The 57,671-nt window shown below is 63.8% G+C and carries 41 protein-coding genes and 1 tRNA gene (1 of these 42 running past the window's edge); 25 read left to right on the top strand and 17 right to left on the bottom strand.

The window, feature by feature from the left end:
- On the top strand, positions 1-892 hold the end of the coding sequence (locus tag JFN91_RS19925) for a putative bifunctional diguanylate cyclase/phosphodiesterase (RefSeq protein WP_199390898.1). 1,748 nt of this gene lie to the left of the window's left edge; only the last 892 of its 2,640 coding nucleotides appear in the window; its start codon lies beyond the left edge, outside the window; it ends in the stop codon at positions 890-892.
- 357 nt (positions 893-1,249) lie between these two features.
- Positions 1,250-4,414, top strand: coding sequence for a PocR ligand-binding domain-containing protein (locus JFN91_RS19920; protein ID WP_199390897.1), 3,165 nt, complete (start codon positions 1,250-1,252; stop codon positions 4,412-4,414).
- On the opposite strand, the gene JFN91_RS19915 is transcribed toward JFN91_RS19920, so the two are convergent.
- Complete coding sequence (locus tag JFN91_RS19915; protein WP_199390896.1) at positions 4,392-4,769, bottom strand: hypothetical protein; 378 nt, start codon at positions 4,767-4,769, stop codon at positions 4,392-4,394. The two genes, JFN91_RS19920 and JFN91_RS19915, sit on opposite strands and share 23 nt — an antisense overlap.
- A 220-nt stretch (positions 4,770-4,989) precedes the next feature.
- On the opposite strand from JFN91_RS19915, the gene JFN91_RS19910 reads away from it, so the two are divergent.
- Complete coding sequence (locus tag JFN91_RS19910) at positions 4,990-5,712, top strand: YkgJ family cysteine cluster protein (protein WP_199390895.1); 723 nt, start codon at positions 4,990-4,992, stop codon at positions 5,710-5,712.
- A gap of 80 nt (positions 5,713-5,792) precedes the next feature.
- Positions 5,793-6,143, top strand: a complete 351-nt coding sequence (locus JFN91_RS19905; protein WP_199390894.1) for a toxin — start codon at positions 5,793-5,795, stop codon at positions 6,141-6,143.
- On the opposite strand, the gene JFN91_RS19900 is transcribed toward JFN91_RS19905, so the two are convergent.
- Both JFN91_RS19900 and JFN91_RS19895 read right to left on the bottom strand, forming a co-directional pair.
- On the bottom strand, positions 6,131-8,767 hold the full coding sequence (locus JFN91_RS19900; protein WP_199390893.1) for a CHASE domain-containing protein: 2,637 nt from the start codon (positions 8,765-8,767) through the stop codon (positions 6,131-6,133). The two genes, JFN91_RS19905 and JFN91_RS19900, sit on opposite strands and share 13 nt — an antisense overlap.
- 82 nt (positions 8,768-8,849) lie before the next feature.
- Entirely contained in the window at positions 8,850-11,516 is a 2,667-nt protein-coding gene (locus tag JFN91_RS19895) for a response regulator (protein WP_236015275.1), read from the bottom strand.
- 416 nt (positions 11,517-11,932) lie between these two features.
- On the opposite strand from JFN91_RS19895, the gene JFN91_RS19890 reads away from it, so the two are divergent.
- From JFN91_RS19890 to JFN91_RS19880, 3 genes are all read left to right on the top strand, one after another.
- Positions 11,933-12,424 carry a VOC family protein gene (locus JFN91_RS19890; protein ID WP_199390892.1) on the top strand — a complete coding sequence of 164 codons (492 nt, stop codon included), beginning with the start codon at positions 11,933-11,935 and terminating at the stop codon, positions 12,422-12,424.
- 82 nt (positions 12,425-12,506) lie between these two features.
- Positions 12,507-12,812, top strand: coding sequence for a hypothetical protein (locus JFN91_RS19885; RefSeq protein ID WP_199390891.1), 306 nt, complete (start codon positions 12,507-12,509; stop codon positions 12,810-12,812).
- Positions 12,813-12,853: 41 nt separating this feature from the next.
- On the top strand, positions 12,854-13,711 hold the full coding sequence (locus JFN91_RS19880; RefSeq protein WP_199390890.1) for an SDR family NAD(P)-dependent oxidoreductase: 858 nt from the start codon (positions 12,854-12,856) through the stop codon (positions 13,709-13,711).
- 242 nt (positions 13,712-13,953) lie between these two features.
- On the opposite strand, the gene JFN91_RS19875 is transcribed toward JFN91_RS19880, so the two are convergent.
- From JFN91_RS19875 to JFN91_RS19835, 9 genes are all read right to left on the bottom strand, one after another.
- Entirely contained in the window at positions 13,954-14,391 is a 438-nt protein-coding gene (locus JFN91_RS19875) for a phosphate-starvation-inducible PsiE family protein (protein WP_199390889.1), read from the bottom strand.
- 74 nt (positions 14,392-14,465) lie between these two features.
- Positions 14,466-14,972 (bottom strand): peroxiredoxin family protein, encoded by a 507-nt coding sequence (locus tag JFN91_RS19870; protein WP_199390888.1) that lies wholly within the window; start codon positions 14,970-14,972, stop codon positions 14,466-14,468.
- Between the two features lie 139 nt (positions 14,973-15,111).
- Positions 15,112-15,693: a PEP-CTERM sorting domain-containing protein gene (locus JFN91_RS19865; RefSeq protein WP_199390887.1), complete on the bottom strand. Its 582-nt coding sequence runs from the start codon at positions 15,691-15,693 to the stop codon at positions 15,112-15,114.
- 215 nt (positions 15,694-15,908) lie between these two features.
- Positions 15,909-17,354 carry a lipase maturation factor family protein gene (locus tag JFN91_RS19860; protein ID WP_199390886.1) on the bottom strand — a complete coding sequence of 482 codons (1,446 nt, stop codon included), beginning with the start codon at positions 17,352-17,354 and terminating at the stop codon, positions 15,909-15,911.
- Positions 17,355-17,483: 129 nt separating this feature from the next.
- Positions 17,484-18,908 carry a phytoene desaturase family protein gene (locus JFN91_RS19855; protein WP_199390885.1) on the bottom strand — a complete coding sequence of 475 codons (1,425 nt, stop codon included), beginning with the start codon at positions 18,906-18,908 and terminating at the stop codon, positions 17,484-17,486.
- A 247-nt stretch (positions 18,909-19,155) separates the two neighbouring features.
- Positions 19,156-19,449: a MoaD/ThiS family protein gene (locus JFN91_RS19850; protein ID WP_199390884.1), complete on the bottom strand. Its 294-nt coding sequence runs from the start codon at positions 19,447-19,449 to the stop codon at positions 19,156-19,158.
- 331 nt (positions 19,450-19,780) lie between these two features.
- Complete coding sequence (locus tag JFN91_RS19845) at positions 19,781-22,678, bottom strand: FAD-binding and (Fe-S)-binding domain-containing protein (protein ID WP_199390883.1); 2,898 nt, start codon at positions 22,676-22,678, stop codon at positions 19,781-19,783.
- Between the two features lie 13 nt (positions 22,679-22,691).
- Positions 22,692-23,780, bottom strand: coding sequence for an enolase C-terminal domain-like protein (locus JFN91_RS19840; protein WP_199390882.1), 1,089 nt, complete (start codon positions 23,778-23,780; stop codon positions 22,692-22,694).
- Positions 23,781-23,870: 90 nt separating this feature from the next.
- Positions 23,871-26,477: a glycoside hydrolase family 15 protein gene (locus JFN91_RS19835; protein ID WP_199390881.1), complete on the bottom strand. Its 2,607-nt coding sequence runs from the start codon at positions 26,475-26,477 to the stop codon at positions 23,871-23,873.
- A 449-nt stretch (positions 26,478-26,926) separates the two neighbouring features.
- Here JFN91_RS19835 and JFN91_RS19825 point away from each other — a divergent pair, with 449 nt between their 5' ends.
- From JFN91_RS19825 to JFN91_RS19805, 5 genes are all read left to right on the top strand, one after another.
- Complete coding sequence (locus tag JFN91_RS19825; protein WP_199390879.1) at positions 26,927-27,607, top strand: response regulator; 681 nt, start codon at positions 26,927-26,929, stop codon at positions 27,605-27,607.
- Positions 27,604-29,355 (top strand): two-component system histidine kinase PnpS, encoded by a 1,752-nt coding sequence (gene pnpS, locus JFN91_RS19820; protein WP_199390878.1) that lies wholly within the window; start codon positions 27,604-27,606, stop codon positions 29,353-29,355. The genes JFN91_RS19825 and pnpS overlap by 4 nt, the downstream gene beginning before the upstream one ends.
- A gap of 252 nt (positions 29,356-29,607) precedes the next feature.
- Complete coding sequence (locus JFN91_RS19815) at positions 29,608-32,421, top strand: cation-translocating P-type ATPase (protein WP_199390906.1); 2,814 nt, start codon at positions 29,608-29,610, stop codon at positions 32,419-32,421.
- Complete coding sequence (locus JFN91_RS19810; RefSeq protein ID WP_199390877.1) at positions 32,418-33,068, top strand: potassium channel family protein; 651 nt, start codon at positions 32,418-32,420, stop codon at positions 33,066-33,068. The genes JFN91_RS19815 and JFN91_RS19810 overlap by 4 nt, the downstream gene beginning before the upstream one ends.
- Before the next feature lie 10 nt (positions 33,069-33,078).
- Positions 33,079-33,753, top strand: a complete 675-nt coding sequence (locus tag JFN91_RS19805) for a potassium channel family protein (RefSeq protein WP_199390876.1) — start codon at positions 33,079-33,081, stop codon at positions 33,751-33,753.
- Here the strand turns inward: JFN91_RS19805 and JFN91_RS19800 are convergent.
- Positions 33,750-36,776 carry an ABC transporter substrate-binding protein gene (locus tag JFN91_RS19800; protein WP_199390875.1) on the bottom strand — a complete coding sequence of 1,009 codons (3,027 nt, stop codon included), beginning with the start codon at positions 36,774-36,776 and terminating at the stop codon, positions 33,750-33,752. The genes JFN91_RS19805 and JFN91_RS19800 overlap by 4 nt on opposite strands.
- Before the next feature lie 53 nt (positions 36,777-36,829).
- A complete protein-coding gene (locus JFN91_RS19795; protein WP_199390874.1) occupies positions 36,830-37,222 on the bottom strand; it encodes a PilZ domain-containing protein in 393 nt (130 codons plus the stop codon).
- A gap of 524 nt (positions 37,223-37,746) precedes the next feature.
- On the opposite strand from JFN91_RS19795, the gene JFN91_RS19790 reads away from it, so the two are divergent.
- The 9 genes from JFN91_RS19790 (at position 37,747) to JFN91_RS19750 (ending at position 53,145) form a co-directional block, all read left to right on the top strand.
- A complete protein-coding gene (locus JFN91_RS19790) occupies positions 37,747-38,040 on the top strand; it encodes a DUF1294 domain-containing protein (protein WP_328747691.1) in 294 nt (97 codons plus the stop codon).
- Between the two features lie 232 nt (positions 38,041-38,272).
- Complete coding sequence (locus JFN91_RS19785) at positions 38,273-39,889, top strand: response regulator (RefSeq protein ID WP_328747689.1); 1,617 nt, start codon at positions 38,273-38,275, stop codon at positions 39,887-39,889.
- Positions 39,890-40,382: 493 nt separating this feature from the next.
- Positions 40,383-41,996, top strand: a complete 1,614-nt coding sequence (locus JFN91_RS19780) for an ammonia-forming cytochrome c nitrite reductase subunit c552 (RefSeq protein WP_199390872.1) — start codon at positions 40,383-40,385, stop codon at positions 41,994-41,996.
- A 553-nt stretch (positions 41,997-42,549) separates the two neighbouring features.
- On the top strand, positions 42,550-43,158 hold the full coding sequence (locus tag JFN91_RS19775; protein ID WP_199390871.1) for a CheR family methyltransferase: 609 nt from the start codon (positions 42,550-42,552) through the stop codon (positions 43,156-43,158).
- A 3-nt stretch (positions 43,159-43,161) separates the two neighbouring features.
- Positions 43,162-43,758, top strand: coding sequence for an MBL fold metallo-hydrolase (locus tag JFN91_RS19770; RefSeq protein WP_199390870.1), 597 nt, complete (start codon positions 43,162-43,164; stop codon positions 43,756-43,758).
- Positions 43,759-43,822: 64 nt separating this feature from the next.
- Positions 43,823-47,527 carry an MCP four helix bundle domain-containing protein gene (locus tag JFN91_RS22425; protein ID WP_199390869.1) on the top strand — a complete coding sequence of 1,235 codons (3,705 nt, stop codon included), beginning with the start codon at positions 43,823-43,825 and terminating at the stop codon, positions 47,525-47,527.
- A gap of 51 nt (positions 47,528-47,578) precedes the next feature.
- On the top strand, positions 47,579-47,941 hold the full coding sequence (locus tag JFN91_RS19760) for an STAS domain-containing protein (RefSeq protein ID WP_199390868.1): 363 nt from the start codon (positions 47,579-47,581) through the stop codon (positions 47,939-47,941).
- On the top strand, positions 47,938-50,046 hold the full coding sequence (locus JFN91_RS19755) for a chemotaxis protein CheA (protein ID WP_199390867.1): 2,109 nt from the start codon (positions 47,938-47,940) through the stop codon (positions 50,044-50,046). Before JFN91_RS19760 ends, JFN91_RS19755 begins: the two co-directional genes overlap by 4 nt.
- 117 nt (positions 50,047-50,163) lie before the next feature.
- The gene (locus JFN91_RS19750) at positions 50,164-53,145 is read left to right on the top strand and encodes an ATP-binding protein (protein WP_199390866.1); all 2,982 of its coding nucleotides are present in this window, start codon (positions 50,164-50,166) and stop codon (positions 53,143-53,145) included.
- A gap of 134 nt (positions 53,146-53,279) precedes the next feature.
- Here JFN91_RS19750 and JFN91_RS19745 read toward each other — a convergent pair whose 3' ends face one another.
- Entirely contained in the window at positions 53,280-54,248 is a 969-nt protein-coding gene (locus JFN91_RS19745; RefSeq protein ID WP_199390865.1) for a Tim44 domain-containing protein, read from the bottom strand.
- Between the two features lie 26 nt (positions 54,249-54,274).
- Complete coding sequence (locus JFN91_RS19740) at positions 54,275-54,553, bottom strand: ribbon-helix-helix protein, CopG family (protein ID WP_199390864.1); 279 nt, start codon at positions 54,551-54,553, stop codon at positions 54,275-54,277.
- A 417-nt stretch (positions 54,554-54,970) separates the two neighbouring features.
- On the opposite strand from JFN91_RS19740, the gene JFN91_RS19735 reads away from it, so the two are divergent.
- The 4 genes from JFN91_RS19735 (at position 54,971) to JFN91_RS19720 (ending at position 56,625) form a co-directional block, all read left to right on the top strand.
- Positions 54,971-55,537: a class I SAM-dependent methyltransferase gene (locus JFN91_RS19735; protein ID WP_199390863.1), complete on the top strand. Its 567-nt coding sequence runs from the start codon at positions 54,971-54,973 to the stop codon at positions 55,535-55,537.
- Positions 55,538-55,603: 66 nt separating this feature from the next.
- Complete coding sequence (locus JFN91_RS19730; protein WP_199390862.1) at positions 55,604-55,981, top strand: response regulator; 378 nt, start codon at positions 55,604-55,606, stop codon at positions 55,979-55,981.
- A gap of 150 nt (positions 55,982-56,131) precedes the next feature.
- Positions 56,132-56,206, top strand: a tRNA-Gly gene (locus tag JFN91_RS19725).
- A gap of 80 nt (positions 56,207-56,286) precedes the next feature.
- Positions 56,287-56,625 (top strand): zinc ribbon domain-containing protein YjdM, encoded by a 339-nt coding sequence (locus JFN91_RS19720; RefSeq protein WP_199390861.1) that lies wholly within the window; start codon positions 56,287-56,289, stop codon positions 56,623-56,625.
- Positions 56,626-56,714: 89 nt separating this feature from the next.
- On the opposite strand, the gene JFN91_RS19715 is transcribed toward JFN91_RS19720, so the two are convergent.
- On the bottom strand, positions 56,715-57,671 hold a 957-nt coding region (locus tag JFN91_RS19715; protein ID WP_199390860.1), incomplete at its 5' end, for an InlB B-repeat-containing protein.

Raw genomic sequence — 57,671 nt, 5'->3', positions numbered from 1 at the left:
CCTGTTCCTGTTCGCGGACAACATGACCTACAAGGCCAAGGGGGAAGGGAAAAACCGGGTCTGCATCCCGACGCCGGATGACGTGGTCGAGGTGTTCCGCATGGTGGGGGAAAAGGCGAGACTGGTGCAGGAAGCGGTGGACGGGCGCAAGGTCATCCCGTATTTCCAGCCCATCGTCGCGCTGGGACCGGGCAAGCCCGAGTGCTGCGAGGTGCTGTGCCGCATCGAGTTGAACGGTGAGATCATCGCCGCCGGAGAGTTCATCGAGACCGCGGAAAGCCTCGGCATCGTGGGGCGACTGGACGCGATCCTCCTGGAGAAGGCGTTCGCCATGGTCGAGGAACAGGGCTACCAGGGGAACCTCTTCGTCAACCTATCCCCGAAGTCGATGATCCTCAGCGAGTTCCTGCCCAACATCATCCGCCTGGCGGATCGGTACCACATCGACCGCAGCCGGGTGGTCTTCGAACTGACCGAGCGGGAGACGGTGAAGAACCTGAGCCTGCTGGAGAAGTTCGTCTACGACCTGAAGTCGCAGGGATTCAAGTTCGCCATCGACGATTTCGGGTCGGGTTTCTCGTCGTTCCAGTACATACGGCAGTTCCCCATCGACTACGTGAAGATCGAGGGGGTCTTCGTCAGGAACATGCTCAACGACTACCGGGACATGGCGTTCGTGAAAACGCTCGCCATGCTAGCCAAGGAGTTCAGCATCAGCACCATCGCCGAGTACATCGAATCGGAGGAAATACTGGAGGCGGTGCAAAGCGTCGGCATCGACTACGCCCAGGGGTTCCACCTCGGTTGTCCTGCACCGCAACTTGGAGACACAAAAAGACAAGAGGCTATCAACAGGGATAAAAGGGATAAAGGGGATAAAGCATTTGGATAAAACCGATTGAAAAGCGGTTACGCAATGTACGCCAAGTACGCGCGAAGATCGCGAAAAAGGAGTTTTGTCGTTACTCCAAAGCCTCCTTGGCGTATCTCAGTGTATACTCAGCGTTCTTCACGCTATTGCTTTTGAAGTATCACAGAATGTTTGGTCTTGGCCTTTATCCCCTGTATCCCCTTCATCCCTGTGAATAATTGATCGATTCTATCCTGTCAGAAAAAGCGAATTCTCTTTACGAGTTCGCTTTTTTTGTTATCTTATCTTTGGCCTTCTTTAATTGATCCCGCAGCTTATGTCAGTCTTTGAGACAGTAACGTATTTGCCATGAGTGTCACTTTGACCAAAGGACCCGGTATGCTCAGACGTCTCATCCTCACCGTATGTCTTCTCGCCTGCGTTGCAACGGCTCCGGCCGCCGATTTCTCCCAGAAAACACTCGTGGTTGGCAGCGAGGAGAACTTCCCTCCCTTCTCCACCGGCAGTACCGACGATACGGCCGGCGGCTTCGCGGTGGACCTCTGGAAAGAGGTGGCCCGGGAGGCGGGTCTCAAATATACCATCAGGGTCAGGCCGTGGGGCGAACTGCTCCAGGAGTTCAAGGACGGCAAGGTCGACGTCCTGGTCAACATCGCCACCTCCGAGGAGCGCCACCGCTACACCGATTTCAGCGTCCCCCATGTCACCGTCAACGGGGCCATCTTCGTGCGCAAGGGGGATTCCCGCATCAATTCGGAGGCGGACCTGGCGGGAAAGTCCATCATCGTGTTCAAGGCGGACCTGGCCCACGAGTACGCCGTGTCCAGGGGGTGGCAAAAGCAGCTGGTGCTGGTCAAAGACGCCAGGGAAGGACTGCAGCTTCTTGCTTCGGGGAAGTACGACGCCATGCTGGTCAGCAAGCTGGCCGGGATCCAGACGCTGAGGGAGCTGCACATCGACAATGTACACGCCCTCGATGCCAAGGCGGGCTACGCGCAGAAGTTCACCTTCGGGGTGCACAAGGGGGAGTCGGACCTGCTCGCCGCGCTGAACGAAGGGCTGGCAGTGACCAAGGCTGACGGCGATTACGACGAGCTGTACCAGAAGTGGTTCGGGGTCTACCAGACCAAGGAGCCGACCTTCCGGGACATGCTGAAGTACCTGCTCCCCTTCGCGCTGCTGGTCGCCTGCCTCGCCGTCTATTTCTTCTACAGGCGCAGCCGCGAACGCATGGCCTCCGAGGCTGCCTTGCGCGAAAGCAAGCTGCGCCTGGATACCATCCTCGACAACGTCGGCGCCTTCATCTTCATAAAAGACACCGAGTATCGCTACACCTATGCCAACCGCAAGGTCTGCGAGCTGTTCGGCCATACTGAAGAGGAGATCGTGGGCGAGACCGACGCCGCCTTCTTTTCGCCGCAGTCGGTGCAGGAGATCATGGTGAGCGACCGACCCGTGCTGGAGGATGGGCTCACGGTCAAAAGGGAGGAGACCAACCTGGCGGCGGAGAACGAGCAGCCGCGCAGCTACTGGACGGTAAAGCTCCCGCTCCGGGACGAACATGGCGTCATCTACGGCTTGTGTGGCATCTCCACCGACATTACCGAATTAAAGCAGCTCGAGGACGAACTGAAGAAGAAAAGCGTCGAGCTGGAGGAACAACTCGAGGAGCGGGAGCTCACCCAGGAGGCGCTGCAGGAGCAGACGTCCCTGCTCGAAGAGCAGACCGCGGTGCTGGAAGAGGAGGTCGAGGAACGGCGCAGGGCCGAGGTCGCGCTCAAAGAGAGCGAGGAGACGGTCAGGAACAAGCTGAAAGCGATCCTGGAACCGGAAGGGGATATCGGCGCCCTGGAACTGTCGGACATCATAGACACCGAGATGCTGCAGACCATGATGGAGGACTTCTACCGCATCACCGGGATGCTGGGGGCGGTCCTCGACGTCTCGGGCAAGGTACTGGTCGCGGTAGGGTGGCAGGACATCTGCACCAAGTTCCACAGGGTCCATCCCGAGGCCTGCAAGAACTGCATGGAAAGCGACACCGTGCTGACCAGGGGAGTGGCCGTGGGGACCCACAAGCTCTACCGCTGCAAGAACAACATGTGGGACATGGTGACCCCGATCGAGGTGGGGGGGAAACATGTCGGCAACGTCTTCATCGGGCAGTTCTTCTACGAGGACGATCCGCCCGATCCGGAGTTCTTCCGCGAGCAGGCGAGGCGCTACGGGTTCGACGAGAAGGAGTACCTGGCCGCGCTGGAGCGTGTACCGCGGTTCAGCAGGGAAGCGGCCGACGCCGGGATGAAGTTCTACGCCGAACTCACCAAGGTCGTTTCCACGCTCAGTTTCAGTTCCATCAAGTTGTCCCGCATCCTTGCCGAGCGCATCCACCTGGAAGAGCAACTCAGGCAGTCGCAGAAGATGGAAGCGGTGGGACAGCTGGCCGGCGGGGTTGCCCACGACTTCAACAACATCCTGCAGGTGATCACCGGCTACGGAAACCTGCTCAAGATGAAAGACAGCCTCGGCAGCAAAGAACAGGAATGGGTGGATCACATCCTCACCTCGTCGGAGCGGGCGGCGCAACTGACCAAGGGGCTGCTGGCGTTCAGCCGCAAGCAGGTCATCAACCTGGAACCCGTGGACCTGAACGAGGTCATCGAGAACTTCAAGAAATTCATCCTGAGGGTGATCGGGGAGGACATCCACCTGAAGACGGTGACCTACGGCGGTCAGCTCGTAGTGCACGCCGACGTGGGACAGCTCGAGCAGGTGCTGATCAACCTGGCCACCAACGCACGCGACTCCATGCCCAAGGGGGGGATGCTGACCATCGAGACCGGACTGCAGGCGGTGGAGTCACCCGTTGACCACGAGTCCGGGCGGGCCGAACCGGGACGGTACGCCGTGGTGACCGTGTCGGACAGCGGCAGCGGCATGGACGAGGATACCCGCAAGAGGATCTTCGAGCCTTTCTATACCACCAAGGAGGTCGGCAAGGGGACCGGCCTGGGCATGGCGATCGTCTACGGCATCGTCAAGCAGCATAGCGGCATCATCAACGTCTACAGCGAGCCGGGGCACGGAACCACCTTCAGGATCTACCTGCCGCTGCAGCAGCCCGAACCGGGGGAGCCGGAGGCCCAGGACGTGCAGGTGCAGGCGCCGGTGGGCGGGAACGAAACCATCCTTTTGGCCGAGGATGATGAAGAAGTGCGCCGGCTCGTGGTCTCCATCCTGAGCCAGTACGGTTACCAGGTGATCCAGGCGGTGGACGGGCAGGATGTCGTCGCGCAGTTTGCCGCCAACAGGGAAAGGGTCGCGCTGATCCTGATGGACATGATCATGCCCAAAAAGAACGGCAAGGAGGCGTTCGAGGAGATCTCGCTGCTGCAGCCCGGGGTGAAGGTGCTCTATTCGAGCGGATATACCGCGGACTTCATACAGAACAGGGGGGTGTCCGAAGAGGGGATCGAGCTGATCATGAAACCGGTGCAGCCGATGGAACTGCTGCGCAAGGTCAGGGAGATCCTGGACCGGTGATCAGGCGGGGGGGGCGTCCCGATGGTTGTGGGGCGAACGGGTTCTCGGGCTGCGGTGCGCTCTCCGGCGGGACGGCGCGCCTTGCGGCCCTGGCCTTGACCTGGTCCCTCTCCTTTTCGACCTTGGCATCGTACAGGTGCTGATAGACGGTGACGCAGGTGTAATAACAGTTGCTCGAGCCGCCGCGGAGATAGCCGTCACGAAGCCTTTCATACTGCTCCATCTTGGCCTTGATCTCACCCACCGGCATGGTCAGCAACTCGTCGTACTCGATAGGCTGGCAATCGCAGGGTTCGACACGCGCCGGGCCGCACCAGATCAGCAGCAGTAATAACGACAGGGCCAGGTTTTTCATAGCGGCCTCCCTATAGCGATGTGACAGGTGATATGAGTATCGGCTAATGGTAGCAGGCTGGCGCGGTTGCGCAAGCGGTTGGCGGCGGACGGTGCAGATCCGCTTGGACCAGCAGGTCCTGCTTGCCCAATCTGCCACTATTATGCTATGAGCAAAATCTCGCGGGAATCCCCGCGGCACAAGCTGAAGCAGGGCCGGTATGACGGCACGAAGGAATGCTATGACTGTCACAAGCGAAACGTTGACTCAACTTCTTGACCAGGCGAAGCAGCAGCAGATGTTCCTGGAAATGTTCGTCCGCTCGTGGGTGGACGACTACCGCTCCGGCGGAGGCTCCGTATTCTGCGGCAAGGGATGCCGCAACTGCTGCAGCCTCGCGGTACACACCGGCTTCGCGGAGGCCCTGGCCGTGGCGGGGCAGTTGACCGAAGAAAAGGAAAGGGCGGTCGGACAGTACGCCATGAAGTTGCGGGAACTGGTACGGGGGGTAGAGGACCTGGCGCAGTATTTGCGCCGGCACCGGGATACCATGGGGTTCTGTCCGCTGTTGAACGAGGACGGGGCCTGCAGTGTCTATCCGGTTCGCCCGCTCACCTGCCGCTCGCTCATCTCGACCCGTGACAGTGCCTGGTGCGGCGCCGATTTCACCAAGGTCGCTCCGCAGGAGCGTGAGGCTTTTATTGCGGGACTGGATCGCAAGGTGGTTTCTTTCCCGAGCCACTACGTGGCGGTACTCCAGGAGAGCGGCAAGGAGTTGGAGCAGGCGGGGGGGCAACAGATGCGCGCCCTCCTGGGGTTCTCACTTTACGGCAATCTCGGGGTGCTGGTGCACCTGTGCCGGGCTCATGATTTGGCCGGCGCCGCTTTGCAGGGACGCGGAGAGGCGGAGCGGGTCATCGCGGAGGCAGGGTTCGATCATCCGCTGCTGGTGACGGTTTCGTAGGGTGAGCGCGCGGCAAAATCCCCCCTGTCCCCCCTTTCACAAGGGGGGGACGCTTGGGCATGTGCAGTGGTGAGGAGATTATGGCTCCGTTTTCTTTTTTCCCGACTCCCGGCTTCGCCGCCAAGATGGAGAAGATCCAAAAACACGACCCGCCCGGTCACAGCCGCATTATGCACGTTATCGACCGCCTGCTGGACAACCCGGCCGACGCCGACGGGTGGATGCATGGCGAGTTCCAGGGAAAACTGAAGAAGTACGTCGGGCGACGCGACTACCGCCTCATCTACCATTGGTGCGAACAGTGCCGTAAAGAGGGGAAGAAGCTGGAGAACAAGTGCGGCTTCTGCCGGGAGGTGGGGGACAACAGCGTGATCTTCTTCGACATCTACCACAAGAACGAGGCGAGCAGGGTCAAACATCACAGGGCCTGAGGGGGAAAGGCCTTGCGCATCACTTCCTTTAGTGCTTTCAGCGTGTAAGGTTTTTGAATGAAGCCGCCGAGGACGCGGCCGTCGAATTTCTGCACCACGTCCTGCTCACTGAAGCCGCTGGACATGATCACCTGCACCTTCGGGTCGAGGGCCTGCAACTGCCGGAAGCACTCCTCCCCATCCATCCCGGGCATGGTGAGATCGAGTATGACCGCCCTGACGTCGGGATGCTCCCGGTAGAGGGACAGGGCCTCCTCGCCGTTCGAAGCCGCCACCGGCGTGAACCCCAATTCCCTGAGCATCCGGGTGCCGATGCTGCGCACCGTCTCTTCGTCGTCCACCAGCAGTATCTTTCCTTCTCCCCGCCAGTCGTCCTGCACCGGTTCCGCCGGGACCGGTTCCGTGGCGGCTTCGGTTGCCGGCAGCAATACCTTGAAGGTGGTGCCGCGCCCCGGCTCGCTGTAGATCCGGATCCCCCCCCGGTGCCCCCGGACGATGCCGTGCACCGCGGCCAGGCCGAGACCGCGACCGGTGAACTTGGTGGTGAAGAAGGGATCGAATACCTTTTTCTGCACCTCTTCGTCCATGCCGCTGCCGGTGTCCACCACTTCCATGAAGACATAGCGCCCTTCCGTCATGTTCTCGCCCAGGATGAGATCCATGACACTGTCCCGGTCCAGCGTGACGGACCCGGTACGGAGGGTGATTTCCCCTTTTCCTTCCCCTATGCTTTCGCCGGCATTTTGCACCAGGTTCATCAGTATCTGCCGCATCTGGTTCGGGTCGGCCTCCACCGCGGGAAGCGGGCGGGCCAGGTCGAGCTTCAGTTCGGCGTTGCCGGCGGAGGTTTCCAGCACGTGGCGCAGTTCTTCGATGAGCCGGTTCAGGTCGGCCTTCTCTACCATGAACCTTCCCTTGCCCGAATAGGCCAGCATCTGCTTGGCGAGGTAGGCGGCCCGGTTGGCGGCTGTCTCTATGTTCTTGAGGTTGGGCGTGACGGGGGAATCGTCGGGGAGCTTCATCAGCGAGAGGTCGACGTTGCCGATTATGGCCATGAGGATGTTGTTGAAGTCATGTGCGATCCCGCCGGCGAGGACCCCCAGGCTCTCCATCTTCTGGGCATGCAGCAGCTGCTGTTCGTAGCGGACCCGCTCCTCTTCGGCCTTCTTGCGTTCGGTGATGTCCTGGCCCACCGCCTGTACCTCGACCAGCCGCCCCTGTTGATCGAAGATCCCCCTGTTGGTCCATTGATGCCAGACGACGCTTTTGCCGGGGCCGAAGAAGGCGAGCTCACCGGTCTCGGAGGGGTGGTCCGGGGTGAGGCTGTGCAGCGAGTCCTGTGCCGGCGAGCGGAACTCGGGGAGCAGGAAGTCGAGGAAGTTCTTTCCTGCCATCTCGCCCTGTGGCATGTGTGCATCCTCGGAGAGGGCCGGGTTGACGTAGGTGAGCGTGCCGTCAGGCAGATAGGTGCAGATGTACGCGGGGCTGTCCTCGGAGATCTTGCGGTAGCGCTCCTGGCTTTCCCTGAGGGCCAACGCCGCCCTGATGGCGCTGGTGTGGGCATGGCGCAGCATGAAAGCGATCACGGTGAGCAGGGCGCTGACCACGAGCCCGCCCAGGAGATAGCTGCGCGACTGGCTTTTGCCCTGCTCCTGCGCGAAGCTCGGCAGCGACTGGAAGGAAAACAGCCACTCGCGGCCAAACCTGGTCACGGTACGGCTGCTCTGGAATTCGGGATAGTAGTTCCGGGGGAGGCGGATCTTCCAGTCGGCCGTGCTGTCGAAAAGCAGGGTGGCATCGCTGACCTTGTTTTCCGTGTAGATACGGAAGGCGATGCTTTGAGGCGGCTTTGGGAAGGAGGCCGACATGAAGTCCCTGATGCGGATCGGGCTGTAGGCCCAACCCTTGAGCGCCTCCCTGCGCTGCTCCTCGGTCGCGGTGGGCCGGGTCCGGTCATACACCGGCAGGTACATCAGCACCCCTTTCTGGCGGTCCGTTTCGGTTTCCTGCACCAGGAAGACGGGATTGGTGAGGGCGGCATCCCCGGTGTCGCGCGCCTTGGCCATGGCGTTGCGGCGATTGGTCTCGGAGAACATGTCGTAGCCGAAGGCGCGCTGATTGCGCCAGTCGAAGGGTTCCAGGTAGACGATGGCGGAGTAGATGGGGCGCTCGCCTTCGGGCCAGATGCGGTAGGTGAGGAAGCCTTCGCTGTGCATGCGCCGGACATGTCGTTCTTTGTCCTGCGGATGCACCACCTCGGAAAAACCGAGCCCCTGCAGGCCGGGGTAGTTCCGGTCCAGGGCCAGCGCCATCGAGAAGCGGTGCCATTCGTCGCGGGTGACGCTGTCGCTGGCGTCGAACAGCCCTGCCGCGCCGCGCAGAACCTGCTCGTCGTCGATCATCCGGTTGATGAAGCGGTCCACGATCTCGAGGCTCTTGTCGTGGAAGGCGGTCTGGAAGCGGGAAGTCAGGCTGCGGTCATACTGGCGCCAGAAGAACAGGGTCATGAACAGCGACAGGGTCAGCACCAGGTAGGGGAGCAGGTTGACGGCTCTTCCCCAGGAGGAAACGCCGCGCAGCGGCGAGGCGGCAGGTTCAATGGGCTGGACGCTCTTGGTCGGCATCGGTGTTTTCCGGTTCCCTCACATGTGGCTCTTCCGGCCTTGGCGGCCGGGATGTTTAACTTTACAGGAGTTTTATTCGAATTCAATCCGGGGAGCGGGGCGCGGAGGAGGGAGCTGAGGCAGCGTCGGCCGTCACCGGGGCGCTGCCCAGGCCGCCGGCCCGGATGGTATCGCGCAGCGAGGAGAGCTTGTACGGTTTCTGGATCAGCCCCGCCAGCCCCTTGCCCACGAATTTCTGTGAGACCTCGTGTTCGCTGAAGCCGCTGGACATGATGACCCGGACCGCCGGGTCGAGCCGGCGCAGTTCACGGAAACACTGCTCGCCGTCCATGTGGGGCATGGTGAGGTCCAAAAGCACCAGGACGATGTCCGGGTGACTGCGGTAGATTTCGACCGCCTCGCAGCCGTCCGCTGCGGTGACCACTTCGAAGCCGAGCTCGCGCAACAGTTCGCTGCCGGTGCTCCGAATGGTCTCCTCGTCATCCACCAGGAGTACCACCCCGCTGCCCCGCCAGAGATCGGCCTTCAGCTCCGGGACGCCGTCCGCAGCAGCACCTGCCGCACCTGAGGTTACCGGCAGCAGCACCTTGAAGCTGGTTCCGCGGCCGGGTTCGCTGTACACCTTGATGGCCCCCTTGTGGCTGCGGATGATGCCGAGCACCGCCGCCATGCCGAGCCCGCGGCCGGTGAACTTGGTGGTGAAGAAGGGATCGAAGATCCTGGCCAGGGTCTCCTTGTTCATGCCGCAGCCGCTATCGCTGACTTCGAGGGCGACGTAGGAGCCTTCGGCAATCGGGTCTATCAGCCAGGGATCCTTCAGGTACTCCTCCCTGCATTCCAGGCAGCCGGTCGAGATGGCTATGACGCCGTCGTGGTCGCCGATGGCCTCGGAGGCGTTGATGACCAGGTTCATCACGATCTGCCGGATCTGGGTGGCGTCCACCTCTACAGCCGGCAGCTCTTCGGACATGTTGTAGCGCAGCACCGCCTTCTTGGAGATGGCGACCTGCAGCATGTGTCCCATCTCCTTGAGCAGGCGGTTCAGGTCGATGGACTCGATGATGAACTTCCCTTTCCCCGAATAGGCCAGCATCTGCCGGGCCAGGTCCGCGGCGCGCACGGCGGAGGCCTCGATGCGCTGCAGGTTATCCAGCACGGGGGACTCCGGGGTGAGCCGCAGCTGTGCCAGCTCGGCGTTGCCGATGATGGAGGTGAGGATGTTGTTGAAGTCGTGGGCGATGCCGCCGGCCAGGACGCCCAGGCTTTCCAGCTTCTGGGCGTGCAGCAGCTGCTGTTCGAGCCGGATGCGCTCCTCCTCGGCCTTCTTGCGCTCGGAGATGTTCCTGGCGACACCGATGACGGCGGGACGTCCCTCGAAATCGATGCGCCTCACCTTAACTTCCGCCGGAAAGGTGGTGCCGTCCTGGCGACGGTGCATGGTTTCGAAGGTGACCGAGGAAGCGGTGGGGACGCTCTCGATCTGCCGGACGACCTTGCCCTCGTCATCGCTGATGGCGTCGAGATCGCCGATGCTCTTGGCGGTGAGTTCCTCCCTGGTGAAGCCCAGCTCGCTGCAGGCCTGATCGTTGGCGGCGAGGATCCTGCCGGTGGCGTCGGCGATGTAGACCGGGTCGGCGACGTTTTGGAACAGCTGGCGGAAGCGCTGCTCGCTGGCGGCGACTTCCTGCTCCGAGCGGGTCCGCTCCGCGATCTCCCGCTCCAGGTCCGCCGTGCGTGACCGGACCCGGTCCTCGAGCTCGATCGACAGCGCCTTCAGGGCCTGTTCCGCCCTGGCACGTTCACCCAGTTCTTCCTGCAGCGACGCCGTCCGGCTGCGCACCACCTTCTTGAGCGCGTAGTTGGCGTAGGCGGCTCCCGCCAGGAGCAGGGCAAGCAGCGCGGCGACGATGCCGATGACCAACGTCCTGGTGGGGCGCCAGTGCAGGTCGTCGACGTAGAGCCACTTCTGCAGGGCGAGGGTGCGCTCCTCCTTGCCGATGGCGGCGAGCCCCTTGTTGAGGATCCCCTGCAGTTCGGGCCAGTCCTTGCGTATTCCCATCCCCCAGCGGTAGTCGAAATCGGTTTTGCCGGCCAGCTGCAGGTTGGTGATGCCGGCCTGCTGCGCGTAGAAGGTGGCGTTGGCCATGTTCTCCACGTAGAAATCGACCATGCCCAGCGAGGTCTTGGCCAGGGCCGTGGCGACGTCGGGAACCACTTCCAGCTTTATCTCGGGGAACCTGGTCTTGAGGATGTCGTGGGAGGCATAGTTGGAGACCACCGCGACCCTTTTCCCCTTGAGGTCGGCCAGGGTGAGGTCGGTGCGAGAGCCGCTGCGGGCGAAGATCCCGCCCGGGACGGAAACCAGGGTGTCGGTGAAGAGGGCGAACTTTTCGCGGTTGGGGGTCCTCACCATGGCCCCGATGAGGTCGACCTCGTGCGCCTTGAATTTATCCAGCACCTCGTCCCAGTTTTTCAGGTGGACCACGGTGATCGTGATGCCGAGCTTTTCTTCCAGGAGCCGGATCATGTCGGCGGAGGCGCCCTGGTACCGGCCCTGGTCGTCGAAGAACTCGATGGGGCGGAAATCGGGGTCGGGGGCGAGCCTGATGACGGGATGGCGCCGGAGCCACTGCTGCTCCTCGAGGCTGAGCTGGACCCTCGTCTGCGCGAGGCCGCAGTCGCAAAAGGGCACCGACAGGACTGTCACGAGCAGGAAAACAACTGTTACAGCCAATCGGATACGAGTCATGTCGCATTCCTTCATTGGGTGAAGATGCGTCAGCTGAGCGGGGTAACAGTGCATCCCTTTTCGGCAGGTGCATCTGAAAGCTTTAAACTGGTTGAGCAGAAAAGTTGCGGGCATGACGGTGGGGAGCGGGGTGGAATGGGAGTAATGGGAGTATTGGGAATGATGGGAATGATGGGAATGATGGGAATGATGGGAATGATGGGAATGATGGGAATGATGGGAATGAATGATGGGGAGGTTCGGGGGGAGGTTGGTTGGGGGGACGGACGCGGGGGGAAAACTGAGACGGGCGCGGCAACGACTGACATTGGCACTGCGGCAGAACCTGCCGGGGACGGGTATTGACATCGCTTGGGCCAAATCCTATCCTGAGTAGGTCGGGGCGTGGTAAATGCCCGTCTGATAGGAGGTTTGTCATGGTCAAATCCATTCCGGAAGGATTTCACAGTGTCACAGCCATGTTCATGTTCAAGGACTGCCGCAAGGCAATCGATTTTTACAGAAACGCGTTCGGCGCCGTAGAGAGATACGCGATGCCGGGACCGGACGGGAAGGGAATCATGCACGCCGAGCTCATGGTGGGTGATTCCATCATCATGATGGGGGACGAATTCCCGGGTGAAAACTGCAAGAGCGCGGAAACCCTGGGGGCGTCGCCGATCAGCTTCTACCTTTACGTGGAGAACGTCGACGCGGCCTTCAGACGCGCGCTGGAAGCGGGAGCCATCGAGAAGATGGAGGTCCAGGACATGTTCTGGGGAGACCGGGCCGGTTCATTACAGGATCCCTTCGGCTACAACTGGATGCTGGCGACCCATACCAGGGACCTGACCCCCGAAGAGATCAGGGAAGGGGCCAAGGCCGCCTTTGCACAAGTGCCCAAGGAAATAAAAGAGATCAAATCATAACGCGTGCTGCCGCTTGCGGCACCCGGATGCGCCATCGGCGGCGTGACCGCGGGGGCCGCAAGCGCAGGAAAGGTTGTCAGTCATGAAAAGCATGTTGCGCATAATCGCCATCACCGCGCTCATGGGAGCGCAACTCGCCGGTGCCGAAACGTACTGGTACACAGGGGACGAGCGCTGCCGGCCTCCCAAGGACGACGGCACCTATTCGGCGCCCTACGATGCCAAAGAACATCCCGGGGAGTTCCCGACCTTTCCCGGCGCCGATAAGCCGGGATGGTTCTGCAGCTACCAGCGGGAGGACGGGGTCATGGTCCAGCACGGCAACAGCATGACCCCGCAGCAGCAATGGCTGGCGGTCTGGGCCGCCGGCGCCAATAGCATGAATTGAGAACAGGAGAGCGGTTGTAGGCCTCAACGAGGAGGTCCGCCATGAAAGACCTGGAAGGGTACGTCATCTTGATCACCGGTGCGACCGACGGCCTGGGTGAAAAGGTCGCCACCGATTTCGCCGCCTTAGGGGCGACGCTGTTATTGCACGGCAGGGATCCGGAAAAAGGGCGGCGGGTGACCGATGCCATCAAGGAGACCACCGGCAGCGACCGGCTGCACTATTACAATGCGGATCTCTCCTCGCTGGCGGAGGTGGAGGCGCTGGCCGACGCCGTCGCCGCCGACTGGCGCGGGCTGGACGTTTTGATCAACAACGCCGGCGTCGGCGCGGGGCCCGATCCCAAGTTGCGGGAAGTGAGCCGGGACGGCTTGGAGTTGCGCTTCGCGGTCAACTACCTGGCGCCGTTTCTGCTCAGCTACCGGCTGCTGCCGCTGGTGCGCCTGCGCGCCGAAGAGGTGGGCGCCGCGCGCATCGTGAACGTGGCCTCGGTGGCCCAGCAGGAACTGGAGTTCGACAACGTGATGCTGGAAAAGGGATACGACGGCATGCGTGCCTACGCCCAGAGCAAGCTGGCCCTGATCATGTTCAGCTTCGACCTGGCGCACGAAGTGGCGGGGACCGGCATCACCGTCAACGCCATGCATCCGGCGTCGCTGATGGATACCAAGATGGTGCGGGAGTGGTTCGGAGCGGCGCGGACCACGGTGGAGGAAGGGGCGCGCTACCTGGAACGGCTGGCGGTGGACGACGAACTGCAGGGGAAGACGGGACTTTACTTCGACCAGGGAAGCCCGAAGCGGGCGGCGGAGCAGGCCTATGACGACGAGGCGCGCCGGCGGCTCAGGGAGTTGACCTTGAAGCTCATCAGCCTTCGCGGTCAGGAAACGAAGGCGTAAAACCTTATTTAACGCAAAGCCGCAAAGGCGCAAAGTAAACCAAAAACACAAGAGGTTTGGATCTGCTGATCTTTGCGCCTTTGCGGCTTTGCGTTAATAATCATGCTTTTGTTTCTGGTTGGCGGGGCGGCACCAGCTCCCAGCAATCTTTATTGAGATCGTGTCGGAGCAAGTGCTGCCCACCGTCCTGCACCAGCACCTTGAAGTAGTTGCCGCTTTTCCCCCAGGTTCTCTCCCATCGGTTACAGTTCCCTCCGTGCTCCGGCCGGTGAAAACCTCACCGCCACGATCCGGATCAATGCCAAAGAAAGCACCAGCGCGATGGTCATGGCGACTTCCCGCCAGTCGATGTCCTTGTACCAGAACGCCATCACTTCTGTCAGCACCGTGACGATGACGGTATCGATGATGTAGGTCACCTTCACCCGCCCTTCGGTGGAATAGGCCAGAGCAGTGCGCAGCACCTCGATAATGGCCAGAACAGTGAGCAGGTCCACCATGATCTGCTTGGAGGCGCCATGAAAATCCTGCTGGAAAACCAGACGCAGGTCGTAAATCGTGCAGCCGACACCGGCGACGATGGCAAGCAGGATGGCGATGATCAGCAGACACAGCACGGCGCGCGCCGACATCTCGTAAAAGCGGTTCAACCTCAGATCGACACTGTTTTCTCTCCACATGGATCGATTCTCCTCTGTTCATGTTGTTTGCGGCGAAGGTAACAGAGGAAGGTTACAGGCTGTTGAGTGCAGTTCTACAATTGCGTGACATCCTCTTCGTGCTGCAGCTTGGCGAGCTGTGCCAGGAGTTTGGCGGTATCGGGGAAGCCGCGCTGGATGTGACGGATGACGCCCGACTTGTCGATGACGAAGGTGGCGCGACCGGCGCCGTAAAGCTTCTGCAACTTCCCGCTTTCATCGGCGATGAGCGGGAAGGCAAGGCCGTGCTCCCGGGCAAAGTCCACGTGTGTCGCTACGGTGTCGCTGCTCACGCCCAGGACCTGGGCGTCCTGCTTCTCAAAAAGTGGCAGCTCTTTCTGAAAAGCCTGCATCTCGCTGGTTCAGACCGGCGTGAAATCCGCGTAGTAAAAGGCGAGCAGCACATGCTTTTGCCCGGCGTAGTCGGCGAGACTCACGCTGCCGAGGCTTGACTCCGCCTCGAACTCCGGCGCTTTCTCCCCCACCCGCGGCAGTCGGGAGCCGATACTGCCGATGGCGGCGAGTGCCGACGTTGCCATACTTCCCAGGATCGATCGTCTCATTTTCATCCCTCCCATTGAATGCGCAGACTGGTCGCCGTGGCGGCGCCACCACGCGAGTGTACCAGAAAACACAAAAAAACCAGCTTCCTTTGCGGAAACTGGTCGGCACGGCTCAGGTCGCTATCGAGTTATGGAGCGGTTACCTTTGCACGTTTTTCCTGCGCCACCAGGTCGCGCAGCACATGCCGGCAAAACCCGTGGCTAGCAGCAGCGCCGTCGACGGCTCGGGAACCGGGCTCGGGTCGCACTTCACGGAGACGGTCCAGGTCCCGTCGTTGAAATTGCGGCCGAAGTCGGCGCCGTTCATGCCGATGTCATAGGAGCCGTCGGGGGAGTTCTCTGAATAGACGGTGTTGCCGGTGCCGTCGGGGGTGTCGGAGAGCCAGATCCACCAGCCGTAGGGGGTGCCGTCGGCCTTGAGGCCGTCGAAGATCTGCAGTTCGCAAAAACCGGTGCTGGCGACATTCATGGTCTGGTAGCCGTCCGACATGATGAAGGAGATCATCTCGGAGCTCTGGTTGTCCGCAAAACCGCGCTCGCCGAAGCTCAGTGGATGGTCGGTGAGCAGGGAGATGGTGACGTGGTCGGCGGGAGTGTAGGTGGGCCCGCCGAACCAGTCGAAGGGGAGGCCGACGTACTCGTAATCGTAGAGATGGGCGTGCGACGTTACCGGCAGAAGCAACAGCACCAGAAGCGCGGCGGCGAGAAGCTTGGTCCTCATGTGTGACCTCCTTTGCTGCTGTCAGTCGTGCACCGATACTGTGATTATATTTTCCCAATGATATTGAAGCAACGGCTAAGGTGTTAAACGGCGGGTAGGTCGTCGCTAATAAGAGAGGCGGGATTGGTGGTGCGGCACCTTGGGCTGGGCGAATGATTATGAGGGGGAGAGGCACCTGCGGAGCCCGTCCCCGTAGGGTTGCGGCGCACCTGCAGTCAGCCAGCGACGCTTCGTTGGTACTTTGCCAGCACCTGCTTTATCACCGGTTGCTCCAGGGAAACCGGAACCAGGTACTCGCCGACCAACTCGCGGCGCCACCACTGCTCGTCGCCGAAGTTGTAGCGGTAGTAGAGGGCGCGAATGAAACGCGGCGGGGCATCGGGAAAGGGATTGTGGCGCAGCAGCCGCAGGGTCTGCGCGTCTCCCTGGAGCAGCTTGATCACGAGGTGTACGAACCAGCGCGAGTGACCACCCTGGGACGGCATCGCCTCGAACCACATCAGCCAGTCCAGGCGCAGGTGATAGGGGGCGATAAAGGGGGGCATGCGCGAGGGATCCCCCGGTTTGCCGCGGAACTCGTAGGGGCGCCAGGCCGCCTCTTCCCAGGCGTGCTCCGCCTGGGTCCCCTCCAGCACGATCTCGTAGCGCTCCCTGGTGATGCTGCCGAAGGCACCGTAGGTGTTGACCAGATGAAACGGGTCGAACGAGGTGTTCATGATTTGCCGCCTGGAGAAGAGGTTGCGGGCCGGCTCGACGCTTTTGGCGGCGACGAGGAGCACCAGGCCCCAGGTGAGCGCCTGGAACAGCGGCGGCTGGGGGATAAGCGGAGCGGGGCGCAGGCCGAGGAGGTGGGCGATGAAGGATCCGTCCAGGGGACTGAAACAGATGACCGCAGTGAGCCAGTTGAGCCAGGCGAAGTTGCCGCTCACGATGATGGAGAGCAGGAAGAGCAGCGAGCCTGCCGCGGCGGCGCCGGCCACCGGCTGGGGGAGAAAGAAGAGGGAGGGGAGCACGAGTTCGGCCAGGTGGTTGAAGAGCACGCCCGCCTTGTGCACCGGCGCGGGGAGGCGGTGGAAGAGACGGCTGAGCGGGTTGGGCATGGGCTGGGTCTCGAAGTGGTAGTCGAGGCAGGTGAGGTCGTGCCAGCAGCTGTCGCCGCGGAGTTTGATCATCCCCGCACCGAACATGATGCGGAAGGCGAGCCAGCGGTAGAGCCAGATCACCGCCCACGGCGGCTCCACGCCGGATGGGCCGAGGAAGACGGCCAGAAAGCCCGCCTCCAGGAGCAGCGACTCCCAGCCGAAGGCGTAGAAGGTCTGCCCGACGTTGACGAAGGAGAGATAAAAGACCCAGAGCAGGAGCCAGACCGTCATGGAAAGGAGGGTGCCGCCGGCATCGGAGAGGCCGGTGACCGCGGCAAGCGACAGGAAGACGCCGGCCAGGGCGACCAGGAAGTAGGCGCGGTCGCCGCGCACGAAGTAGAAGAGGCTCGGGGCATCGCGGAAGGGGACCAGGCGCATGAAGGGGAGGGCGGGTTCCAGGCCGCGGTCGCCGCACAGGGCGCGGAACTGGTTGCAGGCCACCAGGAAACCCATCAGGTAGATGACGCCCAGTCCCCGCTGCAGCATGAGGCGGATGATCCAGTAACCGTCGTCACTCATAAGGGCTCCGTGGAAAAATCAGAAGCGGCTGCGCGAAGTACGCGGAGTATCGGCGCAGCACGCAGAGAAAATCAAATCCCCCCTGTCCCCCCTTTGCAAAGGGGGGAACTCTGGGTGACCGCTTTTGACTTACTTCAAGTCGTTGAGTGCCAGGGTCGCGGCGTGGTAGCCGCACATGCCGTGCACGCCTCCGCCGGGGGGCGTCCCCGAAGAGCAGAGGTAGACGCCGGGAAGCGGGGTCCGGTACGGCGCCAGCAGTTTGGGGCGGGCCAGGAACTGACGCAGGTCCTGTACGCCGCCGTTGATATCCCCTCCTATGATGTTGGCATTGTATTTTTCGTACTGCAGGCAGTTGCGGGTGTGGCGCGCGAGGACCAGGTCGCGGAATCCCGGCGCGAAGCGCTCGATCTGCGCCTCGATCCGCGCGGTCATGTCTACCGTGGAGCCGTGGGGGACGTGGCAGTAGGCCCAGGCTGTGTGCTTTCCCTGCGGCGCCCGTGTAGGATCCAGCAGGGTGGGCTGCGCCACCAGCACGAAGGGGCGCTCGGGGTGGATCCCGCGCCAGACCTCGGCCTCGCCGGCGGTGACGTCTTCAGCTGTGCCGCCGACGTGGACGGTGGCGGAGCGCCGGCAGTCGGCCACGGTCCAGGGGATGGGGCCGTCGAGGGCCCAGTCGATCTTGAAGACGCCCGGGCCGTAGCGGTAGCGCTGCAGCCGGCGCTGGTATCCCGTCGGCAGGCGCGGCCCGGCGATGGACTCCAACTGGCGCTCGGTGACGTCCAGCATTACGATGCGGGCGGCGGGGAGGTCGGCAAGGCTCTTCACCTGGCACCCGGTCACGATCTCGCCTCCCAGCGCGCGGAGGTAGCCGGCCAGGGCGGCGGCCAGGTTGCGCGAGCCCCCCTTGGCCACCGGCCAGCCGGCCACGTGACCCAGCGTGCCGAGGATGAGGCCGAAGGCCGAGGTGAGCGGATGCTGCAGGGGGAGAAAGGCGTGCGCCGACATGCCGCAGAAGAGGGCGCGGGCGGGAGCTTCCCTGAATGAGAACCGGGCCAGTTGGTGCGCCGGGAGCAAGGCCCTCATCCCGAAGAGCGCAGTGGCGATGGGGTGCCGGGGGAAGTGCAATGGCGCCAGCAGGTCCGGGGCGAGGTCGTCCCAGCGCTCGACCAGCGGCTGGAACAGGCGGCGGTAGGAGGGGCCGTCCTTGCCTAGGAGGGAAGAGGTGGCATTGAGGTCGCGGAAGAGCAGGGCGGCCTCCCCGTCCGGGAGAGGGTGGGCAAGCTGCACCTCCGGGTAGATCCATTCCAGGCCGTATTCGGCGAGTGGTAGTGTTTTGAAGAAGGGGGATGCGACACCCAGCGGGTGGATGGCGGCGCAGACGTCGTGCAGGAAACCGGGGAGGGTGAGCTCTTCGCTGCGGGTGCCGCCGCCGAAGGTGGCGGCGCCTTCCACGACAGTGACCGAGAGGCCGGCCCTGGCCAGGGTCACGGCGGCGGCCAGGCCGTTGGGGCCGGAACCCACTACTACGGCATCGATGTCACTCCCCTTGGTCATCGGCAGATCCTTGACAGCCGGAATGAAAACACGAGGTTCAAGTCTAACAAACACAAGACCATTGGCCACGGAGAAAATCTGAGGAAAATCTGAGAAAAGCGAAAATCGAACTGCAAACCGGTCACAAGGAGGAAATCTGAGGACATCTGAGAAAAACGAGACGGGAGAGGAAAAGCGAAGCGTTTGACCGGGGAGTGGGGGCGCCGGCCGCCCCGAACCAACGGGGCGGCGGCTGGCGCTGGGACAGTTACTTGTGGGCGTGGCGGATGCCGAGCATCATGCGGCCGGGACCGGGGACGCCGGTGGGGACGAAGGCTACCTGGTCGCCGGGATGCACTTCGTGGTCCAGGGCATAAGCCTTGTGGTTGACGAAAACCGCCTCGATCTTCTCCATGGGAAGACCGAGATCCCGGGCGATGGCTGCCGCGGAACAGCCTTCCTCGGGAACCGCTACCTCGGCCTGGGAAGGAAGACCATGGTCTTTCCTGAAGGTGTGCAGCAGGCCGAACATCCGTACCGTCGTGTTTGCTTTCGATGACATGTCTGACTCCTCTCTTTGTTGTGACATTGCGGGCGGTGCTTCACCGTTTCATGCTGCAACTGCCGGGAGTGAGGCATCGTGCCGTTGGTCGAACGATCGTTCGGTAAAAAGTTTACACTATAAATGGGGGGATGGGAAGTGTGAGAGTGAGGGGTAATGGGAATTATGGGAGTGATGGGAATAATGGGAGTCATGGGAAGGCAGGAGACTCAGAGACTGGGAGGGCGGTGTGCTGTGTGCTGTGTGCGGGGGGCTGGGGGAAGACAGTGGAGAGGGCAGAGGGAGTTGCGGGCCGGGAGGCCCGCAACTCTTATAACTGAGACGGCTGCGGCTACTTGCCACGGTTCAGGGCTAGCAACAGCAGCTCGACGAGATGCAGCGGCTTCCGGTCGGTGGCTTGCAAGATCTGGGTGCGACAACTGAAACCGTCGGCAACGATGTAGTCGCCCTGAGCGGCTTTCCTGACCACGGGGAGCAGCCCCATCTCGCCGATACGCATGGATATCTCGTACTTCCCTTTCTCGAAACCGAAGGAACCGGCCATGCCGCAACAGCCCTGCTGCGGCTCGATTACGGTGAGCCCCATCTGCTTGAACAGCTCGTGCCCGGCTTCCGGGTTCAACAGCGCCTTCTGGTGACAGTGGGCCTGGTACACGATAGTCCCGGAAAGCTTGGGCACCGTGAGTCCTTCCCTCTTCATGAACTCGGACATGGTCACGGTGAGACTGGTGACGCGCTTGCCGTCCTCGTGCTGGGGGTAGAGCTCGGATAGCTCGTCGCGGAAAACGGCGGCGGTGCTCGGCTCCAGGATCAACACCGGGATCCCCTCACGCACATAAGGACTCAAAATCCCGACGGCCTTGAGGATCTTCTTCCTGGCATACTCGATCATGCCGTAGTCGATGGGGGGACGCACGGCGGGGGGGCACTTTTCCGGGATGACGACCTGGTAGCCGTAGTGGGTCAGGACCGCGAAGGCGGCCTTCAGAGTCTCCGGGAAGAAACAGTCGTTGAAAATGTCGGGGTAGAGCACGACGCGGCGCCCTTCGCTGCGACCGCCGTGTTTGCCGTTTTTGTACCAGGCGGTGAAGGTCTCCGGGGCGAAGCGGGGCATGCTCCGCTCGGGGGCGATGCCGCCCAACGCCTTGGTGATGCCGGAGAGCACCGGGGTCTGGCCCATGAAGTTGGCCAGTCCCGGGACCTTGGCGCCCAAGGCACCCCAGATCCCGAACAATCCCATGGAGTAAGCGGGGAGCGGACGGAGCCGGTGCCGGTAGTGGTGGTGCAGAAACTCGGCCTTGTAGGTGGCCATGTCGACGTTGACCGGGCAGTCGGTCTTGCACCCCTTGCAGGAAAGACAGAACTCCAGGGATTCCAGCACTTCTTTGCTGTGCCAGCCGTCGGCCACGAAGTCGCCGCGGAACATCTCGAACAGGAGGTGCGCCCGCCCTCTTGTGGTGTGCTTCTCCTCCAGGGTGGCCAGAAAGCTCGGGCACATGAAGGCGTCGTGGGTGCGGCGGCACTTGCCCACGCCGACGCAACGCAGGATGGCGCGCGGGAAGCTGCCGTCATCGTTGGGGAAACGAAAACGGGTCTCGGGCTGCCAGGGGTTGTACTCCGGCCCCAGCCTGAGGTTCTGGTCGGGTCGGAAGGGCTCCACGACCTTGCCGGGATTCATCTTCCATTGCGGGTCCCACAGCTCCTTGAAGCGCCGGAAGGCCTCCAAAAGCTCGGGGCCGTACATCTTTTCCAGGTACATCGCCTTGGACTGCCCGTCGCCGTGCTCGGCGGAGAACGAGCCGCCGTAGCGGACCACGAGGTCGGTGGCCTTGTCCAGAAAGCTCAGGTAGTTCTGCACCCCCTGGTGGGTGAAGAGGTCGAAGGAGATGCGGCAGTGGATGCAGCCGTCGCCGAAGTGGCCGTAGAGCGACGCGATCAGTCCGTGCTCCTTCAGGAGGGCGTGGAAATCGCGCAGGTAGGGGCCCACCTTTTCCGGGGGGACGGCGGCGTCCTCCCATCCCGGCCACCCCAGCGGCACGCCCGGGACGTTGGCGGTGGCGCCGAGGCCAGATTCCCGCACATCCCAGACCATCTTCTCCTCCTTCTTGTCGGTAAATAGCTTCATGGAGGGCGGGTTGTGCCGTTTGCCGATCTTCTTCATGGCCTGGCGCGCCTTGTGGTCGGCTTCCTCCTTGGTGTCGCCGCCGAACTCGGCCAAGAGCCACCCCTTCCCCTCGGGAAGCAGCTCGACGTCCTCGGGGTGCAGTTTCTTCTTCTTCATGAACTTGATGAGGAGCTCGTCCAGCCCCTCGAGCCCCACCGGCCCGAATTCCATCAGGGCGCCGATGTCGTCGCCGGCGCTGTAGACGTCGGGGTAGCCCAGCACCAGGAGCGTCCGCGCCGGCGGGCTGTGCACCAGGCGCACGGTCGCCTCGAGCACGGTGATGCAGGTCCCCTCGGTCCCCACCAGGGCGCGCGCCACGTTGAAGCCGTTCTCCGGGAGGAGGTCGTCAAGGTTGAACCCGGAAACCCGGCGCGGGATCTTCGGATAGCGGCGCCGGATCAGCCGGTCGTAGCGGTCGCGGATGTCGCGCAGACCGGCGTAGATCTCGCCCCGCCTGCCGCCCGCGGCGATGATGCGCTCCAGCTCCTCTTCGCTGGTCGGGCCGACAGTCATGCGCACGCCGTCATAGGTGATCACGTCCAGCTCCAGCACGTTGTCGGCGGTGCGCCCGGCCATGACCGAGTGGATGCCGCAGGAGTTGTTGCCGATCATGCCGCCGAAGGTGTTGTGGTCGTGGGTGGCCGGGTCGGGGCCATAGGTCAGGTGGAACTTCTCGGTTTCGTCGCGCAGCTGGTCCAGGACCACCCCCGGCTGCACCCGCGCCGTCCTCTTTTGCGGGTCGATGTCCAGGATGCCGCGCAGGTACTTGGAGTGATCGATGACCACGGCGACGTTGCAGGTCTGGCCGCACAGGGCGGTGCCGCCGCCGCGCGAGACCACCGGGGCGCCGTGCCTGTGGCAGATCTCGAGGGTCTTGATGACGGCGTCGGTGGTCTTCGGGAGCACCACGCCGATCGGTATCTGGCGGTAGTTGGAGGCGTCGGTCGCGTAGAGGGCGCGGCTCGTGCTGTCAAAACGGATCTCGCCGTCCACCGCGCTGCGCAGCTCGGCCTCGAGTGCCTGTGCGTTCAGCGTTTTGCTTCCCTTTTTATCTGCTTCGCTCATCGCTCCTCCTTGGTCAGATCTGGAATCGTTCCGCCTCCGTCACCCTGAGGGTGAGCCCGTGGCCGGGGCGCTCCAGGTCGGGCGCCAGTGTGCCGTGCCAGGGCTCGATGACCCCGTCGAACAGCATGCGCTCGATGCGGACGTGGTCGTGGAAATATTCCAGGTGGCGGATCGGAGTCGCGGCGCAGCACAGGTGCAGGTGCAGCGCCGGCGCACAGTGGGACGACATGGGAAGGCCCCAGGCGCCGCACAGGGCAGCGGCCTCCAGGAACCCGGTGACGCCGCAGCGGGTGGCGTCGGCCTGGAGTACGTCGACGCAGCCTCCGCGCAAAAGGTCCAGGAAGTAGCCGAGGTTGAAGCCGTACTCGCCCGATGAGATCTCCATCCCCTCCGGCGCCAGGTCGCGCAGCAGGCGCAGCCCCTCCCGGTCCTGGTGCGGCACCGGCTCCTCGAACCAGGTCACCCCCTGGGCCGCGAATTCGGTCGCCAGGGCGAGAGCCTGCTTGCGGGCGTAGCCCCCGTTGGCGTCCACCATGAGCTCCGCTTCCGCCCCGATCGCCTGCCGGGCGGCCCTGACCCGGTCCGGGTCCGCCTTGGCATCGCGCCCGACCTTCATCTTGACCCGGCCGATGCCCTGGCCCACCCAGCCGGAGAGCTGCCGCTGCAGCTTGTCCACCGGGTACGAGGTGAAGCCGCCGCTGCCATAGACCGGAACCCGCTCGCGCGCCTCGCCCAAGAGCGAGACCAGCGGCACCCCGAGCAGGCGGGCCTTCAGATCCCACAGGGCGGCATCAAGGGCGGAGACCGCCATCATGCCGATGCCGGCGTTGCCCAGGTTGCGCAGCGCCCCGGTGAGCACCACCCAGCACCCGGCGATGTCCAGCGCGTTGCGCCCGCGCAAGAGGTCACCCAGCTTGTCCTTGATGAGGGTCGCGGCGGCAGGGGAGGCGTAGCTGTAGCCGAACCCTCTTTCCCCCGCGCCGTAGAGGTGGGTCGCCACCAGCACGGTGTCCTCCCAGCGGTAGGTGCCGTCGGATTCGCGCTCCTCGGTGGGGATGCGGTAGCAGTTCACCTCCACCCGTTCCACGATGGACTGTTTCATGCGATTCCTCCCGCGGCGCGGTCTGCTGCGCCGGTGCCGCAGTCATGTTGGCGTCAACCTCGCGATCATCGTCAGTCGGTTATGCCGCCCTCAGCGCCTGGGCGCGGCGAGCCGCCAGTCGTATTGCGCGTACTCGATGGTGAACGATTCGGGGTGTTCCCTTATTTCGCGGGCGGTTTCGGCGTCGGTGTAGCCGGCGACGAACACCGCCACGTCATGCGCGGTCCGGCCCGGGTCGTCGAACCACTTGAAAATGCGTGGCAGCACCAGCTTCCTTTCCGCCAGGTCCAGGCGCGCCTCACGCCCAAGGTAACGCCGCAGCGCCGACGAAAGCTCGTCCTCCAGGTTGGCCGGGGTGAGGACGGTGATGGGAGGCGACGAGGCGGTGGCGGTGTAAACCGCGAACAGGACCCGCGGGTCGCTGGGGCGGACGGAGCGGTGCAGGCGCGGGTCGCCGGGGGGAAGGGGAGGGAGGAGCCACCCCGGCGCCGGTCGGTTGCCGCGCAGGATGCCGTGCAGGATCGCCTCGGCACTGTACTCCTCCCGGTCGATGCGGCATCCCGCCTTGCGATAGAACTTCGGGATCTCCTTCACCGACACCCGCGGCTTAAGCGCGAGCACGGCGTGGATCACCACCAGGGTGTGCAGGTTGCACCAGAAGCTGGTCCGCTCGGCGACATCCTGCAGGCTGTCCAGGTCGAAGGCGGCCAGCGACGCCAAGGCCTCGGCGACTCTCTCCCGCATGCCGGCCCTGGCGAGCCTGCCGTAGTCGGGATGCCCCTCCTCGGCGTGATCGAGGGCCACCTCGGCCAGCAGGTGCGCCAGTTGCTGCGGGGTGGCGGCAGACTTGCCGTGTGGCGCCTCGGGGAGGAACAGTTCAGGGGGCTCGGGCCTGCGCCGTTCGTCCGCCTTGGCGTTGGCGAGCGCGGTGGCGGCGACGATGTACGCCTCGTGGCTGAAGGCCTGCGGGAAGTTGCCCAGCTGCTCCTGCCAGATGGGATCGTACTCCTCGGCCAGCAGGTGCAGGTGTCCCCCCACCTGGTTCACGCGTCCCAACAGGAGGTCCGCTTCCTCGATTTCCCCCTGCTTGGCCAGGTTGGTGATCAGCCACAGCGTGCAGGCGAGGAAGGTGCCGTCGCGCCCTGGGAGCCCGTCGTCGGTGCGGTAGCGGTAGAGGAAGCCGTCCTCGGTGAGGTCCATGCGCAAGGCATCCACCGTGGCCAGCATGCGGGGATCGTCGTAGGGGATGAAGTCGCTGATGGACATGAGCAGCGCGCTGCCGTCCAGGGTGTCGCTGTCGTACCACATGGTGTAGGCCTGCCGTGAGGCGCTCCAGCCGCGCGACTGCACCTCGCTCTCGATGTCGGCGCGCGCCGCCTCCCATCCTTCTCCAGGCGGGAGGCCAAGGTGCCGTGCGATGCGCAGGCCGCGGTCCAGGGTCACCCAGCACATGGACTTGGAGTGGACGTAGTGCCTGGGCTCGCCGCGGATCTCCCAGATGCTCCAGTCGGCCTCGCGCCAGTGGTCCCGGGCGAAGTCGCACATGAGGCTCAGGCCCTGCCACATCCGGGGGGCGGTCTCGCGGTTGCGGCTCAAGGCCAGGTGGGCCGCGATCAGGACATGGCCGTAGATGCTGAACTGCTTCTGGGAGGAGGCCTGGTTGCCGATGCGCACCGGGGCGGAGCCGCGGTAACCCTCCAGGTGGGGCAGCTCGTACTCGTCAAGCTTGCCGGTGCCGTCCATGCGGTACATCACCTGCAGCTCGTTTCTCCTGCTCTTCAGGATCACCTCTTCCAGCCAGCCCAGGTAGCTCTGCACCTCGTCGAAGTGCCCTACCTCGAACAGGGCGGTGAGCGCCATGGAGGTGTCGCGCACCCAGGAGTAGCGGTAGTCCCAGTTGCGCACCCCGCCGATCGCCTCGGGGAGTGAGGTGGTGGCCGCCGCGGCCATGGTCCCCTGCGGCTCGAAGCAGAGGAGCTTCAGCACCAGCAGGGAGCGGATCACCGGGACCCGGTGCGGGCCGAGCTCGTTGAAAAAGCCGGTGCCGCTCGTATGCAGCCAGTCGCGCCAGAAGGCGAGGGTTTCCACCAGCAGGTGTTCGGCGCTCCCTTCGGAGATCGGATCGGGCTCGCGTGCCCCGAAGTGCAGCCGCAGCACGGCCCGGTCACCCTGGCGCAGGTCCCAGACCCCCTCGGCGTCGCCGTCCCTGACCGCGAGTTCACCGGTGCAGGAGAGGGCGACCACGGTGTCACCGCCGTGGGCGACTACGCCGCGTCCCGGATGCAGCGTGAGTTCCGGGGTGACGCGGCCGTAGTCGAACCTGGGGGAGAAGCGCACCCGGAGCCTGATCTGTCCGCTGTCGACCTTGATCAGGCGCAACAGCACGAAGTCGCGCAGGCCGTCCTTCCCCTTGGGCTCGGGGAGGGTGAGGAAGTCGGTGAGGGTGCAACTGCCGCTGCGGGTGCGGAAGCGCGCGGTGAGGACGTTGCTGTCGTCGAGGTAGGAGAGGGTGGAGTCCCATTCCCCTTCCGGGGTGACCGAGAAGGTGCCGCCGCGCTCCCCGTCCAGGAGCGCGGCGAAGACGCTGGGGGAATCGATGTGCGGCAGGCAGAGCCAGTCGATGGCGCCGTTGCGCCCGACCAGGGCCACCGACTGCAGGTTGCCGATGATGCCGTAATCGCTGATGCTGTTGCTCATATGTCGCCCCTTGGCACTCATGTGTGCCCCGGCTGCCGCAGGCACATTGGTGGAGTATAGCGGAGCAAAATTAAAAATCACCAATTTAAATGAACGTGCGGGGGGGCCATGTGAAAGAGAGGCAAAAGCCTCAACGCAAAGGCGCAAAGACGCCGAGACGCGAAGAAAAACTTTAAAAGCTTTTGAATTGTTTACCCCTTGCGCCTTTGCGGCTCCGCGTCTTTGCGTTGATGGTTTAAAAACGAAACAAGCAGAAGCCTGTATTTAACGCAATGGCGCAAGGACGCTAAGAGTACCTAAAGTCCTTTTGTTTTTTGCCTTCTTTGCGCCTTTGCGGCTTTGCGTTACAAAATGGGTTTTCCATCTCTGCATAATCGTTGACATCCGCTCCGTAGTCGTTAAATATGCAGCTGTCTGGCTATTCACATGAGAAGCGAAAGGAAGCAGCGATGCCGACGGTACTGGTGATAGAGGATGAGAGGGATCTGGCAGAACTGGTGGCTTTCCATCTGGAACAGGAGGGGTACCACTGCCTGATTGCCGGGGACGGCAACTCCGGTTTGAGCGAGGCGCGTCGCCACCGGCCGGACCTGATCCTGCTCGACCTGATGCTGCCGGGTATGATGGGCACCGAGGTGTGCCGCCTGCTCAAGGGGGGTGAGCAGACCAGCTCCATCCCGGTGATCATGCTGACCGCCAAGGGGGAGGAGATCGACCGGGTGGTCGGCTTCGAGATGGGCGCGGACGACTACGTGGTGAAGCCGTTTTCCACCCGGGAACTGATGCTCAGGGTGCGCGCCGTGCTGCGCCGCGGCGGCGAACAGGCGGGGAAGGGAACCCCACTCACGCTGGGGACGCTGCGCATCGACACCGAGGCACACCGGGTGGAGGTGGCGGGGGAGGAGGTGCAACTGACCTCCACCGAGTTCAAGCTGCTCATGAACCTGGCCGAGCGGCTGGGGCGGGTGCAGAGCCGGGAGATCCTGTTGCAGAACGTCTGGGGCTACAACTACCTGGGCGACACCCGCACCGTCGATACCCACATGACCCGCCTGCGCACCAAGCTGGGCGTGGCCGGTGACATGATCAAGACCGTGCGCGGCTTCGGCTACAAGCTGGAGGAGGCATGAGGGGGAGCTTCCGCTGGAAGCTGATGGGGTCGTACCTGGCCCTGGTGCTTTTCCTGGGCGCCGGGCTCTACCTCTATCTCTCCGCGAGCCTGGAGCACTCCATGACCCGCGACACCAGCGCCCACCTCCAGGACCAGGCCCGGGTGGCCGCGCTGGTGGCGCTCAAGGAGATCGCCGACCTCGACCGTGACGCGCCGGCCCTGACCGCCTCGCTGGCCAAGGCGATCCGTTCCCGCGTGACGGTCATCGCCGGCGACGGGCGGGTGGTGGCGGATTCCGGGGTCGATCCCTCCCAGGTGTCCCGGCTGGAGAACCACGGGCATCGCCCCGAGGTGATCGCCGCTTTCCGGGAGGGGATCGGCAGCGCGGTCCGCTACTCGGCGACCCTGCACACCGACATGCTCTACGTGGCGGCATCCTTCGGTACCAAGGGGGTAATCCGCCTGGCGCTGCCGCTCTCCGAGCTGGAGGCGGCCAAAGAGCGCCTGAGAAAGAGCCTGGGCGCGACCCTGGCGGTGGCGGTGCTCGCTTCGCTTCTTTTTTCCTACTTCCTCTCCAACATCAATTCCAGGAAACTCAGAAAGCTCGCCGCGGGCGCCAACCGCATCGGCCGCGGCGAGTTCGGCACCCGGATCGCCATCAGCGGCCACGACGAGCTGGGCGAACTGGCCCGGGTCATGAACGAGATGTCGGGCCGGATCAGGCAGCAGCTGGAGCAGATCTCGTCGGAGAAGGGGCAGCTGGACGCGATCCTGGCCGGGATGGGGGAAGGGGTGATGGTGACCGACCGCGAGGCGACCGTGGCCCTGGTGAACCCTGCTTTCTGCACTCTCTTCGACACGCCGGCCCAGGTGGCGGGGCGTCCGCTTTTGGAGATCAGTCGCCACCCGGACCTGCACGCTGCCTGCCGCGAGGTGCTCTCCGGCCGCACCGAGCGGCACCAGGAGATCTCCCTCCCCGGCGGCAGGGAAACGCTGGTGCACTGGGTGCCGCTCCTGGAGGAGGGGGAGCTGGCGGGCGCGGTGGCGGTGTTCCACGACATCACGGCGCTGAAGCGGGTGGAGCGGATCCGCCGCGATTTCGTGGCCAACGTCTCGCACGAACTGCGTACGCCGGTGACCGTGATCAAGGGGTACGCCGAGACCCTGCTCTCCGGTGCGCTGGCGCAGGACCCGGCGCGGGGCGAGCGCTTCCTGCAGATCATCCTGAACCACGCCGAGCGCCTCTCCGGCCTGGTGCGCGACCTTTTGGCGCTGTCCGAGCTGGAAAGCGGCGAGGTGGCCCTGAAGCCGGAGCCGATCGCGGTGGCCGACGCGGCGCGGCATGCGCTCCTTTTGGTGGCGCAGCGCGGCGAGGAGAAAGCGGTGCTGCTCAACTGTGCGGAGGGGCTGGAAGGGCTGGCGGTGCGGGCGGACCGCGCCCGGCTGGAGCAGGTGCTCATCAACCTTCTGGACAACGCCATCAAGTACAGCGAGCCGGGCGGCAAGGTGGAGCTCTCGGCCTGCCGCGAGGGGGAACTGGTGCGTATCTCGGTGCGCGACAGCGGCATCGGCATCCCGGAGAAGGACCTGCCGCGCCTGTTCGAGCGCTTCTACCGGGTGGACGAGGCAAGAAGCCGGGACAACGGCGGCACCGGCCTCGGGCTCTCCATCGTGAAGCACATCGTGCAGACCCACGGCGGGACGGTGCGGGTGGAGAGCGAGCAGGGGAAGGGATCGGTGTTCTCCTTCACCATGCCGGTTGCCTAATTGCTTCCCCCTGATCGCTGCCTCCACCCCCCTCACGTTGGCAGCAAGGCAAATCCCCCCCGTCCCCCCCTTTGACAAGGGGGGAGCGCAAGGGGAGGGGGAGTAAGGTAGCTGATCCTTCACTCCTCTGCAGCACCTTCCCATGAGTACCGGTTTGACTCCCTTCTAATTGCTATTACAGTTGAAGCGTTCCCTTTTCGCTGCCATGTCCCTGTGATTTCGGCCCGCCCCGGCGGTGGCCGGCGCGTGACCATGAACGGCTCTCACGATCAGCTTCACGACAACCTCCCCTGGCACGAACTTCCGGTGCCGGAGCTCATGGCCGCCCTGGGCACCTCCGCCGGCGGGCTCTCCGCGCCTGAGGCCGCGGCGCGGCTTTCCCGTTACGGCCCCAATACCATCCGCGCCGCCGCGGCAAAACCCCTCTACCTGAAACTCATCGCCGACTTCAGCCACCCCATGGCGCTCCTGCTCTGGGGGGGCGGCGCCATGGCCTGGCTGGGGGGCACGCCGGAGTTGGCCGTCGCCATCTGGTCCGTGGTCTTCATCAATGCCGTCTTTTCCTTCTGGCAGGAGTTCCGCGCCGAGCAGGCGGTCGAGGCGCTGCAGAAGCTGTTGCCAGCCCAGGCGACCGTGCTGCGCGACGGGGGGGAGCAGCAGATACCGGCGCGGGAGCTGGTCCCGGGGGACCTGGTCCTGGTGAACCCGGGCGACCGCATCAGCGCCGATGCGCGCCTCATTGAGGAGTGGGATCTGCGCGTGGACCAGTCCACCCTCTCGGGGGAGGCACACCCGGCCCGCAAGAGCGCGGACCCGCTCTCCGGGCAGCCTCTGTCCCGCACCGAACTCCCCAACCTCATATTCGCCGGCACCTCCGCCGTCGCCGGAACCGGCCGTGCGGTGGTCTGCGCCACCGGCATGCGCACCGAGTTCGGCCGCATCGCCCACCTCGCCACCGCCACCTCGGAAACCCCGTCGCCGCTGCAGATCGAGATAGACCGGATGACCCGGGTGGTTACCGCGTTGGCGCTGGCCACCGGCACCATCTTCTTCGTGCTCTCGGTGGGGGTGCTGGGGCGCGAGCTGCACACCGGCTTCATCTTCGCCGTGGGCATGGTGGTCGCCTTCGTCCCGGAGGGGCTTCTCCCCACGGTCTCCCTCTCCCTGGCCATGGCGGTGCAGCGCATGGCGAAGCGAAACGCCCTGGTGAAGAAGCTTTCTTCCGTGGAGGCCCTTGGCTGCTGCACCGTGATCTGCACCGACAAGACCGGCACGCTGACCCAGAACGAGATGACGGTGCGCGAGATCTGGCTGGAGGGTACCGCGCACGAGGTCTCCGGCGTCGGCTACGCCCCGCGCGGCGAGATCGGCCAAGGCGCCCCCGGCGCCGATCTCACCCGTCTGCTCACCGCCGCGGCCCTGTGCAACGATGCCCGCCTGGTGGAACCACAGGGGGAGGGGGAGCCCTGGTGCATCATCGGAGACCCGACCGAGGGGGCGCTCATCGTGGCCGCGCGTAAAGGTGGGGTGGACCCCGAGGCGCAGGGCGCGCTCCTGCCCCGGTTGCGCGAGATCCCCTTCGATTCGGCCCGCAAGAGGATGACCAGCGTGCACCGCGAGGGGGAGGGGGAGACCGCCTTCGTCAAGGGGGCGCCGGCCGAGGTGGCGGCTTTGTGCACGACGGTTGCCCGGGACGGAAATGCCCTGCCGCTGGACGCCGCCCTGGCGGCCGAGGTGCTCGGCCAGGTGGACGCTTACGCGCGCCAGGGTTACCGCGTGCTGGCCGTCGCCGAGCGCAGGCTGCCGCGGGAGATGCCTGATTACACGGCGGAGACGGTGGAGCGGGAACTGACCCTGCTGGGCCTGGTGTCCATGAACGATCCGCCCCGTCCGGAGGTGGCGAGCGCGGTGCACAAGTGCCGCCGCGCCGGGATCAGGGTGGTCATGGTGACCGGCGACTACGGCCTGACGGCGGAGAGCGTGGCGCGACGCATCGGGGTGCTCGGGCCCGACGAGCCGTGCCGGGTGGTGAGCGGCGCGGAGCTCGATGCCATGGACGGCCCCGCCCTGGACCAGGCCCTCTCCGGCGCGGTGATCTTCGCCCGCGTGTCGCCGGAGCACAAGCTGCGCGTGGTAAGCGCGCTGCAGCAAAAAGGGGAGATCGTGGCGGTGACCGGCGACGGCGTCAACGACGCGCCGGCCCTCAAGAAGGCGGACATCGGCGTGGCCATGGGGCTGGCCGGGACGGACGTGGCCAAGGAGGCGGCCGACATGATCCTCCTGGACGACAACTTCGCTTCCATCGTCAACACCATCGAGGAGGGGCGCGCGGTCTACGCCAACATCAGGAAGTTCGTCACCTACATCTTCACCAGCAACATGGCCGAGGCCTGGCCCTTCATCCTGCAGATCACGCTCAACGTGCCGCTGGCCCTCACCGTGATGCAGGTGCTCGCCATCGACCTCGGGGCGGACATCCTCCCGGCGCTGGCCCTTGGCACAGAACCGCCGGAGCCGGGCATCATGGAGCGGCCGCCGCGCCCCCGCAGCGAGAGGCTGGTGAACCGTGCGCTGCTCCTGCGGGCCCTGGTCTGGCTCGGGTCGCTGATGGCGCTTTGTTGCCTGGCGGGCTTTTTCCTGGTGTACCTGAGCTACGGCTACGCCGACCTGCGCCACCTGCCGCGTCTGGATCTCGTCCCCTACCACGAGCGCCTCCTTTCCCCCGGGGGGAATGTCTATGTCCTGGCCAGCACCATGTTCTTCGCCGGGGTGATCGGGGCGCAGGTGGGCAACGCCTACTGCTGTCGCAGCGAACGGTTCTCGGTCCTGCGCATCGGCCTGTTCGCCAACCGCTTCCTGGTGGCGGGGATCGCGTTCCAGCTCCTTTTCTGTCTCGCCCTCATCTACCTTCCCCCCTTGCAGCGCCTCTTCGAGGTGGCGGCGCTGCCCCCCCGCTTCTGGGGGGTGATCGCCTGCTACCCGGTGCTGCTGTTCCTGGCCGAGGAGGGACGCAAGTGGTGGTTGAGGAAGCGGGAAGCCAAACGTGCACCTGGAGGTGCGTCATGAAAGTGATAGTGATCGGTTGCGGCAGGCTGGGCGCCGCCCTCGCCGAAGAGTTGTCCGGGCGCGGCATTGAGGTGGCGCTGGTGGACCGCGACGAGGCGGCCTTCGAGCGGCTCTCCCCCTCCTTTACCGGGATCCGGGTGACCGGCATGGGCTTAGACCGCGAGGTGCTGCTGCGCGCCGGGATCGAGAGTGCCGACGCACTGGCCGCCCTCACCGCCAGCGACGAGGTGAACGCGGTGAGCACGCGCGCGGCGCGCCTTTTGTTCCGGGTGCCCCGGGTGGTGGCCAGGCTCTACGACCCGGGGCGGGTCGAGGCCTACCGGCGCCTGGGCATCCCCACCATCTCGCACGTTACCTGGGGGGTGGGGCGCATCGTGGAGCTTTTATGCTACTCGCCGGTGGAGCCGGTGCACAGTCTTGGGGGGGGCGAGGTGGAGCTGGTGCAGGTTGAGCTGCCGCCGCTTCTTGCCGGCCGCAGCGTCCAGGAGTTGAGTCTCATGGGGGAGATCATGGTGGTTGCGGTCACCAGGCAGGGACGGAGCCTCATCCCGACGCCGGGGACGCTGTTCCAGCTCGGGGACCGGGTGCACCTGGCCCTGCTCACCTCATCTTCGGAGCGGCTGAAGCACCTGCTCGGCCTCACATAAGGAGGGCGCCATGTTCGTGATCATCGTGGGGGGGGGCAAGGTAGGGGCGCACCTGGCCCGGCTCCTGTCCCGGGGGGGGAAGCGGGTGCTGCTGGTCGAGGAGCGGCGCGAACTGTGCGCGGAGCTCTCCGGCGGACTGGAAGGGGTGCAGGTGCTGCAGGGGAGCGGCTGTGACCCGCGCCTGCTGGAACTGGCCGGCGTGCGGGAGGCGGACGCGGTAGCGGCGGTCACCGGGACCGACGAGGTGAACCTGGTGGTGGCGGGGCTCGCGCACGCGGAGTTCCGGGTGCGCCGGGTGATCGCGCGGGTGAACGACCCGAAGCACCTCTGGCTGTTCACGCCCAAACTGGGCGTGGACGTGGCGCTGAACCAGGCCGACATCCTCGCACACCTGATCGCCGAAGAGATGTCGCTGGGCGAGATGATTACCCTCTTGAAGCTCAGGAAGGGGGAATACTCGCTGGTGGAGGAGAAGGTGCATCCCCGCTCCGGCGCGGTCGGGCGCTCCATCGCCGAACTCACGCTTCCGGCCGAGAGCGTCATCGCCGCGGTGATCCGTGGAGGGCGGCTCATCGTGCCGCGCGGCAACCTGGTCTTCGAGCCGGGGGATGAGGTGCTGGCACTGGCGCACGCACGGGAGATCCCCAAGCTGTCGGCCCTCTGGAGGGCGCCCCAGGCGGGCTAGTCCGTGTCGGCCGCTGTCGGCAGCACCTCCCGCAGTACCCGCGCCACGTCCTTCACCGTGTAGGGCTTGCTCAGCGTGGCGCGGAAGCCGTGCTTTCTGTACTCGGACATGACCGGGTCGTTGGAGTAGCCGCTGGAAACGATCAGGCATGCCTGCGGGTCCAGCTCCAGGATGCACTGTGCCGCCTCCTTGCCCCCCATCCCGCCGGGTATGGTCAGGTCCATGATCACCGCGTCGTAGCGCTCCCCTTTTTGCCGCGCCGCGCTGTACAACTCCACCGCCTCGCTCCCCTCGCAGCAGGTGGTCGGGGTGTAGCCGAGCTGTTCCAGCATGGCGCCGGTGAGATCCCGGATCAGTTCCTCATCGTCCATCACCACCACGCTCCCTCCGCCGGCTGGGGCGTGACTGCTTTCCTGCTCCCTGGCGAGTTGCGCGGCGCTCTGTCCCAGCGAGGGGAGGTAGATGGTGAAGGTGGTGCCGCGTCCCGGCGTGGAGTCGGCCAGGATGACGCCGCCATGCCTCGTCACGATGGAGTGGGTCGAGGCGAGCCCGAGGCCGGTGCCGCTGGCCTTGGTGGTGAAGTAGGGATCGAAGATCTTCTTCAGGTCGCTCTCGGAGATGCCGCACCCCTCATCCTTGAAGTCCAGCCGCACGTAGTGTCCCGGCGCGAGTCCGAGCCGGTTCTCAGGCTCCATGAGCTCGTTTCTCCCCGCGATGGTCAGGGTGCCGCCGCCGGGCATGGCGTGCACCGCGTTGATGATGATGTTGTTGAAGGCCTGGTTCATCTGCCCTTCGTCCGCCTCGACGATGTCGAGGGAGTCGGCGATCTCGATCCTCCCCTTGACGTTGGTCCCCCGCAGCACCAGTGACAGCGATTCGGCCGCCAGCTGCTTCACCGAGAACACCTTCTTGATGGGCTGCCCGCCGCGCGCGAAGGTAAGGAGCTGCCCCGCCAGTTCCGCAGCGCGCTGACACGCCTTCTCCGCCTTGCCCAGCGGCCCCTTCGCCTTGTGCTCTTTTTCCAGCACCATCTGGGCGAAGCTGATGTTCCCCACGATGCCGGTCAGGATGTTGTTGAAGTCGTGGGCGATACCGCCGGCCAGGACACCCAGGCTCTCCAGCTTCTGCATGTTGAGCATCTGGGTCTCGATGCGCTTGTTCTCGCGGTCCAGGCGCTTCTCCTCGGTGATGTCCTGCACCATCACCAGCAGGTGCGCCCTCTCCTCGACCTGGAATCGGCTCAGGTAGCTGCGCAGGGTGAGCTCCTTGCCGAATGTCGACTGCAGTTCCCGCTCCAGGGCCCGCGGCGTGCCGTCGGCAAGAACCAGCCCCGCCTGCTCCAGCATCCCGCCCTCCCCGCGCCAGGAGGGGAGCTGCCTGAAGTTCTGCCCCAGTAACTCGGGCACGCTCCCCCCGAGGATGTCGGCCGCCGCCTGGTTCGCCCTGATGCAGTTGCCGCTGTCGCCGTCGAAGACCACGATCCCCATGGGGGACTGGGCCAGGAGCGTCTCGACCAGCATGAGCGCCTTGCCGCGCGCCTGCTCGGCCTCGATGCGGTCGGTGATGTCGGAGATGATCCCCACCAGGGCCCTGAGCGAACCGTCCGGTGCCTCGAGCCTCCTGCCGGAGAGGTAACCCCAGAAGCTTCTGCCGTTGCCGCTCAGGTAGTGGCGCTCGGTGCTGGCGTGACTGACCTCGCCGGTCATGAGCCGGTGCATCAGTTCGCTTCCCGATGCCAACTGGTCCGGGTTCAGATGGCTCGTGTAGCTGGAGCCGATCAACTGTTCCATGCTGCAGCCGAACATCTCGGCCATGCGGTTGTTGGCGAAGCGGATCACCCCCTGGGGGTCCACCATGACGATGCCGGCCTGAAGGGTCTCGAAGGTCACCCTCAGTTGCTGCTCGCTCTCCTTCAAGGCGGCTTCGGCTGCCTTGCGCTCGCCGACCTCTGCCTCGAGCACGGTGTTGAGCTGCCGGAACTTCATGACGATGGCACAGAGGACGGCGATCACCGCGGCGCAGATGAGCAGCGCGCCCAGGAGGAATCGGTAGTTTCCGCCGGGTCTGGGATCGTAGATGATGCCGGTAGGATCGAACCCTTGCGGGAGCATCCCCATGCGGGCAAATGTGTCGGCGATGTGGCGCCAGCGGGTGGGGCTCTGGTAGCCCATCTCGACCAGGGTGGGCTGGATCAGCGCCTCCATCTGGTTCGCCTCGAACATGAGCCAGTCGCGGCTGCGCTCGCGGGAGTACTTGGCCAGGATCAGGCCGGCTATCTCCTCCTTGTGGGCCAGGGCGTAGCGCCACCCCTTGAGGCTGGCGTCCCGGAAGGCCCGCACCAGCGCGGGGCGCGAGTTGATAGTGGCGCGGGTGGTGAAGAAGTTGTCGCCGTAGAAGTCGATGCCGTAGGTGAGCGGGGAGAAGGCGAGGTAGGGCTCCCCCGCGCGCTCCAGGACGTAGGGTTCGTTGAAGCTGTAGGCCATCATCACGTCGGCTTTGCCGGCGATGAGGTCGCGGGCGTCGCCGCGGTGCTCCACCTTGACGATGTCCTTCTCTTCGATGCCGTTGTTCTTGAGCAGGGTGAGCATGTCGCCGTGCTGGTTGGAGTACATGAAGCGGCGACCCTTCATGTCGGCGACCTTCTGGATGCCGGTCTTGCGGGGGGTCAGCAGTATGGCGGGGGAGTGCTGGAAGATCTGGCCCAGCACGACGAGATCGTCGCCGTGAGCCCGGTGCAGCAGTAGCGCCGACGTTCCCACGCCAAAGTCGGCGCTCCCGGAGGTGACCTCGTTCTCGACCTCGACCTCGGGTCCCCCCTCGCGGACGGTGACGTCGAGCCCGGCCTCGCGGTAGAACCCCTTCTCCAGCGCGGCGTAGTAGCCGGCGAACTGGAAGTGGTGCAGCCACTTGAGCTGGAGGGTGACGTGCTCGTTGGCCAGGGCGGGGTGCGCCAGCGTGAGCAAAAGGGCCAGTGCGAGCAGGGCGGCCCATCCCCTGCGCCTTGCTCTTTGGGCAGGTTTCATGGTGCGGTCCTCGTGGAGCGCGGCAGCGGTCGTTGGCGCGTCGCGCGCAACATTCAGGGGGTGTTGCAGTAGTCGGCCAGGTAGCCGCGGATGCGATCCATCTCGTCCCGGTCCTGGTCAGGTTCTTCGCGCATCAGCTCCATCAGGAGCGCGATGCAGTCGCTGCCGTCCACGTCGTGGTCGACGAACTTGACGCCCAGCAGCCGGTCGCTGGCGTGCACCACTTCGGTCCAGATCTGCAGCGGCGGGCGGAGTTCGGGGTCGGGGTCGAGATGGATGCGCAACAGGCAGCCGGTTCCGCCGGAGAGGGGTGCGGGGCGGCGCAGGTGGAGCAGGGCGCCGTTGAAGGAGATGTTCTCCAGGATGCCGGTGAGGCACTCGCCGTGGTGCACCAACTCCACCGCTTTGGAGGAGGGGGCCCGATAAAACTGTCGCAACTCTGTCATAGGGTACAGACCTTTGGCAAACAGGATGAAGTGTTTAGTTTCATCATCGGAGAAAACGTTCCTGCTCTTGAGAACTTTTAGCGGGAGAAGGTAATTCACCGGGCCGGTACAGCTTCGGTCAGGACAATGAGCCGGGCATTCCGGGGGTATTATGCCATGTCTCTACCTCTTTTAGCTATTCAATTTGTCGACCTAAGTCAAAGGCGGCTCATTGCGGCTTTCATCTACAGTAAAGAGGGATGAATTACTGCAGCAATTGTGCTTGAAACTGGTGGTGCCATCTTGTATAAGAAGCGTGACCTGCCTACTTCTTCAACAGCGAGGCAGGCTCCCCCTTGCTACCCACCTTAACGTCCGACCACCGACTGCGGACGCCTCATGACTTGAAGCTATTGATGACGCCCTGCCGCAGCTGCGGCGGGTAGACCGGAGCACCGTGGATGGGATACGCCGAGGCACGAGAGTACCGCAAGCCACCTTGCAGCCTTTGGGGCCCCGCCTCCTTGCTGCTGCTTGCCGCGCTGGTGCAACTGGGTCTTTTCCCGGCCGTGCTGCTCTACGGCTACCTGCTGGCCAGTGTCGCGGCCTTTCTCCTCTATGTCCTGGACAAGCAGGCCGCCGGCGCGGGGCGGCGCCGGATCCGCGAGCGTACCCTGCACCTGGCCGCGCTTTGCTGCGGCTGGCCCGGGGCGGTGCTGGCGCAGCGCCTGCTGCACCACAAGACGCAAAAGGGTTCCTTCCTGGTGGTGTTCCGCCTGACCGTGCTCGCCAACGCCGCGGCGCTCGCGCTGTACGGGTGGGCCCGAAAAGGCGGGTAAGCGACGCTATGTTTGCCAGTCCCCTTCACGGGCCTACTGGCGCCCGCTTCCCCCCTCACCCTAGCCCTCTCCCTCTGGGAGAGGGCTAGGGTGAGGGGGGTGCGGGAGGCAAAATGGATGCAGCCGGCAAAGCCCCTCACCCGCCCTTCGGGCGCCTCTCCCGAGGGGCGAGGGGGTAAGATGATGCCCTGAATGTTGATGATTATGAAATGAAGTTCGTCGTGGAGGGATAGTGCCAGGTTCAGATCAGCAGGGGATGGAATACGGGATGTTCACCCACCCAGTGCAGGGAGAGCAGCGGTCGCTGTACCAGGAACTGGTGCAGGTGAACCGGAAGCTGGAGCTGAAGGTCCAGGAGCTGAACCACGCCCAGCAGCGCCTCATGGAGTACCGCAAGGTCTTCGAGTGCACCGGCGACCTCATCTACGTCTTCGACCGCGACTACCGCTACCTGATGGCCAACGAGGCCTACCGCGAGTGCCGCAAAAGCCGGTTCCCGGACCTGATCGGCCGCACGCTTCCCGAGGTGATCGGGGCCGACACCTTCGCGCGGGTCAAGCCGCAGCTCGACCTCTGCTTCGCGGGGAACGAATTGAGCTACGAGGACAGCCACCACTACGTCGACAAGGGGAAGCGCGACCTGCTGGTCACCTTCTCCCCCGTGTTCGAGGGGGCGCGCGTGGAGCGGGTGGCCTGTCTGATCAAGGACGTGAGCGAGCGCAAGCTTCTGGAGGAGCAGCTCAGGCAGTCGCAGAAGATGGAGGCCATCGGCACCCTGGCCGGCGGCATCGCACACGATTTCAACAACATCCTCACCGTCATCGCCGGCTACGCTTCGCTGATCCAGATCAACGGGGAGGAAAGCGAAGCCGCGGCCATGGCCGTGGAGATCCTGTTTTCGGTGGAACGGGCCGCGGAGATGACCCGGAGCCTCCTGGCCTTCAGCCGCAAGCAGGAGGTGCACCTGGAGGCGGTGGATCTGAACCTGTTGGTGGCGGAACTGCACAAGAGTCTGGCGCGACTGATCAGCGAGGAGGTCGAACTGGTGGTGCGGGTGTCGGGGGGGGAGCTTTGCTGCGTCGCCGACCGGGGCCAACTGGAGCAGGTGCTGATCAACCTTGCCGTCAACGCCCGCGACGCCATGCCCGGGGGCGGCACCCTCGAGATCTCCACCGGGACCGCAGAGCTGGCAGACGAGGATATCCCTCCGGGCCGCTACGCCCTGATCACCGTCTCCGACAACGGCACCGGGATGGAAAAGGAGGTGCAGGAGCGCATCTTCGAACCCTTCTTCACCACCAAGGAGGTGGGCAAGGGGACCGGCCTGGGGCTCTCCTCCAGCTACGGCATCATCAAAAAGCACAACGGGGCGATCCGCATGCACAGCGAATTGGGGAGCGGCACCAGCTTCCGCATCTACCTCCCCCTCTCCGGTGGGCGCCCCAGCGCGGAGCGCGCGGAAAGCGAGGGGCGTCCGGGCGCCGGCAGCGGCACCGTGCTCCTGGTCGAGGACGAAGATACGGTGCGGGATATGACCCGGCTGCTCCTGGAGCGGCACGGCTACAGCGTGCTCACGGCCCGCAACGGGCACGAGGCCCTGGAGTTGTACCGGCACAACCAGGGGCGCGTGCAGGTGATGTTGAGCGACGTGATCATGCCGCGCATGAACGGCCGGGAGCTGTGCGAACAGCTGCGGCAGCTGGCGCCGGGGCTTCCCGTCATCTTCATGAGCGGTTACCCCGCCGACGTCATGTCCGAAAAGGGGCTGTACGGTGGCGGCGCCTACCTGCAAAAGCCGGTCAAGCCCGAAGAGCTGCTGGGGGCGCTGCGCTGCGCGCTTAGTGCGTGATGCGCGCTGCGGAGGGGACTGGCTCCGCCAGGTGCCTGTCCCCTTGCTTGCTTGTCCTCTTGTTTGCTGAGCTGAAAAGAGCGTTCCGCTAGGGGGACAGGCACCTGCCGGAGCCTGTCCCCTTCATCCTCATAGAGCCCCCATCCTTGTTCCACTCTTCGAATTTCCTTACCGCCTCAGTCATATCAGTCACTAACAGCTCCTTGCACAGAATAATTTAGCCGCTACACTCTTAGCGTTTTGCCTTTTAGTCCTCCTGCCGAATGACCATTGGCAGAATGCGATTGTTGCCAGCCGCGTGCAGGTAGTTGTGTCAGTGCTGGCCCCAATTGTTGCATTGTAATTTTTTTTTAATAGTGCGTCGGCGGCAATTTCCACAAATTTGACTTCCGTCAAATCTTTTCCTGACCGTTTCGTGCATGAATGACACCCATTTCGAGGCTGCAATCGGCGCTGTCGGCCGGAATCTCTACCATCACAGAGGAGGAAAACGATGCTCAAGAAGAATGTGGCTGTAACTGCGGCAATCGCCGGGGCGATCGCGCTCTTGTCGATCCCCGCCCTTACCACCGCGGCGAAGACTAAGCCGGTGCAGCTCGCCAACGACGGCAGGGCCAAGTGCTACGACTGTCACGATGAGGTGAAGGCGCTCAAGGAAGGCTCCAAGCATGCCAAGCTCTCCTGCAAGGTGTGCCACGACAAGCTGGACGCCCACATGAGCGACCCGGAAAAGAACAAGCCGGTCACCCTCATCGACCAGGCGCTGTGCGGCAAGTGTCACAAGGCGCAATACGACAGCTTCTTCGAGGTGAACTACGAGGCTCCGGCCCGGAAGGAGAAAGGGTCCCCCACCGGGCGCTCGCCGATGCAGGACAAGCTCCTGGCCGGCCACGGCTTCACCTTCGAGCACGATGAACCGCGCGGCCATGCCTTCATGGTCATCGACCAGTTCGCGGTCGACCGCTTCCAGGGCGGCCGCTTCCAGTTCAAAAAAGGGTGGCAGGGCGTCACCTCCACCGGCAAGACCTGGGACGTCCTGACCGACACCGGCAAGAAGCTCCCTGAAACCGCTATGGCCGGCAACCCGACCTGTATCCAGTGCAAGACCTCCGACCACCTGCTCAAATGGAAGTTCATGGGTGACAAGGATCCCAAGGCGAAGTGGGACCGCACCTCCAACATCGTCGACGTGGCCAAGGACACCAACAACCCGCTGGGGTGCGTGCACTGTCATGACCCGCACGGCACCCAGCCGCGCGTGGTGCGCGACGCGCTGATCCAGGCCATCGAGAAGGATCCCAAGGGGAACATTTTCGCCAAGAACGGCGCCACCGACCTCAAGGTGATCGACTTCCGCGGCTTCAGGAAGATCGGCATCATGCAGAAGACCGACTCCAGGATGATGTGCGCCCAGTGCCACGTCGAGTACAACTGCAACGCGGGCACCCAGTGGAGCGACGCGAAGCCGGTGAAGTACGACGACCTGCGCACCAACCACTTCCCGCTCAAAAACTCGCTGCAGCTTTTAAAGCACTACCAGGACCTCAACTTCTTCGACTTCAAACATGCCGTGACCGGCGCGCGCCTGATCAAGTTCCAGCACCCCGAGGCGGAAACCTACGCCGGCAGCGTCCACGACAAGGCGGGCGTGCAGTGTCACCAGTGCCACATGCCCCAGAAGAAGGACAAAAACGGCAAGAAGTTCTCCTCCCACGGCGTAATCCGTCCCAAGAACCACGTCAAGGAGGCCTGCCTTGGCTGCCACCCGAAAGACAGCGTGGCCAAGAAGAGCTACGAGATCGACGCGGTGCAGAACTACATCAAGGGCAAGATGCGCAAGTCCGAGTACTGGCTGGGTCAGCTGATCGACACCTACGCGGCGGCACAGCGCATGGGGGTCGCACCGACCGTCCTGGACGAGGCGCGCGCGAAGCATGAAGAGGCGCACGTGCTCTGGGAATACTGGACCGCCGAGAACTCGGACGGCTTCCACAACCCGGACCTCGCCCGCGAGTCCCTGACCGGTTCCATCGCCGCCTCCAAGGCGGGCGTCAAGATCCTCACCGACGCCATGGCGGCAGCCAAGAAGGACGAGCCCAAGAAGTAACGGTTCCCGCAGCCGCAGCAAAAAGCAAAGCCCCGCCTCCGCAAGGAGACGGGGCTTTTTTGTTACCTGGAGCCAACGTGCGGCCCATCCTTTGACGAAAACGACGGCATCATGTTCCCCCCTTTGCGAAAGGCTGTGTTAGCCATCCGTGTCGGTATTCCCCTTGATCTCGTTGATCTCGTTTCCAAGGTCCGCCTTGGGAACGCAAAGCCTCTCCGAAGTTCCAACTTCCCTCCGATGCAAAGCTGGAGCTTTGCGCCATATGGGGTTCCCAAGCTGGAGCTTGGGAACCAGATCGTCCGCTACTCGCTCTCCCGGAGGGAGAGGGGATGCAGAAGCAAGGCGGAGGTGGGATATCGCGACGTCCTGACTGGACCAGACGGTGCGGCTGCACTGTCACAACGGTGGGCCTTTCTGTCTCATTGGGGCAAAATAATTCGCAAAATGTAAACGATACATTCAAGGAATGAAAGGAGGCTCCGATAAAAGTCACCAATAGGAGGTTTAGTACTGATCGATTCGCAAACCTCTATTTCTTTGTCAGGAGTCTTCTATGGCCTTCACGTTCTTTATGCGCGACCAGCCCACACTGGAGTACGCGGCCGATCACATGATCGGCTACGCGATGGGCCGAAGCCGCATCAAGATATGGGACGCCGGCTGCGCGCTGGGGCAGGAAACCTACACGATCGCCATGATCTTCGCGCAGAAGATGAACTCCTTCGGCTTCAAGAACCTTCGCATCGACGCCACCGACTACGACAGCGCCAACAACTTCGGCGACGTGGTCAAGGCGGCCACCTATCCCTACGAAGAACTGCAGCGCACACCAGCGGATCTATTCCAGAAATATTTCGAACCGGCTGACAAACCCGGCTACCACCGGGTGGTGCAGCAACTGCGCGACCGGGTCAACTTCCAGTACCACGACCTCCTCTCACTGAAAGCTCCCGGCGGCGACTACTGCCTGGTGGTGTGCAAGAACGTGCTGCTCCATTTCCAGTACCGCGAGCGGGTGGAGGTCTTCAAGATGTTCCACCAGACCCTGGCGCCGGGGGGCTACCTCGCCACCGAGAACACCCAGAAACTGCCGCCTGAAGTCGCGCACCTGTTCGAGCAGGTGGTTCCGGACGCCCAGCTGTTCAAGAAGATCGGAGCATAGCTGATGAAGATCGTGCCCCTGAAGAAGAGTCCGGCGACCTACAGCTGCAACTCCTACCTTATCCTGGGGGACTGGAACCGCATCGAGGACGTCAACACCCTGGTCGACCCGGGGGTGGACGATTTCATCCTGGCCGAGATCAGGGAAGTGTCGACGGGGTTCGGCAAGGAACCGGTGCAGCAGGTGGTGCTTACCCACAACCACTTCGATCACACGGCCGGCGTTGCCGCCCTCAAGGATGCCTTCGGCTGCAGGGTTTTCGCCTACGGCAACGGCCCCCTGGTCGACGAGACGCTGCACGACCGGCAGTTCATCAAGGCCGGCGACGACTTCCTCGAGGTGCTGCACACCCCCGGCCACTCGGGCGACTCGGTATGCCTGTACGCACCCTCGCTGCAGGTGCTCTTCTCCGGCGACACCCAGGTCCGGGTGCTGGCGCCGGGAGGGAGTTACTGCCGGGAGTACGTCGAGGCACTTAAGAGGCTGTGCGAGCTGAAGATCCGGGGCATATATTCCGGCCATGACCGGCCGGTGGTGCAGGGGGCGCACGAGATGCTGCAGCAGAGCCTGGAGCTCGTGCTGGCGGCGCAAATGATATGAGGCTGCAGGTTCAGGCCAGAACCGGGCATAACTGTTCGATAACGCAAGGCACAAGGAGGGAACTATGAGGTGGTTTTATGATTTGAAGCTGAGCACGAAGCTGATGACGGGTTTCATCGCGATAGCCGTCATCGCCGGCGCCATCGGGTACTTCGGTATCCGGGAGATCCATAACATCGAAGCGGCCGACAGCAAGCTGTACGAGAGGATCACCATCCCGATCGCGCAACTGCAGGACGTTTCCACCTCCTTCCAGCGCATCCGCGTCAACCTGAGGGACCTGCTCACCGCCAAAACGACGCAGGAGGAACAGGCCAAGGTGGAGCGGATCAAGACCCTGCGCGGCGAACTGGACAAGGCTGCCGGCGAGTTCGAGAAAACCATCCTCACCGACGAGGGGCGCAAGATGTTCCAGGAGTTCAGGCAGGCCCGCGCCGGCTATGACCCCATCATCGACCAGATCGTGCGCCTGGCGCTTGCCAACCGCGACAACGAGGCCGCGGCCCTCATGAGCGGCGACGGCGCCAAGTACTCCAGGATGGAGCAGGACGCCATCGACAAGCTGGTGGACAGCAAGCTGAAACAGGCGAAGATCACCGCCGACGGCAACGCCGAACTGGCCGTGACCGCCACGAAGATCATGCTGGTCCTGATCGCGGTGGGCGTGGCGCTCGCCATCGGCCTCGGCCTCTTCATCACCAGGATCGTACAGCGCCAACTGGGCGCCGATCCCAAGGAGGTGGGCGAGATCGCCACCCGCGTAGCCGCCGGCGACATGACCGTGGCCATCGACCTGAAAGGAAAGCACGAAGACAGCGTCATGGCCGCCATGCAGAAGATGGTCGATTCCATCAAGGCGCTGGTTGCGGACGCCAACATGCTGGCCGACGCCGCCATTGCCGGCAAGCTCGCCACCCGCGCCGACGCCTCCAAACACCAGGGGGACTTCCAGAAGGTGGTGGCCGGCGTGAACGACACCCTGGACGCGGTGATCGGGCCGCTGAACGTGGCCGCCGAGTACGTGGACCGCATCTCCAAGGGGGACGTCCCGCCCAGGATCACCGACAGCTACAACGGCGACTTCAACGAGATCAAGAACAACCTCAACGTCTGTATCGACGCGGTGAACGCCCTGGTCTCCGACGCGGACATGCTGGTGCAGGCGGCGGTCGCCGGCAAGCTCGCCACCCGCGCCGACGCCACCAGGCACCAGGGGGACTTCAGGAAGATCGTCGCGGGGGTCAACGACACCCTGGACGCGGTGATCGGGCCGCTGAACGTGGCGGCCGAGTACGTGGACCGCATCTCCAAGGGGGACATCCCGCCCAGGATCACCGACAACTACAACGGCGACTTCAACGAGATCAAGAACAACCTCAACGTCTGCATGGAGACCCTGGACGCCCTGATCGCGGACATGAGCAACATGTCCACCCAGCACGACCTGGGCGACATCGACGTACAGATCGCGGCCGAGAACTACCAGGGGGTCTACCGCCAGATGGCCGCGGGTGTCAACAACATGGTCAACGGGCACATCGCCGTGAAGAAGAAGGCGATGGCCTGCATCGCCGAGTTCGGCCGCGGCAATTTCGAGGCCGAGCTGGAGAGGTTCCCGGGCAAGAAGGCCTTCATCAACGACACCATCGAGCAGGTGCGCGCGAACCTGAAGGCGCTCATTGCCGACACGGACGTGCTGGTGCAGGCAGCGGTCGCCGGAAAGCTTGCTACCCGCGCCGACGCGACCAGGCACGAGGGTGATTTCAGGAAGATCGTTCAGGGTGTCAACGAGACGCTGGACGCGGTGATCGGGCCGCTGAACGTGGCGGCCGAGTACGTGGACCGCATCTCCAAGGGGGACATCCCGCCGCGGATCACCGACAACTACAACGGCGACTTCAACGAGATCAAGCTGAACCTGAACAACTGCATCGACATCATGAACAACCTGCTCATCGAGGCGGACAAGGTGGTCAAGGCGGCGGCCGACGGGCAGCTGGACCAGCGCGCCAACCCCGAGCTCTTCATCGGCGGCTGGAAAGAGCTGGTGGTCGGGGTCAACAACATCGTGACCAACATCGTGAACCCGCTCATGGTGACCGCGGACTACGTCGACCAGGTCGCCAAGGGGATCATCCCGCCCGCCATCGTGACCGAGTACAAGGGGCAGTACAACATCATCAAGGACAACCTGAACGCGGTCGTGAAGATGATGAACGAGCTTTTGGAGCAGACCGACATCATCATCAAGGCGGCGGCCGACGGGCAGCTGGACCAGCGCGCCGACGCCACGCTGTTCGTGGGCGGCTGGAACAAGCTGGTCTCCGGCGTGAACGACACGGTAACCAACATCGTGAACCCGCTCATGGTGACGGCGGATTACGTCGACAAGGTCGCCAAGGGGGTCATCCCGCCCGCCATCGTCACCGAGTACAAGGGGCAGTACAACATCATCAAGGAAAACCTGAACGCGGTTGTGAAGATGATGAACGAGCTGCTGCAGCAAACCGACATCATCATCAAGGCTGCGGCCGATGGTGAGCTGGACAAGCGTGCCGACGCCACGCTGTTCGTGGGCGGCTGGAACAAGCTGGTCTCCGGCGTGAACGACACGGTGACCAACATCGTCAACCCGCTCATGGTGACCGCGGACTACGTGGACCGCATCGCCAAGGGGGACATGCCCCCGACCATCGTCACCGAGTACAAGGGGCAGTACAACCTGATCAAGACCAACCTGAACGTGCTGATCGAGGCGATCAACAAGATCACCGACGCGGCCAAGGAGGTCTCCAACGGCAACCTGATGGTCTCCCTGAAGGAGAGAAGCAGCCAGGACGAGCTGATCCACGCGCTCTCGGCCATGGTCGGCAAGATCACCGAGGTGGTCACCGAGGTGAAGGTGGCGGCGGACAACGTCGCTTCCGGCAGCGTCCAGCTCTCCGCCAACGCCCAGTCCATGTCGGAAGGGGCCTCGCAGCAGGCGGCCGCAGCCGAAGAGGCCTCCTCCTCCATGGAGGAGATGAGCGCCAACATCAGGCAGAACGCGGACAACGCGCAGCAGACCGAGAAGATCGCGGTGAAATCGGCCGACGACGCCAAGGAAGGTGGCAAGGCGGTGGCCGAGACCGTGCAGGCCATGAAGGACATCGCCGGCAAGATCTCCATCATCGAGGAGATCGCGCGCCAGACCAACATGTTGGCCCTGAACGCTGCCATCGAGGCGGCCCGCGCCGGGGAGCACGGCAAGGGCTTCGCGGTGGTGGCAAGCGAGGTGAGAAAGCTCGCCGAGCGCAGCCAGGTCGCCGCGGGCGAGATCTCGGAGCTGTCGATCACCAGCGTCGAGGTCGCCGAGCGCGCCGGTGAGATGCTCTCCGCGATCCTCCCAGACATTCAGAAAACGGCCGAGCTGGTGCAGGAGATCAACGCCTCCAGCAAGGAGCAGGATACCGGCGCCCAGCAGATCAACAAGGCGATCCAGCAGCTGGACCAGGTGATCCAGCAGAACGCCTCGGCCAGCGAGGAGATGGCCTCCACCGCCGAGGAACTCTCCTCGCAGTCGGAGCAGCTGCAGTCGACCATCTCCTTCTTCAGGGTCGACATGGCGGCGTCGGGGCACCAGGCGGCGCCCAAGCAACTGACCAAGTCGGCGTCGAAAAGCGAGGTCAAGCAGCTGAAGCAGAGGTCCGCCGCGCAGACCAAGAAGGCCATGGGACACGACCTGGTCATGGCCGACATGGACGGCGACAGCGACTTCGAGAGGTTCTAAGAAGGAAGGATCGGGGCGGCCCAGCGGGCCGCCCCCTCAAGGTGAGGACGTATGGAAGCGGCAGACGTGAAGGTATCCAAAAAGAAGGAGCGCACCCTGGTTACCTTCTCCGGGGAGATGACCATAGCCAATGTCGGCGAACTCAGGCAGCGCCTTTTGCAGGCCTTTGCGGCGGGTAAGCCGGTGGAAATCTCCCTGGCCGGGCTGAGCGGCATCGATGTGACCGGACTGCAGCTTCTGTGCAGTTGCCACAGGACCTCGGTCGACCGGGGGATACCCTGCACGGTAACCGGCCGTAACGAGGCCCTGGCGGCCATAGCGGAGGTGGCAGGGATGCCGCGGCTCAAGGGATGCGTGCAGGATGATGACGGCACCTGCTTCTGGCGCATCGAAACGGACATGGTGACGCTATGAGTGACGCTTTTGCCCAGGCGTTCAAGGACGAGGCCAGGGAACTCCTGGCGGATTTGGAAGAGGCGCTGCTGGAGATGGAGGAGAATCCGGAGGATCTCGGCGTGGTGGGCCGGGTGTTTCGGACCATGCACACCATCAAGGGGTCGGGAGCCATGTTCGGCTTCGACGACATCGCCTCGTTCACGCACAACGTGGAGACGGTGTACGACCTGGTGCGCAACGGCGAACTGGCGGTGAGCAAGGAACTGGTCAATCTGAGCCTTGCGGCGCGGGACCGCATCCTCGCCATGCTGGAGGCTACCGAAAGCGGCCAGCCGGCGGATGCCCAGCGCAACGAAGAGGTGATCCGGGGCTTTCGCGCCCTGGTCCCCGGACCGGAGGGGGAAGCACCGGCGCCGGAGCTCACGGTAGCGCGGGAGGAGGCCGACCCGGCCGCGCCCATGGTGACCTACCGGATCCGTTTCAAGCCGGAAGGCGGCATCTTCGCCAACGGCGTCAATCCGCTGAGCCTCTTGCGCGAGTTGCAGGACCTGGGGCCATGCCGCATCGTGGCCAACACCTGCGACATGCAGCCCCTGGACGCGCTCGACCCGGAGCGCTGCTACCTGTACTGGGACGTGGTCCTCTCTACCAGCGCGGGGAGGGACTCCATCGATGACGTCTTCATCTTCGTCACCGACTCCTGCGAACTGACTGTCACGGTCGTCGACGACGGCACCATGAACGAGACTGGTGGCGGCTACAAGAAACTGGGCGAGATCCTCATCGAGCGCGGCGACCTGACGCCGCAGCAGATGGACGAACTGCTGGGCAAACAGAAGAAGTTCGGCGAGCTGGCACTGGAGGCGGGACTGGTCAACGCCGCAACCATCACCTCGGCCCTGGTGGAACAGCAGCACGTCAAAGAGATGCGCCAGGAACGGCAGGCGCAGACCCAGACCCAGGAGGCCGCCTCCAGCATCCGGGTCAGCGCCGACAAGCTGGACCTCCTGGTGAACCTGGTCGGCGAGCTGGTCACCGTGCAGGCGCGCCTTTCCCTGGTGGCCCAGGAGCTGAAGCGGCACAGCGAGCTGGTCTCGGTGGCCGAAGAGGTGGAGCGGCTCACCAACGATCTTCGCGACAACGCCCTCGACATCAGGATGCTCCCCATCGGCGCCACTTTCTCCAAATTCAAGCGGCTGGTGCGCGACCTCTCCGCGGAACTGGGCAAGGAGATCGAGCTGACCACCGAGGGGGCCGACACCGAGCTGGACAAGACGGTGATCGAGAAGTTGAACGATCCCCTGGTGCACATCATCCGCAACAGCATCGACCACGGCGTGGAGACGCCGCAGGAACGCCTGGCCAAGGGGAAACCCCGAAGCGGCAGCCTGCACCTCGCCGCGGTGCACTCCGGCGACAGCGTGCTGATCACCATCCGCGACGACGGTGCCGGGTTGAACGTCGACGCCATCCGGGCCAAGGCCATCGAGCGCAAGATCATCCCGGCCGGCGCGGACCTGCCCGACCGCGACATTTGGCAGCTCATCTTCGCCCCCGGCTTCTCGACGGCGGCCAAGGTCACCAGCGTCTCCGGGCGCGGCGTCGGCATGGACGTGGTCAAGCAGGCCATCGAGGGGCTGCGCGGCAGCATCGACGTGAAGAGCGAGCCGGACCGGGGCACCAGCATCACGCTGAAGATCCCGCTCACCCTGGCCATCATCGAGAGCCTCCTGGTGCAGATCGGCAAGGACCGCTTCGTGATGCCGCTGGCCATGGTGGACGAGTGCATCCTCCTTACCGAGAAGGAGATCGCACTGGGGCACGGCCGCGACCTGCTCATGGTGCGCGAGCAGCTGGTGCCGTACGTGCCGCTCAGGAAGATGTTCCGCATCCAGGGCAACGCCCCCGCCATCCAGCAGGTGGTCATCTGCCAGCTGGAGGGGAAACGGGTCGGGCTCGTGGTGGACTGGGTCATCGGCGAGCACCAGACCGTGATCAAATCCCTGGGGCGGATGTACCAGCAGGTCGAGGGGATGTCCGGCGCCACCATCCTGGGCGACGGCTCGGTGGCCCTCATCCTCGACATCCCCGCCATCTTCAAGGCGGCGGAAGGTGAGACGTGACTGTTGTGACTGTGGCTGGACAACCATGATGATTTTGTGTACTATAAGCCACTTTTTTCCCTGCTCGCTCCCCAGTGTTTTCGCCTCTGTACCAGGCAATCGTTTTCTGGAGTTTATGTGAAGCGCGTTATCGGACGCCTTTTCATCCTGCTGGCCCTGCTCTGGCCCGGCTGGCTCGCCTTCCAGATTCCCCCTGCCTCTGCTGCCCAGCAGACGGTGCGCATCGGCGCGTTCAACTTCTACCCCGGCATCTTCAAGGCCAAGGATGGCAGCATCCAGGGCTTCTACGTGGACACCCTCGCCGAGATCGCGCGCCTGGAGGGGTGGCGCATCGAGTACGTCTACGGCAACTGGGCCGACGGCATAGCCCGGATCAAGAACGGCGAGGTCGACCTCATCACCAGCGTGGCGTGGACCAGCGAGCGGGCCCAGTTCCTCGATTACGGCAAGGTGCCGCTACTCACCGTCTGGGGGGAGCTCTACGTCCCGCGCAAGGCCAGCCTGAACAGCATCAAGGAGGTCGAGGGGAAGAGGGTCGCCGTGATGAAAGGGGACTTCAACGGCGCGAGCTTCCGCAACATGGTGCAGAAGTTCGGCATCAACTGCCGCTTCGTGGAGTACGGCAACTTCGAAGAGATCTTCCAGGCCATCGTCGCCGGCCGGGTCGACGCCGGCGTGGTCAACAACACCTTCGGCGCCGCCAAGCAGTACCAGTACGGCCTGGTCTCCTCCGGCATCATCTTCAACCCCTTCGATATCTTCCTCGCCACCGCCAAGGGACGCAACCCGCAACTGCTCGCCACCTTGGACAGCTACCTGGCCAGCTGGCGCCGCACCCAGGATTCCCCCTATCACAAGGCGCGCGAGCGCTGGTCCCACGGCGACGCGGCTTCCCTGCACGTGGTGCCCCCCTGGCTGGCCCCGACCCTGATCGGGCTGGTGCTGTTCCTGGCCGCCGCCGGCGTGTTCATCATCCTGCTCCGCCTGCAGGTGCGCAAGAAAACCAGCGAGGTGGTCAGGCAGGCCGCGGACCGCAAGATGATCGAGGACACCCTGTTCTTCATCAACGAGTGCGGCGCCAGGCAACGCGCCGATGAGCTTCTCTACGGCATCAACCGCTATCTCGCCGGCGCGCTCGACGCCGACTACGCCTTCGTCGCCCAACTTACCCCCGATAGACGCTCGGCCCGCACCCACGGCTTCTATGCCCGCTCGGGGGGCTGCACCGACATCACCTACCGCCTGGCCGGCACCCCCTGCGACAACGTGGTCGGCAAGAGCATCTGTGTCTACCCGCAGGGGGTGACGGAGCTGTTCCCGGAGGATGAGATTCTGCGCACCATGGCGGTGGAGGGGTACGCGGCGGTGCCGCTTTGGGATTCGCAGGGGGAGGGGATCGGCCTGCTCGGTGTCATGAGCCGCTCGCCGCTACGCAATTCGCCCCTCATCGAGACGCTGCTCGGCATTGCCAGCTCCCGTGCCGCCCAGGAGCTGGAGGCGATGCACCAGCTTTCCCGGCTGGCGGACCAGAATGCCCAGCAGGCGCAGCACATCGCCGAGAAGAAGCGCTCCGAGGAGCTGCTGCTCGAGTACCTCAAGGTGATCGAGTGCTCACGGGACCTGATCTGCGTCCTGGACCGCGACTACCGCTACCGCATGGCCAACGGCGCCTTCTTGCGTTATCACAACCTCACTACCGAACAGGTGGTGGGGCGGACCGTGGCCGAAGTGGCCGGGGAGGAGCTCTTCGCCCAGATCAGGCACCACCTGGACGCCTGCCTGGCCGGGCAGTCGGTGCGCTTCGACATGGAACGATCCTTCCCGGAGCGGGGCGTGCGGACGGTGACGGTGACCTACACCCCCGTGGAGGAACAAGGGGGCAACGCCCGGATCGCCTGCGTGATCAGCGACCAGACCGAGAAGAAACATCTCGAGGAGCAGCTCAGGCAGTCCCAGAAGATGGAGGCGATCGGCCACTTGGCGGGGGGGATCGCCCATGATTTCAACAACATCCTCACCGTCATCGTGGGGTACGGCAACTTCCTTGACCTGGACGGCTCGCTCAACGCGCTGCAGCACGAGCAGGTGGGGCAGATCATCGCGGCCGCCGAGCGCGGCTCCCAACTCACCCGCGGTCTGCTCACCTTCAGCCGCAAGCAGGTGATGAACCCGCGCACCCAGGACCTGAACGCGCTGGTGGGGCAGGTGCAGAAGTTCCTTTTGCGCATCATCGGCGAGGACGTGGACCTGCAGTTCACCCCCGCCCCGGAGCCGCTGCACGTGTTGGCCGACGGCAGCCAGCTGGAGCAGGTCCTGGTGAACCTTTCCACCAACGCCCGCGATGCCATGCCCGACGGCGGCACCCTCACCATCGAGACCTGCTGGCAGCAGGTGGATGAGGCCTATGCCAGGTCCCAGGGGTACGGAGCGCCCGGCCGCTACGCCTGCATCATCGTCTCCGACTCCGGCAGCGGCATGGATCGCGCCACCCGCGACAGGATCTTCGAACCGTTCTTCTCCACCAAGGAAGTGGGCAAGGGGACAGGCCTGGGCATGTCCATCGTGTACGGCATCGTCAAGCAGCACAAGGGGTTCATCAACGTCTACAGCGAGCCGGGGGAGGGGACCACCTTCAAGGTCTATCTCCCCGAGGCGTCCTCCGGGGCGGGTGCGGACGCCTCCGATCCCGATCGGGCCGCACCCGTGCCCGGGACCGAGACCATTCTGGTGGCTGAGGACGACGCCGGCGTCAGGGGGCTGGTCGAGTCGCTGCTCAAGAAGTACGGTTACCAGGTGGTGCTGGCCATGGACGGCAACGATTGCGTGGAAAAGTTCCTGGAGCACCGCGGCAGGATCGACCTGATCCTGATGGACGTGATCATGCCGGGGAAAAACGGCAAGGAGGCCTTCGACGAGATCAAAAGGATCGACCCGGCCGCCAGGGTGCTCTACTCCAGCGGCTACACCGCCGACTTCATGAAAACGCGGGGCGTCTTCGACGACAACGTGGAGCTGATCATGAAGCCGGTACAGCCGATGACGCTCTTGCACAAGGTCAGGGAGTTGCTGGATAGAAGGGCAGGAGCAGGACAAGGTTGAGGTTGAGGAAGGCATCTAACAAAAACGGGCACCCCAGAGACGGGTGCCCGTTTTTGTTCATCGTTGACCTCAGCCGTGACGCTGTGTCAGGTTCAGGTTTTGCTCAACCTTAACCTCAACCTGGAGCTCGTTTCTCAGCCTTTCTGATTTATCGCCGTCAGGCGCCAGGGATTGTTCCCCACCGGCCTGGTGAAGGTCCAGTATTCCTCGAATTTCACCGGCTCGGTCTTGCTCCCCTCGAGCACCGTACCGCGCTCGTCGGTGGTGTAGTCGAGCAGGTTGGCATAGATGAGGGCGGTGACGTAGTCCTGCCCCGCCTCCTGCCACACCTCGGCCAGCTCCACGCTGCGCACCGCGATGTTCTCCAGCCGGTTCACCCGCCCCTCGCGCAGCAGGCGCTCGATATCCTCGCGGAAGACCCCCTGCATCTCCGGGGTGAGCAGCGGCGAGAGCGCCTGCAGGTCGCGGTTCATCCATCCCCCCTGGATCCTGAAGAAGTTATCCATCACCTGGTCCTTGAAGCGCCCCTCGTCAAAACCGGGGTCCATCTGGCGCAGGTGCGACAGCCCGGCATGTAGGTCGCCCCCGACCGGTTCCTCGACGCGGTAGGAAGCGGGGATGCTCTGCTGCTGGTAGCCGTCGTACCCCTGCGAGCCGTAGCCGGTCGATACGCTTTGCAGCGGGGTGTTGCCGCGCTTTCTGCGCACCATGCGGTAGATCATGTAGCCGATGCCGGCCAGGAGGATGATCTCGAACAGCCCGATGCCACCGCCGCCGTATCCCGCCCCGCCCGCGCCGGCAAGCCCCCTGAAGAGCATGCCGCCCAGAAGGCCGCCCGCGATGCCGCCGGCCATGCTGCGCAGGAAGCCTCCCCCGGCCGAGGGCTGCTGCATCTGTGGCTGCCCCATGGGCGAGGGCGCCGACTGCTGGTACGGGGTGGACTGGCGGTAGGTCGTCCCGGGTGTCGAGTAGCTGCGGGAGCCGCGGCTGCCGATGGAGCGGCCTCCGGCGGCGCGGGCATGGGCGCTGGTTTCCAGCACGGTAGCGCTCAGCATCAGGACTGCGGCGAAAAGTGCAAAGGCTTTGGCGAAGTTGCGTTTCATGTGGTTTCTCCTGTGTGGTGGTTGTTTCAGTTGCCTGCCAGTTGCAGCGGCTGCATGGGGATCTTTCCGGTCGAACTGCCCCGGATGCGTCCCTTGCGGATTCCCTTGGTGAGCCAGAAGCCGATCGCCTCGCGCACCAGGTCCGATACGTTGAGCGAGGTAGCCTTGGTGAGGCGCTCCAGCAGGCGTTTCTCCTGGTCGCTCACCCTGAGCGATACCACATTCTTCAGTACCGGCTCCCTGTTCTCCTTTTTCTTTCTCGACGATTTCCTCTTCACCTGGGTCATGTATTGTTTCTGTTCCATATTTTCCTCTCCTTTCGGGTGATTACCCGTTGGCAAAGGGCGCCGTCACAGCACGACGGCGCCTGTGACGGTAAAAAAAAAGACCTTTACCCGGGGCGACTACTCGCTACAGGTAAAGGTCTTGCTGTTAGATGAATTATCCTCGGGCCCGGGTGTCACCACCGTCTTGACGAACCAAAGGTCGGCCATTTCTCCAGCCGCTAGCTACTCCCCTTTACAGGGCATGATAATAATAATGCCCCTGCCTGCTGTCAACCCATTTTTGCAAAAAATCGTAAACGGCGCCGACGCCGGAAATTACATTGGCGTTGGTTAATCTTTTGCTGGATTGCTATACAATTGTCCGGTTGCAAAACCCCACGTCCTGCCGCATGCCCGGCAGGCCTGCGACAGCAGCGGCATGTCTGGGAGACCGACATGATCAGACCAGCCAGCAGCGTGACCCGATACGCGCGCTATTTCAGGTTCGCCCAGGTGCACAGTGTGCTCGACTACGGTGCGGGACTCTTGCGCAACGCCCTCTATCTCACCGAGGAGGGGTTCCAGGTTTACGCGGCCGATGTGCCGGAACGGGTCAAGGCGCTTGCTGCCCATCCCCAGGCGGGGCAGCTGGCGGGACTCTTGACCGTCGGGGAACTGGCCCAGGCGAAGCTGGCCGTGGACCTGGTCGTGTGCACTTTCGTGTTCAATATTCTCGCTACCCGCAGCCGGAAAAAGCAGTATCTCGACAACGTCGTGGCCAACCTGCGCCCGGGCGGACTGTTTCTCATCGAGGTTAACAGCAGGGAGGAGGAACCAGCCTGCGGGTCGGTCCTGCAGCACTATTACAGTTGCGACGGCGGTGCCAAGAGCTACAGCCATGACGAGCTTGACAGGCAGTTGGCTCCTTTTGGTTTCGAGCGCATCTGTCACTATTACAGCAGTCATGCATTGGCAGCACTGTACCGTCTGGCAGAAGTTAAAAAAGTTAGACAGCATTTTTGACTTTTAAGTGTAAAAAAAGTATAAGAGGATGCTAAATGAGACTTAAACCAGCGTGCGGAGGTCTGCATGGCTTTGAAGGACGTCAGGATACTCATCGTCGATGACGAATTGTTTTTCCGCCAGGTGCTGCGCGCCCTGCTGGAAAAGATCGGTTTCACCGTGGTCGGCGAGGCCGGTGACGGTGCCGAGGCCCTGGAAAGATACCGCGCCCTGCGCCCGCATATCGTGATCATGGACATCTACATGCCGGACATGAACGGCATTGAAGCCACCAGGGACCTGCTCGCCCTGGACCCCAACGCCCGGGTGCTGGTGGCGAGCGCCTCCGATTTCGACTGCGACACCCAGGCTGCTCTCGACGCCGGAGCGAAGGGGATCCTGATGAAGCCCTTCGTCCCCAAGGAGATCTACGAAATGATCCGGAAACTGCTCACGGGGAAGTAGCCGGCAGGACGCGAAGCCGCCAGCAGAGCAGATCCGCGGAAAACACCGACGCAGCGTTATTTTTTTAGACGGCGAAAAAAAATACCGGCCAAGACAGATTTTTGGGTTGACTGGTCCAGGCGGTTTTGCTATAAAACGGATCTCTGCTGAGCGGGAATAACTCAGTGGTAGAGTGCAACCTTGCCAAGGTTGAAGTCGCGGGTTCGAACCCCGTTTCCCGCTCCAAAAATTTCAGACCCCGGCGGCCGCACAGGCTGTCGGGGTTTTTCGTTTCGATCCTATTTTACGCTTCACAAGGAGTCGCTATGAGCACCCTCCCAAAATGTCCCTCCTGCAGTTCCGCGTATACCTACGAAGACGGCGCGCTTTATGTCTGCCCCGAGTGCGGCCACGAGTGGCCCCAGGCGGCGCCGGAGGAAGCGCCGGCCGACACCGTGGTGCGTGACGCCTTCGGCAACCAGCTCCAGGACGGCGATGCCGTCACCGTGATCAAGGATCTTAAGATCAAGGGCTCCTCGCTGGTGGTCAAGGTCGGCACCAAGGTGCGTAACATCCGCCTGGTCGACGGTGACCACGACATCGACTGCAAGATCGACGGCATCGGCGCCATGCAGCTGAAGTCGGAGTACGTGAAGAAAGCATAAACGACGAAGGGGATCATCCGATCCCCCGCGTCAACAACTTGCAAACCCCGGAGGCCCGCCCTCTCCGGGGTTTTTTGCATCCCGCATCCCTACCAGTTCACCGCCCCCACCAGCTTGCGCAGCATGATGATCAGATCCGCGACGTCGATGGTGCCGTCGGGAACAGGCCTTCCATCGGCACCCAGCGGTGCGACATCGAAGAATCCCTTATCTGCGTCGGAAAGCTGCCCCTGTCCCACCATGGACCGGTAGGCCGCCTGCACCTCGGTGAGCGTGTAGCTGTTGGCGGCAAAGCCGGCCGCGACGGTGTGCGCGGCGGTCACATCCTTTAGCACGTAGCTGCCGTTGGCGACCTGGCCCAGGCAGTCGCTGCCGTTGTCGGAGAGGGTGGCCAGGTGGAAGCCTGCCTTGGGCGTCATGGTGCAGGTGGCGCTCCCGCCGTGGATGGTCTCGGCCGGGCAGGTTATGGTCCCCCTGTCATCGGCGCTGGTGGCGGTCAAGGGGTAGAAAATGGCAGTGAAGCTGACGGCGACGGTGCAGTCCGCGGTAACCGGGGCGGTGGCGTAGGTCGCACCGGTGAGCGTCCCTGCGCAACCGCTGACGGAGGCGATGCGGTAGCCGGTATCAGGCGACAGGGTGAAACTGGCCACGGTACCGTACTCTACGGCCTGCACCGTCGCCGGGGTGATCACTCCATGAACGGCAGCTGCCGGGGTGACCTGGTGCGTGTCGATGTCGAAGGCGGCGCTTAGCGCCATGTTTCCGGTCACACCGGTCAGCACCAGGGGATTGGCGGAGGAAGTGAAACCGTTACCCCCGGTCCAGCCGAGGAAATGGTAGCCGGTCGCCGGGACGGCGCTGACGGCCGTGGTGCTACCGCCATGGTCGATGGCCTGCATTGCCGTCCCGGTGAGCGTGCCATGGTCGCCTGCCGTGTAGCTCACGGTGTAGCTGTTGATGCCGAAGGCCGCGCTTAGCGCCATGTTCCCGGTCACACCGGTCAGCACCAGGGGATTGGCGGAGGAAGTGAAACCGTTGCCCCCGGT

Source organism: Geomonas anaerohicana (assembly GCF_016458305.1).
GTDB lineage: Bacteria > Desulfobacterota > Desulfuromonadia > Geobacterales > Geobacteraceae > Geomonas > Geomonas anaerohicana.
Note: the sequence above shows the minus strand (reverse complement) of the source record. Positions and strands in the feature narration are given on the sequence as shown.

Coding starts and splice junctions, on each gene's coding strand:
- pnpS (WP_199390878.1), top strand. CDS start 27,604: ATGAGGGGGAGCTTCCGCTGGAAGCTGATGGGGTCGTACCTGGCCCTG.
- JFN91_RS19815 (WP_199390906.1), top strand. CDS start 29,608: ATGAACGGCTCTCACGATCAGCTTCACGACAACCTCCCCTGGCACGAA.
- JFN91_RS19775 (WP_199390871.1), top strand. CDS start 42,550: ATGGCCTTCACGTTCTTTATGCGCGACCAGCCCACACTGGAGTACGCG.
- JFN91_RS19890 (WP_199390892.1), top strand. CDS start 11,933: ATGGTCAAATCCATTCCGGAAGGATTTCACAGTGTCACAGCCATGTTC.
- JFN91_RS19720 (WP_199390861.1), top strand. CDS start 56,287: ATGAGCACCCTCCCAAAATGTCCCTCCTGCAGTTCCGCGTATACCTAC.
- JFN91_RS19915 (WP_199390896.1), bottom strand. CDS start 4,769: ATGAAAAACCTGGCCCTGTCGTTATTACTGCTGCTGATCTGGTGCGGC.
- JFN91_RS19735 (WP_199390863.1), top strand. CDS start 54,971: ATGATCAGACCAGCCAGCAGCGTGACCCGATACGCGCGCTATTTCAGG.
- JFN91_RS19875 (WP_199390889.1), bottom strand. CDS start 14,391: ATGTGGAGAGAAAACAGTGTCGATCTGAGGTTGAACCGCTTTTACGAG.
- JFN91_RS19865 (WP_199390887.1), bottom strand. CDS start 15,693: ATGAGGACCAAGCTTCTCGCCGCCGCGCTTCTGGTGCTGTTGCTTCTG.
- JFN91_RS19885 (WP_199390891.1), top strand. CDS start 12,507: ATGAAAAGCATGTTGCGCATAATCGCCATCACCGCGCTCATGGGAGCG.
- JFN91_RS19825 (WP_199390879.1), top strand. CDS start 26,927: ATGCCGACGGTACTGGTGATAGAGGATGAGAGGGATCTGGCAGAACTG.
- JFN91_RS19770 (WP_199390870.1), top strand. CDS start 43,162: ATGAAGATCGTGCCCCTGAAGAAGAGTCCGGCGACCTACAGCTGCAAC.
- JFN91_RS19895 (WP_236015275.1), bottom strand. CDS start 11,516: ATGACTCGTATCCGATTGGCTGTAACAGTTGTTTTCCTGCTCGTGACA.
- JFN91_RS19855 (WP_199390885.1), bottom strand. CDS start 18,908: ATGACCAAGGGGAGTGACATCGATGCCGTAGTAGTGGGTTCCGGCCCC.
- JFN91_RS19755 (WP_199390867.1), top strand. CDS start 47,938: ATGAGTGACGCTTTTGCCCAGGCGTTCAAGGACGAGGCCAGGGAACTC.
- JFN91_RS19850 (WP_199390884.1), bottom strand. CDS start 19,449: ATGTCATCGAAAGCAAACACGACGGTACGGATGTTCGGCCTGCTGCAC.
- JFN91_RS19910 (WP_199390895.1), top strand. CDS start 4,990: ATGACTGTCACAAGCGAAACGTTGACTCAACTTCTTGACCAGGCGAAG.
- JFN91_RS19805 (WP_199390876.1), top strand. CDS start 33,079: ATGTTCGTGATCATCGTGGGGGGGGGCAAGGTAGGGGCGCACCTGGCC.
- JFN91_RS19730 (WP_199390862.1), top strand. CDS start 55,604: ATGGCTTTGAAGGACGTCAGGATACTCATCGTCGATGACGAATTGTTT.
- JFN91_RS19900 (WP_199390893.1), bottom strand. CDS start 8,767: ATGCCGACCAAGAGCGTCCAGCCCATTGAACCTGCCGCCTCGCCGCTG.
- JFN91_RS19795 (WP_199390874.1), bottom strand. CDS start 37,222: ATGACAGAGTTGCGACAGTTTTATCGGGCCCCCTCCTCCAAAGCGGTG.
- JFN91_RS19860 (WP_199390886.1), bottom strand. CDS start 17,354: ATGAGTGACGACGGTTACTGGATCATCCGCCTCATGCTGCAGCGGGGA.
- JFN91_RS19835 (WP_199390881.1), bottom strand. CDS start 26,477: ATGAGCAACAGCATCAGCGATTACGGCATCATCGGCAACCTGCAGTCG.
- JFN91_RS19845 (WP_199390883.1), bottom strand. CDS start 22,678: ATGAGCGAAGCAGATAAAAAGGGAAGCAAAACGCTGAACGCACAGGCA.
- JFN91_RS19740 (WP_199390864.1), bottom strand. CDS start 54,553: ATGGAACAGAAACAATACATGACCCAGGTGAAGAGGAAATCGTCGAGA.
- JFN91_RS19745 (WP_199390865.1), bottom strand. CDS start 54,248: ATGAAACGCAACTTCGCCAAAGCCTTTGCACTTTTCGCCGCAGTCCTG.
- JFN91_RS19905 (WP_199390894.1), top strand. CDS start 5,793: ATGGCTCCGTTTTCTTTTTTCCCGACTCCCGGCTTCGCCGCCAAGATG.
- JFN91_RS19880 (WP_199390890.1), top strand. CDS start 12,854: ATGAAAGACCTGGAAGGGTACGTCATCTTGATCACCGGTGCGACCGAC.
- JFN91_RS19780 (WP_199390872.1), top strand. CDS start 40,383: ATGCTCAAGAAGAATGTGGCTGTAACTGCGGCAATCGCCGGGGCGATC.
- JFN91_RS19760 (WP_199390868.1), top strand. CDS start 47,579: ATGGAAGCGGCAGACGTGAAGGTATCCAAAAAGAAGGAGCGCACCCTG.
- JFN91_RS19800 (WP_199390875.1), bottom strand. CDS start 36,776: ATGAAACCTGCCCAAAGAGCAAGGCGCAGGGGATGGGCCGCCCTGCTC.
- JFN91_RS22425 (WP_199390869.1), top strand. CDS start 43,823: ATGAGGTGGTTTTATGATTTGAAGCTGAGCACGAAGCTGATGACGGGT.
- JFN91_RS19920 (WP_199390897.1), top strand. CDS start 1,250: ATGCTCAGACGTCTCATCCTCACCGTATGTCTTCTCGCCTGCGTTGCA.
- JFN91_RS19810 (WP_199390877.1), top strand. CDS start 32,418: ATGAAAGTGATAGTGATCGGTTGCGGCAGGCTGGGCGCCGCCCTCGCC.
- JFN91_RS19840 (WP_199390882.1), bottom strand. CDS start 23,780: ATGAAACAGTCCATCGTGGAACGGGTGGAGGTGAACTGCTACCGCATC.